Genomic DNA, 57,671 nt, shown 5'->3' with positions numbered 1-57,671 from the left:
CTTCCTATTTTACCCATCAAACTTCTTATGCAATGTAACGCCTATTTTTCCCTGAAAATTTTCTACAGGTGCGTCTAATTTATAGATAGAAAACCTTATTTCCGTACAAAAAGGATATTGGCGCCTGATGCTGCGGATGATATCATCTGCCACCTTTTCTAAAAGACCCGTTGGCACCCTCATTCGTTGCCTGACGATATCCAAAACTTCAACGTAGTTGATCGTATTTTTTAAATCATCAAATGTACTGTCGCCTTCTTCGTAGCAAACCTGTACACTGATCTCATAATTGCTGCCGGTTATTTTTTCACCTTCATATACCCCATGATACGCATGCAGCTTTACCTGATTCAATTCGATAACAACCATACTGGATATTTGTTTTGCTAAAACAATGCCACAAAAAAGCTAAACGCTAAATGCTTAACGCTAAACGCAAGTTACCGAAATGGCAGGCCTCACGACAAACGTAAAAAGCTAAACGCAGAAGGCAGAAAACCGCAAAATGCCAAACGCTGAACGCTTAACACCAGCTCCTGAAACGGTAAGCTCGCGTCAAATGTTCAGCGTTACGAAGCTCCGGAAGGAAAGTATACCGGAAATTCGGGCTCAGGCATTCAGCCTTAAGCGTTTAGCGCCTGGCGTTCAGCCTAAACGATTCCTTTTGCCGATAAATAGCGCTCTGCATCCAGCGCAGCCATACAACCGCTGCCGGCTGCAGTTACTGCCTGTCGATAGATCTTATCCTGTACATCGCCGGCCGCAAAAACGCCTTCGATATTCGTTTTTGAAGTACCGGGAATGGTTTTCAGGTAACCGGCCTCATCCATATCGAGCCATCCTTTAAAGATGTCGCTATTGGGTTGGTGACCAATTGCCACAAAAAATCCACTAATGGGGATTGTTTGCAACTCTCCCGTTTTTGTATTTTTTACCCGCACCGATTCTACCTTGTTCTCACCGAGGATCTCATCGGTATTCGTATTCCAGTAAACCTTTATATTGGGGGTGCGTTGCACCCGTTCCTGCATTACTTTGGATGCGCGCATTTCGCCGCGGCGAATGAACATATGTACCGTAGTACATAATTTCGACAAATAAAGGGCTTCTTCGGCTGCGGTATCACCGGCGCCTACGATCGCCACTTCCTTGCCACGGAAAAAGAAACCATCGCAAACGGCACAGGCGCTTACGCCAAAACCGTTCAGGCGTTGTTCACTTTCCAACCCAAGCCATTTGGCCGAGGCGCCGGTAGCAATGATCACCGAATCGGCTTCCACCAGTTTCTCTTCATCGATCCAAACCTTGAAAGGCGGCGCTGAAAAATCAACTTTTGTAGCGAGGCCATAACGAATATCGGCTCCCATCCGGGCAGCCTGTTTTTCAAAATGAACCATCATTTCAGGTCCCTGTACGCCATCGGGGTAACCGGGATAGTTCTCTACCTCGGTTGTAATGGTTAGCTGACCGCCGGGCTGAATACCCTGGTATAATACCGGTTTCATGTTTGCCCGCGCAGCATAAACAGCAGCGGTATACCCTGCCGGGCCGCTTCCAATAATCAGGCAATGTATTTTTTCGATTTCCATAATGCTATATCCTTCTATTCTAAAGAAAAGTTGACAAATTTACCAGAAAATGAGTTACAAAAATGATAAAGGCAAACTACCTGAATAGGGTGTGAATAAAGGCAGGTAACCGGTACCTGGTACCCATTAACAGGCAACCGGCAACTGAACAGCTTCTTTTTCAGGTATTATGCAACCGCCAGGCTGATTTTATTGAGGAATGACGATGGTTTTATATTGGGCAGCATACCCTCCAAAGTATCCCAGCCCGCCGCCCCGGATATTGCTCAGCACTTTATTGGGCGAGGCAAACGGGTTGCCGATATTGGCATAACTGTATTCCATGGTTCGCCAGAAGTCGTACGTGGCTTTATCGATATTACAATACTTCACTACCACGGAATCGCCATGATCGAAAAACGCATATTTCTCGAGGTTGATATCATTGTTGCGATCAACTCCTTTTTCAATTTGCAGGTCGTAGGTAGCGCCATCGGTAAGCTGATCGTCGAAAACCGAATTGAAACCGGGCAGGAACGGCCGCCCGCCGACCGATGTGTAATAACGGGTATAGTTTCCGAGTCCCGGCGGGTCAACAAACCTGCCCATTACCATCACTTTTACCGGATCGGGGTTATTGGGTGCATCTTCCCACCATAAAGAATCGAGTCTTTTGGTAAACTCGGGAATGGTGGTGGTGGCTGTGTATTCCCGCTCTTTGATTTTTACTGAAAGAAAGTATGTTTTACCCGGTTCACCCGTAAAAGCAGTGCCCAGGCTGGAAGAATCGGTTGCATAATAATACACGGTATACCCGCTGGCCACCGGCATATTATATTCTTTCAACTTATGGGTGCCGGAACCGTTTGAAATGGTTACCTCGGCATTCCGGAGAAAGGAACCTGCCAGCAGTTCGGGTGTTATCTGGCTGAAGTAATTCAGGCTTTCTGACAAAATAACCACCGGCCCTTTGCCATTTTCAATAGAAGCCTCCACAACTACAACAGGCTCCGAATCGTTTGGCCTGAACGTAACTGTTTTTTCGCAGGAAGAAATAAGCATCCCCAATGTTATGGCTACTACTACGAAACGCCTTCTCATTTTCACACCCGATAGCATTCAAATAACGAACCAGATGAGTGAATGTTCGCATAAACAAAACGCAAAGGGCAACAAAAAACCCCGGAAGGTGGTGCCAGCCGGGGTTCGTTTCTTTATAGTACTTACACTAACCTAAGTAAGCTTTTAATGCATTGCTGTAGCGCGCTTTCTGTAAACGTTTGATCGCTCTTTCCTTGATCTGGCGGATACGCTCTTTGGTAAGATCGTACTTCTGACCAATTTGCTCAATGGTTACTCCATTTTCACCATCAAGACCGAAATAAGCATTTACAATTTCAGCTTCGCGTGGGCTCAGCGATTTCAATACGCGGCGGATCTCGTTACGTAATGAATCTTTCATTACATCGTCATCCGTATCATCGCCACCTTCCAGCAGGTCGCCCATGGCCACGTCTTCTGCTTCGTGAACCGGAGCATCGAGCGACGTGTGACGGGTATTGCTTTGGAAAATGTTATTGATCTCGGTTTCGCTCATTTCAAGTAACTCGGCCAGCTCTTCAGTACTTGGCTCACGCTCATGTTCCTGTTCAAAAGCCATGTACGCTTTGTTAGCCTTGTTATAGGTGCCAATTTTGTTTTGAGGCAGGCGGACTAATCTGCCCTGCTCTGCCAACGCCTGTAAAATAGACTGGCGGATCCACCATACGGCGTATGAGATGAATTTAAAACCCTTGGTTTCATCGAAACGCTGGGCTGCTTTTATCAAACCGAGGTTGCCCTCGTTGATCAGATCGCTAAGAGAAAGACCCTGGTGCTGGTACTGCTTAGCCACAGATACCACGAAACGCAAGTTGGCCTGCACTAATTTATCCAATGCCTTTTGATCACCCATCTTGATCCGCTGGGCCAGTACTGTCTCCTCTTCGGGAGTGATCATCGGAATTTTTGAAATTTCCTGAAGATACTTTTCTACTGCCTGCGAATCTCGATTCGTAATCTGCGTTGCAATTTTGAGCTGTCTCATATCTACTTTATAAAAATGACTTTAATCGTCGATAATAAAATCGCCTTTCTGTTTATTTTTTAAGGGTACTATACTAACATCTGCAAGACTGACTATGTTCGGGGGAGGTTGCAAGTCAGGTGCTAATAACGTGTTAATCCATCCGGTACTGTCTGCAAAAGTAACACTCAATCTCGAAACCTCATAGCTTTTGTGGATAAAATCGAAGCCATAAAAGACAATAATTTATTAATAGCTGCCAACACATACATATTTACTATTATCACAATTCCCCAAATCGCCCGTCTGCACTGGTTATCACCCATTATTAGTACGTTTTCAGGGCACGGCGTAACCATCTTCAAAAAAATGTTGAAAAAAATCAAGCCGGCAATCAATAAACTAAATATTTAGTTATACATTTGATCACACAACTAAATCATTAGTTATAATGAAGTCCCTTACAAAAGCTGAAGAACAGGTAATGCAGATCCTGTGGCTGTTAAAACAAGGTTTTCTGAAAGACATCCTCGACAAAATGCCTGAGCCCAAACCCCACTCGAACACGGTGGCCACTATTCTAAAGATCCTGATAGACAAAGGATTTGTAAGTTTTGAAGTAATGGGCCGCAACAACCTGTACAAACCGGCGGTAAGCAAGGCCGAGTACGGTAAAAAAAGCATCAACCAGCTGGTAAAAGGATATTTCGAAAACTCGCCGGCCAAGCTGTTATCCCATTTTGTGAACGAGAACAAACTCAGCAAGGAAGACCTGGAGGCTTTACTTGAACAAATCAAAAACGCCAAAAACAATAACCAATGACCTTATTGCTGTACCTGGGAAAAGTTACGCTGTGCTCCGGCATTCTGCTGGGCTACTACTGGCTTTTTTTGAGAAATAAAAGGTTCCATCGTTACAACCGGTTCTACCTGCAGGCAACCATGCTGGTTTCGGTAGTGTTGCCTTTTTTGAGAATTCCGGTCCTGTATAAACCGCAAAACGCTGTAAACCAGGCGGTATATGAAACCATTGAGGTGCTCACCGTAAATTATGGCGAAGAAGAGGGAATGGGTTCGGGCCCCGGCAGGGTGGCCTCCCTGTTTACCATCGAAAATGCCCTGTACATTTTATATGCCCTGGGTATCGTTGCGCTGCTTTGGATGCTGGTAAGGTCATTAATATATATAAGGAGAATTTCAAAACAATACCCCTTTGAGCGCGTGAGCGGGCTGAAATTCTTTACCACCCGCGAGCCGGGAACGCCTTTCTCGTTTTTCCGCTCCATATTCTGGAACCACGAGCTCCCATTCAACAGTCATGACGGTCAGCAGATCTTCCGCCACGAACTGTTCCATGTACAGCAAAAACATTCAACCGATATTATTTTAACCGAGATCGTGACGGCCTTTTTCTGGTTCAACCCCTTCTTCCATATCCTTAAAAGGGAATTGAAGGCCATTCACGAATTCCTGGCCGATCAATACGCCATCTCAGATAACGACCGCTATGCGTATGCCGAACTGCTTGTTATGCAAACACTCAAAGCCAATCATATACCTATAACCAACCATTTTTTTCAAAACCATATCAAAAGACGTATTGCCATGATCACACACAAGCAATCTTCCCGGTACAGCTATGGCAGCCGCCTGATGGCCCTGCCGCTGCTGGCGCTCCTTTTCTGCACCGTTGCCCTGTATGCCCAACGATCGGCCAATGGTGGCAGAACCATTTATTACAACGGGCCCGAAAAAGCGCCTGTTACAGTTATCATCGACGCGGGCCATGGCGGTAAAGATGCCGGCGCGTACAGCACAAACGGAAACGTAAAAGAGAAAGACCTCACATTACAAATAAGCCAGAAGATACAGCAACTGGCCCCGCAGTACAATGTGAACGTGGTTATGACCCGTACCGATGATAATTTGCCGGGCGGCGGAACCGATATCAATAATGGCCTGCGGGCCCGTACCGAACTTGCCCAAAAGGTAAACCCCGATATGTATATCTCTATACATATATCGCATAGCGACAACAAAGGTCCTTACAGTGGGTTTGAAGTATGGGTATCGAACAAGGACAATGAACGCACTAACAGATCAAAACACCTGGGCGCCGCGCTTACACAGGAACTGAGCACGCTTTACAAAACCGAGAAGACCTTAAAGCAACGGACCACGAACATCTGGGTGCTGGAGCAAACACCCTGCCCCGCCGTTCTGATAGAATGCGGTTATATCGATAATGAAAAAGACCTGGCTTTTATATCCGGCAGCAGTAACCAGGAAACCATTGCCAAAAAGATCCTGGAAGGTATTGTGAACGCAAAGAACAAACCGGTGGCTGTTGTGCACTCTACCGCTACCGATCCTGTTTTTGAAGCCAATATGATGAAAGCGCCGGAAAGGGCAACAGCAGGAAGCAGTAACAAACAGGTGACCTATCAACAGCCAGCTTCATTTTACCAGGAAGCTCCCCAACCAACGTTACAAATACCTGCCATTGACCCTGCAGATCCTGTAATTAAAAAGCTGTCGTTACATTACTGCCGTAACCTGCGCTACCCTCAAACGGTACTAAGCAACAATGGCGAAGGGGTGGTAACCTTTTCCATTTCAGTTGACGCCAATGGCACCATCAGTAACTTTCAATTGTATGACCAGGCCCCAACTGCCGCAAAAGAAATTATACCAATTGTTGTCGTTGGCTATGGCGCCGGAGCAGCCACAACAACTGCAAAACTTTCGAAAGAAGAAGCCATAAAAACGCTGCAGGAAGAGGTTAAAAGAACGTCGGCAAAACAGGCCAGTTTATCGGGCCATACACCAGGCTCGACACAATACTTTATTCAGGTTACGTTCAAGGTTGATGCAAGGTCAACGGTCACCACTTAAATAAGGATTTTGACACATAAGTTTTTGGGGCCATTACCAATTGTGTTATGGCCCTCTTTTTTGATAAGAACCCCGTGCAGCCCGCCATTCTTGAAAGCTTTGGAATAATTTTTACAAAAATTATACAGGATTTTCTATAGCTTTCCCGCTCAAATAAAAACCGGCAAAATCCGGCAACCAGTAATTATACCCTTCAATCAACATGTTAAAAAAAGAGCGACAAGCCTATATTTTGCACCAGGTGAACCTGCACAATAAAGTGATGTCATCAAACCTCAGCAGGGACATGAATGTGTCGGAAGATACCATCCGGCGCGATCTGCAGGAACTGGCCGATGAGGGGAAGGTCATAAAAGTACATGGCGGCGCTTTATCACATTCGTTCAGCCATGTTCATTATACAGGTACACATGTATATTCACACGATCATAAAAAGACAATAGCCCGCAAGGCCGCATCGCTTATCCATGATGGCATGTTTGTGCTTACTACGGGCGGCACCACCATTATAGAAATGGCGCGGGCATTGCCACCGCGGCTGAAAGCCACCTTCGTTTCGGGCAGCATACCCGCCATTCTCGAATATATGCAGCACCCATCGGTTGATGTTATTGCCATAGGCGATAAGGTGTCGAAAAATTCGAAGATAACCACCGGCGGTGAAGCCATTACTCAAATCAAAAGGATCAGGGCCGATCTGTGCTTTCTGGGTGTGAACGCCATCAGCCTGAAAGACGGTATTACCGATAGCGACTGGGATGTGGTGCAGCTGAAAAAGGCCATGGTTGAATCGTCGCAAAAAGTAGTTTGCCTCAGCATTGCCGAAAAGATCAACAGCCTGCAACCGATACATATCTGCGATATCAGCAAAATACATATGCTTATTACCGAACTGCAACCCGATGACCCGGTATTGAAACCGTACCGCGATGCGGGGATTGAAGTTATTTAGTTTTCAGGCTCAAGAGTATTTTCAAGCCTCGCTATGGAGGTTTATGGTTTATGGTTTGTTGTTTATTGTTCTTTTATTCGGGAATAATAAATAATTGCTGGCTTTTCTCCCAGGCTGCATTCGCTTAAAACTTACAGCTTGCAGCTGTATTCTGTATTCTGTATTCTGTATTCGCTTGCAGCTTGCAGCTTACAGCTTGCAGCTGCATTCTGTATTCGCTTTCAGCTTATAGCTTGCAGCTTACAGCTGTATTCTGTATTCCCGTTGCCTTGACTTTAAGCTATTATCAATAAACGATCTCTTCGTTCCCTACTTTCAGGATCAGTTCTTTTTTATCGCCTGCTTCAACACGGCCAACGATCTGCGCTTCTATACCGAGTTTTTTAGCCGCTTCGATAAAGAAACCGGCAGAAGCCGCATCGGTGAACAGTTCGAGGCGATGCCCCATGTTGAACACCTGGTACATTTCGCGGTTGTTTGAACCAGACGCCTGTTGAATGAGCTGGAATATAATGGGTGGCTCAAACAGATTATCCTTGATCACCCTGAAATTACCGGGCAGGTATTTCATACATTTCGTTTGTCCGCCCCCGCTGCAATGAATTAAACCATGAATGGCTTCGAAATAATTCTCAAAGAAAATATTCAACAGCGGCGCATAAGTACGGGTAGGTGATAACAACAATTTGCCTACCTGGTGTTTTTCACTGCCCACCGTATCGGTAAGGCGGTGCGGCCCTATGTAAACTACATTTCCGGCAAGGCTATTCTCATATGATTCTTTATATTCTGTAGCGTAAAACTTGTTTAATACATCGTGGCGGGCGCTGGTTAAACCGTTGCTGCCGATACCGCTGTTGTATTCGGTTTCATAAACGGTTTGGCCGAAACTGCTGAAACCAATGATCACATCGCCGGCCTGGATCCTGTCGTTGGTAATGAGCCTGTTCTTTGGCCAGCGGGCCGTCATGGTGCCATTAACTGCAATGGTGCGCACCACATCGCCAACATCGGCTGTTTCGCCGCCGAGGTAATGGATATTTACATTGAATTTTTTCAGTTCATCGAACAATTCCTGGGTGCCGTTGATCACGGTTTCCAGCACTTCGCCGGTTACCAGTAACTTATTGCGGTCGATGGTTGAGGAGAACAACAGGTTATCGGTTATACCCACGCACAGGAGGTCGTCGAGGTTCATTACCACGGCATCCTGGGCAATTCCTTTCCAAACGGAAAGGTCGCCGGTTTCTTTCCAGTACAAATAAGCCAGTATGCTTTTGGTACCGGCGCCATCGGCATGCATTACATTCACCCAGTCATTGTTGCCGGTAAGATAATCGGGATATATTTTGCAGAAGGCGTGGGCATACAAGCCTTTATCAAGCTTTTCCGTAGCCTTGTGAACTTCTTCTTTCTGGGCAGAAACACCCCGTTGGGAATATAAACTCATTTTATAATTTGAAGCGGCAAAGGTAAGACGGAATTTCTGATTTTGAGATTTCGCGATTTTGAGATTTGATCCAATTTGGACTTCCCTATAAATCCCGAAATCAGGAAATCCCGAAATCTCTAAATATATTCGCACCGCATTTATGAAAGTTTACTTTTCAACTGAAACCATTCCGGCCTTTAAAAAGGCAGTAGTTACGATAGGCACGTTCGACGGGGTGCATACCGGCCACAAAAGCATTCTCGGGCAATTGAAACGGGAGGCTGCGCGTATTGACGGTGAAACTGTTATTATCACGTTTCACCCCCACCCGCGTAAAGTGATCGTTACGGGCCAGCCCGCTATCCACCTTATCAATACCATCGACGAAAAAATTGAGCTGCTTCATAAGAATGGCATCGACCACCTGGTAGTAGTGCCTTTTACCGATGACTTTTCACAACAAAGTCCCGAAGCATATATTGAGCAATTCCTGGTTCAGAAATTCCATCCCCATACTGTGATCATCGGGTACGACCACCGTTTTGGCCGCAACCGCAAAGGCGATTATAAACTGCTGGAAGTATACAGTGCCCGGCTGGGCTTTAACCTGATGGAAATACCGGCCCATGTGATCAACGACAACACCGTTAGCTCAACACGCATTCGTGAAGCCGTTTTACATGGTAATACCGATGTGGCCAATACCCTGCTCGGTTATGATTTCTTTTTTGAAGGCACTGTTATAGATGGCAACAAACTGGGCCGCACACTGGGCTACCCTACCGCCAACCTGCGTATTGAGAATGAAGAAAAGCTGATACCCGGCAATGGCATTTACGCTGTTGAGCTGGAGATCAGAAGCCGCAGGGGCGAAGCGGAAATCAATAAACAACGCACCGATATATATTCACCGGTCATCGTCAACTACCCGCGTCTGAAAGGTATGATGAGCATCGGTATAAGGCCCACCATTGGCGGTACCGACCGTGTTATTGAAGTGAACATCTTCGATTTCAACGAAGACATTTACGGCGCCACCGTTCGCGTTTACATAAAGAAATACTTACGCAGCGAGGTAAAGTTCAACGGACTGGAAGCGCTTGTTGAACAACTTGGGAAAGATAAGGAAGATACGTTGCGGGCGCTGGGTTAATTAGCTAATTAGCTAATGTGCTAATTGAATACAGGCCTTTGTTTTAATTAAAGCACTTGCGTTTTATCGGCAATCCGCAAAATAAACTCATTGGCTAATCAGCACATTAAACAACCATCTTAACAACCATCTCCTTCAACAGCGAAGCATCGGAAGAACCGGTATCATTTACCCCTACACTGCGCAGGTTGTAATGATGCAGCAACAACAACGCTCTTTCAACACCGTTATAGCCGTAGTTGCGCGCCACCAGCATATAGTCTTTAACGAACCAGGCATTGACGCCGATATTCGCCGCCACCGTTTTTTCATCTTTGGCGCTTTGTCCGAAGATCATGTACGTTTTACTAAACAGGTTATAAAGTGTAGGTAAAACCAATTGTATGGGCGCAGCTTTTGGGTTGGCTTCAAAATACTGAATGATACGCATGGCCTTGGGAAGGTCTTTTGCCGCCATGGCCGATTGCAGTTCAAAAGGATTATACTCTTTGCTTACCCCAACATACTTTTCAATATCATCTTCGGTAATGCCGGTACGGGTTCCAAGGTTTACCAGCATTTTATCGATTTCATTGTCTATACGGCTAAGGTCGTTGCCTATGTGATCAACCAGCAGCAACACCGCTTTTTGTGAAATGGTAAACCCTTTACTTTTTACGAGTTCGTTTGTCCATTCAGGCAGTGCGTTATCGTACATTTTCTTGGTAGTAAACAGCTCGGCTTTTGTTTTAAGCAGTTTGGCAAGCTGTGTACGGCCATCCACTTTCTTTTCTTTATACGATACAACAAAAATAGTTGAGATCAGTGGTTGTGAAATATACGATTCCAGTTTGTCGATATCACGCATATGTTGCGCTTCCTTTAGTAAAACTACCTGGCGTTCTGCGAACATGGGATAACGCTTGCATGCATTTATTACCTGCGTCCAGTCTGCATCTCTGCCATAAAACACCGTCAAATTAAACCCGGCCTCAGATTCCGTTAAAATGTTATGCTCGGCGTAATGCACAATTTTATCGATAAAATAGTCCTCCTCGCCCTCAAGCCAGTAAACGGGTTTAAACAGCTTTTTTTTCCAGTCAGATATAATTTTTTCTACAGACATGTATAATACCGTGGTTTAAACTTTGCAATATTACCACAAAAAAAGCCATGACATATAACGATTTATACAAAACTGTAACACAATACTCCACTACGTTTGAGCGTTTTTCCCCGGCTTGTGGAGCGGTAAAAAGCCAAATTCTGGCATGGTTTTGGTCAAACCCATATGCGAAACCCAGTTACTAAGTAATTAACCCGATTATTCAAAAGAATACTGAACCCGATTTCATAACCTTTCAAAATAAACATACACTTATTATGAGTACAACCAATTATCCATCCGCCAGTCCACAAGGTGCACCCCCAAAACGTGATTCAAAGAACCTGATCATCGGTTTGTTAGCCGTAGGTATACTTGGTACATGGGGATACTTTTTATGGGACAAAAACAAGTCTGATCAAAAGATCACTCAACTGCAAACACAATACGTGGCTGTAGATTCATCAAAGAATGAACTGCAAAAAAGCTTCGATGCTGCGTTAACCCGTTTGGATTCTTTAACCGGTTATAACAATGAACTGGAAGGAAAAGTAAACGACAAAACCAGCGAGATCTCCAAGTTAAAAGGTCAGATCGGAAGCATCCTGAAAAAACAACGCCTGTCTGTAGCTGAAAAGAAAAAAGCTCAGGCTTTGATCGGCGAACTGAACGACAAGATCGCCAACCTGGAAGCTGAAGTTGCCCGTTTAACTCAGGAAAACCAGGTGCTGACAACTGAAAAAACCCAGTTAACAGCCGACAAAGAAAAACTCACAACAGACCTGCAAACTACTACCCAGGCGAAAGATGAGTTAGCTGCCAAAGTTGATGTAGCTTCTACATTGAACGCAACTAACATCTCTGTTACTCCTGTAAACGAGAAAAAAGGTGGTAAAGAGTCAGAAACTACTTCTGCAAAGAAAGTTGACAAACTGGTTATTGCAATGGATGTTTCTAACCGTATCGCTCAAACAGGTTCTACTGATGTATACGTTTGTATCACTGGTCCTGATGGCCAACCTATCGCTGTAGAAGCCCTGGGTTCTGGCAAATTCACTACCCGTGAAGAAGGTGAAAAACTGTTCACCGCTAAAGTTCCTGTTGATTTCGAACAAGGCAAAAACAAACACGTTGAGTTTGCCTGGAAACAAAACAGCGCTTTCAAACAAGGTAACTACAAAATTGAAGTTTACCACAATGGTTTCAAGATCGGTGAAGCTACCCGTTCACTGAAGAAAGGTGGCATCTTCGGATAATCTTTCTCTCTCACTATATTCAAAAGCATCCTGGCGATTTCGCCGGGATGTTTTTTTTGGTATATACCTGAGCCGGCATCGATTCGCCAAAGTCGTTTTTCTGCCGTTGCCTTTTCCTCGTAGCCTCGTTGCCTTATGCCTTGCCTTTAAACTGTATTCTGTATTTGCTTGCAGCTTGCAGCTGTATTCTGTATTCGCTTGCAGCTTATAGCTTGCAGCTTGAAGCTGTATTCTGTATTCGCTTGCAGCTTATAGCTTGCAGCTTGAAGCTGTATTCTGTATTCGCTTGCAGCTTGCAGCTGTATTGCCTTTCCCCTTTTACAACAAAGCCCTTATCGATGCCCTTCCTATATGAACTATGCGCGAGGTGCCGGGTTTACGTCCTTCATACTGCATACTGAACTCGAGGTTATTCGAAAGCCTTTTAGTAAGATCGAGCGTCCATAAAAAGTTCTTTCCGGGCTGCAGGCCTTCCAATATAATATAGGACGAAGATGAGTTTGCATTAGGCATGCTATCGAGTGAAGAAAAACTGATATTCGAATAAGTGAACTTGGCCATTATAGAAGTGCTTTGCAGAATATTGTACTTCACATCGGTATTCAGCGAATTCGCCTGCGACTTTTCCTGGCTGCCCTGTACATTCTCTTTATCACTGTATTTATATCCTGCACTCACTCTGAAATTAGTGCCTTTGGTAAAGGTCAGCCTCGGTTCGGCCGAGTATTGATTGATCTTAAAATTACGGTTGTCGAATTTGGGGTTCGAAGTAATGAGTTGATTGATGCCGGTGCGGCCAGTCATTTCAATGGCAAACAACCGGCTGATGTTCCAGCGGGTGCGTACCGTCCAGTCATCGAGCTTACGGCTTTCATAACCATAGGTAAGCAACGATTTATTTTCATTGCGGGCATTGGTTACATCAAACCCCCACTTCGGACTAAAACGGTTAAACGAGAATGTATTTACAAAATTGGAAGTAAGGGTGATCAATGAGGTATCGTTCAGCGGTGACGTGAACGGGTTGAATTGTACAAGATCATCGGCCACTTCCTTTTTGCTGATCTGCAATGACGATTGCAGGTTGATCTTTGAAATGAATTTGCGCAGCCTGTTGGCGTTGGTTAAATTGATAGCCGCACGGGGATTTATATTCACGCTATAGTTGAACGTATTGTAACTGGCCTTTACATACTGATTGGTTGGCGTGAAAATGCGCAGGAACTTGGCCTGGTCCTGGAACAGGGCTACCTCAAACTCATTCAATTGCTGAATGCCGTCGTTATTATAATCGATCCAGGTGAATTCACCCTGGCCGGCCGGTACTTCCAGATAGGAATAATCTCTTTTCTGCTCCTGTCCCGCTCCTACTTCATACAAGAGGTTTCCACTCAGTAAACCTTTTATCAGGTTTACCTGGTATTCGGCCCGGCCCAATAAACTTTCATCGGCCTGCTGGGTGTTCAACGAGCTTTCCAGTATTTTCAGTTTACGGTAAGTGCTGGTAAAGCGGAATTGATGACGGGGGTCTTTTAAGAGCTCACTTGTTAAAGTAACGTTCTGGCTTCTGTCGGCCTTTACCAGGTGGGTACCCAGTGGGTATGAATTGGTACGGGTGAACCAGGTTATACCCCAGCGATTGGGTTTAACGGGATCTGATTTAAGGTAGGCCGATGCATTGGTGAAAGAAAAACTCTGGGCGGCCATGCTATCGGTGAGCTTATTGCGGATCTTGTTATGTTCTACCGCATACGCACCGCCAATGGTGTAATTCCGCAGCTTTGCAAACTGCCGCGAGATATTGATGGTAGGCCGCCAGAAATAACCTTTGTCGCTGGCAGCATCTATGTTCGATAACATGAACTGGTTGTTCAGCACCCAGCCTTTGATGTTTTGCAATTGGGTAATGTTATGACGCAAACCGGTAAAGCTGGTGCCCCGGTTATATTCGGTGAACTGGTAACGAAGCGAATTGTTTTTTTGATCGCTCAACTGCACTCCGCCTGTTAATATATTCTCATGTTCGGGAACGTTTAACAGCAGGGGCAAACCCCAGTCGCGGGTAAATTCGATATTACGTAAGCGTTCGAGCGGTTTAAAGCGGGCATCAACGTATTCATGCCCAAGCTCGGTAGTTAATTTCAATCCCCGCTTCGATCGTTTGAAGGGCAGGGAGTTCTTAAAATCGACCTTCGAAGCATACCCCCGGTCATTGCCTTTATCGATAGAGGCAAAGGTGTTCACATCATAATTGCTCATGGCCACTTCGGTATTAAGTACCGTGTTCTTCGAAATATTGTATTCGATCCCGAGGTTGGCAACCTGTTGTTTTTTAGGGGTTACCAGGTAAACCGCCGGCTCGAAATAGCCCTGCTTTACGCCGTTTACAGGTTCTACCCAACGGTAAACCTTGCCATTGGCGCCGTTGAGGTCGGGAACGTAGTTGCCATTGTTAAGCCCTACTTCTATAAACGACAACGTATACCTGGCACTGTCGGCATTGGTTGAGTAAACAAAGATAGAATCGCGGGCGCCGCCGTTATACACCGTATCGATCTTTTTGTACAGGATGCGGCCGGTTGAAAATGTATCGACGACTGAATACGGATAGAAAGCCTTTGTAACGCTGTCGCCGAGGGTACGTAAGAAATCTTTTTGCCCTGCATCGAGGGTTTGATTGATGGGTGAGCTTTTGGCATCGGAATTACTGAAATAACCCAGCCGCAGTTTTACCTTTTCGTTGAAGTTGGTTTCGTTGGTAAGGTACAGGTTCGAGTTGAGGTAATTGCGGTCGGCGTATTCAAACTCTACCACTATCCGTTTATCCTTGGTCACCATTTGTTTGGGCGTGAATGAAATTTCAGCGGTATTGTAATTGATCACATAATCGCGGTCTTCTCCACGTTGCATCAATTCCCCGTCGATATATACCCGTTCGGTATTGGCCAGTACAACAAAGTAGAACTCGTTATTGGCCCCCTGCAGGCGGTACGGGCCCTGGTTGCCTTCCTGTACCTGCAGAATGTTACGGGTAAACTTTCCTTTGGCAATAGAACCGCTTAGCATGGTGCGGTTGGCTATTTTATCGGTGATTGCCGTTGTGGTTTCAAAAGCGACGCCCTGCAGGCGTTTGTAAAAATTAAGGAAATAGCTTTGCTGCTGCCGGATATCTATATCGCCCAGGCTCAACGCCCAGGTTTTCTTTCTGAACTGTAGAAAAATGCGGTCGAACTCATTCAACTGCTGGGTGGTGCCATCGGGTTGAACGGGGATATTGTTATCGGTAATGGCGGCAACGATCTCGATGCTATCGGCAAGGTAACCGCTCAACTGCAGGTTCAGGTTGCTGGTAAATACGGCATCCTGGCTATTGCCGAAGGAGATACCGCGGCCAAAGCTGCCGTTGTAGTTGATGTTGCCGAAGTTGAAGAAGTTGTCGCCGGGGCCGCCGGCGCCTACATAATCGGGTACAAAGGGCTGCCCCATGAAGTTATTCATGATGCTGTCGTATTGCATACGGTTCACCACCGCATTCAGGCGGGTTCTGAAAACACGGAACCGGACCAGCACGCTATCCATGGGTGGCAACTGCTTCCAGGTTAAACGGGCGTTTACAAAATCGATGTTGTATAAACTATCGGGGATGCCGGCTATGGAGACGGTGCCGGGAACGATGCTCATGCTGTCGAGCACAATGGCAGGTTGTTTTGCGGAAACCATTTTTTTGCGCAGGTTCGAACCCGGCGAGGCCGGACGCGGATTCTGGGCAAGGGCAAACAGCCAGCCTACAGAAAAACAAATGCACAGTATCAGGTATTTCCCGATCAACAACCTTTAGTTTGATTTTAAGCCATCTTTTCAAGAGAAGGGTATTTAAGGTATCTTTTGAAAAGATCTTGTTTGTTAGCCCAGCTGATTTTCACCGGGTTAGCCTATCGACGGCCAACCGGTTAATAGCGCTTAAAGTTAGCATTTATTGCATGAACCGGCATTTAATCGACCTGTACCCGGTTATTTGGCCGGGGTAAAGCTCAAAATATAGTTTGACCTGGATTTTTGAATAGTAAGCCCATGTACTTTTTCGCAGCTTAATTTATTGCGGGCGGCCAGTTCGCGCATGGCCTGTTCAGGCACCTGCAGCAACTTTGTTTGTTTTGAAACGGTACGGTAGTCAGAGAACATAAGATAAGAAATAAAGCCGGCGAAGGCCCCAATCCTGCCCTTTCTGATGCAATGCGTAAACAATGAAAATGCATCTTTTATGGAAGAGGTGTTCTCGTCGAGCACATCAGACACAATGATCATGCCCTGTGGTTTCATATATGCACCCAGCAGTTTGATGATCTCTTCCAGATCGCTGATCGCCCTGAGGTATTGCGCTACACTTAACAAAATGATGTAATCGAATTGTTTTCCCTTCAACTGCTCTCCGAGGATCTTTTGATTGGTGGTTATATCTGTTGTTATTACCGTGAACAATGAACCGGGATGGTTTTTGCGGCATTCGTCAATAAAGAACTCATTGATATCGGCACCGGTTATCCGTATTTTTTTCCGGGCCAGTGAATCGGCAACAAAACCCGGACCGCACCCATAGTCGAAAATTTCGTCGGTTGGTTTTAAGTGATATAACTTTTCAACTTTCGAAACAAAATATCCGGTAGCCATTTTCATGACCGCATAAAAGGATTTCCGTTGGCCTTTCCAGAAATTATCCCAGCCGGGTGAACTCATAACAGCGCATTAAAAGTTATGATTATCTGATCGTTGATTCAGGTGACCGGCAATATAGAGAATTATTCCTTAGTACTGCCGTTATCAAAATAAAACCCCGCTCCTGTTGTTACCGGAACGGGGTTAAAAATATTACCGCATATAAATTAAGCCATTTGTAATTTATTGGCCTGCTTTCTTTCGAGGTATTCATCGAAGCTCATCAGTTTATCGATAGCGCCGTTAGGCGTAAGTTCGATAACACGGTTGGCAACGGTTTGCATAAAGGTATGGTCATGCGAAGACAACAATACGATACCTGTAAAGTTGGTCATGCTTTCGTTGAACGACTGAATAGATTCCAGGTCGAGGTGGTTGGTAGGCTCGTCGAGGATCACTACGTTGGGGTCTTGCAACATCATACGGCTAACCATACAACGTACTTTCTCCCCTCCGCTCAATACACTTGTTTTCTTCATGATCTCATCGCCGGTAAACAGCATTTTACCAAGGAAACCCCGCAGGAACGGCTCATCCACATCGGTAACATGCGGCGGCACGTACTGACGCAACCAGTCCATCAGGTTCAGGTTACCCTGTTCGGCAAAATATTTCGAGTTATCGTTGGGTAAATAAGCTTTTGTAACGGTTCCGCCCCATTCGTATTTACCGCTGTCGGCCGCCACTTCGCCATTGATGATCTCGAAGAAAGCGGTGATGGCCATGTGGTCATCGGCAACGATGGCAATTTTATCGCCCTTGTTCACGGTAAAGCTGATGTTGGCGAACAACGGTTTGCCTTCTATAGATTTTGATAACTTTTCAATGTTCAGGATCTGGTTGCCAACTTCACGTTGTTGTTTGAAGATGATACCGGGATATTTTCTGTTCGAAGGAGTAATGTCTTCAATAACCAGCTTTTCGAGTGCTTTCTTCCGTGAAGTAGCCTGTTTCGATTTGGAGGCGTTGGCGCTAAACCGGGCGATGAATTCCATCAGGTCTTTGCGCTTTTCTTCCATCTTCTTGTTCTTATCGCCTAACTGGCGGGCGGCCAGCTGGCTGCTTTCGTACCAGAAGGTATAGTTACCTGTGTAGATCTTGATCTTCTGACGGTCAACGTCGGCCACGTGCGTACACACGGCATCGAGGAAGTGACGGTCGTGCGATACTACGATTACGATGCTCTCATACCCGGCCAGGAAGTTCTCGAGCCAGGAGATGGTCACCACATCGAGGTTGTTGGTAGGCTCATCGAGGATCAGAATATCGGGATTGCCGAACAATGCCTGTGCCAGCAGCACCCGCACTTTCATGGCCCCGCTGATATCTTTCATCAGTAGCTGTTGTACGTCTTCTTTTACGCCGAGCTCGCTCAACAAAGTGGCGGCATCGCTTTCAGCGGTATAACCACCCATTTCGCCAAACTCGCCTTCCAGTTCACCGGCGCGAATTCCGTCTTCTTCGGTAAAATCGGCCTTTGCATAGATGGCATCGCGCTCATGCATTACCTTCCATAACTTGCTATGGCCCATCAATACCGTATTCAATACAGTACAGTCATCAAACTCAAAATGGTTCTGCTTCAACACAGCCATGCGTTCGCCGGGCGTTATATCAACGGTTCCCTTATTGGGTTCAATTTCACCCGATAAGATCTTCAGAAAAGTAGATTTCCCCGCCCCGTTGGCGCCAATTACACCATAGCAATTGCCCTTACTAAAGGAAAGGTTTACTTCATCGAATAATACCCGTTTTCCGAACGATAGGGTCACATTATTCACTGTTATCATACTTGCGCAAAAATTTTGAAGCGGCAAAGGTACGAATCAATAGGCAATAGACAATAAACAATAGACAATTGGTAATGGGCAATAGGCAAAAGCGAGGTTCGCAATTAATAGGGGAAGCCTGAATATCTGCACCTCCTGCCAATTGCAAATTGCTTATTGCCTATTGATTATTGCGGGCACATCGACCAGTAAAACGCTGCTATTCAATGCTTCACCGGCTTTCAGGTAAGCGGCTTTACTGGCCCATTGTTTTACCACCACCCGGGCGGCTTCCTTACGGTCGCCGGTGGCTTCGTAAATAAACTGCCTTGAAATGGGATCTGGCACCCAGTCCCAGCAGCTGGAAGAAACGCCAAACTCGTCCATCGACCGGTTCACCCCATATTTTTCGGCCATAAAATCCTCTGAGGGGCGGATAAAATGTATGGTTTGAATACCGCTATTGAAGTGATGTTTGAAGTAACTTTTGAGGGCTGCCGTTTCATCTACTATCGGTTTCAGGAATACATATTGAAAATTATAACGGGCGCAGATGGCAAAAAAGCAGATCATGGCAATGCCTGCTATTTGCAGTACCCTTTTATTCCCGATGTACCAGATAGCCATTTCGAAACAAACAACGAACACGCACAGGTTCAAGGCCATCAGGGTTCTGTTTGAGGCAAAGCTTTCCCTGATGAGTAAGGCCGGCAAATACGAAAGGATGAAAATAAAACCCACGGCTGCCAGGTATTTAATACCCTGTTGCCGGCCAAACCTGACAATAGCCAGAACAACGAGTACACCCAGCATCACCGGGTAATAGTATTTCGAAATGATACTGTCCTCATGGGTAAGCAGCGTAAAACGGAAACTTCTTTCCAGCGGCCTTGCCATAAAGAACTTGAATTTTTCCCAGGGGTGTATATAAAGCGTGTTCCGGGGATCAACGGGAATATCGGTGAAAATGAAGCTGAAACTTAATTTATACAGCACAAACCAAACGCCATTTATAACGAAATAAAGTACCAGTCCGGCTATCAGCGTGGCATCTTTGTTTGAATTGGCCTGGTTGATAAAATAAAGCAGGAACGGGATCAGGAAACAGGCAAAAGCGCCCTGATAAAAGAATAATGAAATAACGCCCAGGGCCATAGAAACAAGCGCAGCCGGAACCTGCACTTTAAATTTACGGTTCTGACAGCGAATACCATTCAATGCAACTGCGCCCGATAACAGTGCGGCTGTATCGGCAATAAAGAACTGCATACAGGTGGCCCATTGTACCGATACAATGAACGGCAAACTGGTTACGAGGTATACACAAAAAAAGAAGGGCAGGTATTCATAAGCCGATACTTTGCCAACCTGCCGTTTTATGACCGCATACCAGATGGGCAAACACAACATCCAGCCAAACAGGGATACCAGGCGCAACAGGGTTACGTCGCGCACCGTATCGGTGAATTTGAACAACCATTTCTGCAGCACTTCCGTTAGCCAGCGCCCTTCATCGATGAGAATATAGTACCCGGGAATGGAGTTATACCCCCAGATCTGCAATGCTTCATCCATAAAAATATAATGATTGTAAAACAGGGGCAGGAAAATGATCAGTACGAGAAGCCAGAGAAATCCCAGTAAGTAGAAATCTTTACGTAACATACTTGAGCAATGCGCTTGGCCTCGGTTAGGGGTAGTAACCGAAGATCTTTCTGGTTAAAAAAATTGGTTGCCTAGGTAAAACCGGAAAATTACCATGACCCCTACTGCCGCGGCAGAATTCTTTTGCGCCGGGCAATGAATTCTAATGTGCGTTTAATGCCCGGTATTTACGTATGATGCAGCAGCCTGCTATTTACCGGAAGCCATAATTTCAGGCACGTTCACCACCAGTGTGCCGGGTGTAACCTGTTCGCCCGAAGCGGAAAAGGCTTCCGGGTTGTCCCATTCCTTTATAGTGAGTTGGCTGGCCTTTTCACGGCTGTCCGTTTTTTCGTATACCAGTTGCCGCATTAAGGGTTCGGGCACCCAGCTGAAAAAGGTAGACGGCACCCCGAATTCATCCATCGATGATTGCAATTTATATTTATTTCTGAATGCATCCTCCGCCGGCCTGATGAAGTAGATGGTTGTAATGCCGGGTTCATAATATTGCTGAAAGTAGTTTTTAATGCCGGCATATTCTTCATGAATAGGTTGCAGAAACCCCTTGTTGAAATTATACCAGCCCGGGATCAACAGCACAATGGCAACACTATAACCGATAACCCGGCGTACCTGCAGGTGTTTTACTATGGATAAGACCATTTCGGCACAAACCACAAACACACACATATCGACAGCCAGCAGCGTGCGGTTCGAGGAAAAATTCTCCTTTACCACCAGGGAGGGAAAATAAGCAAACAGGAACACCAGCAATGCGGCCACTATATATTTCACAGCCTGCAGCCTCCCGAACCTGATAAAAGCCAGCAACATCCAGCCCACAAACAATATTTTGTACATGGCCCGCGCCAGTTTGTTCTCATCGTTCACCACTATGTTGAACCAGAACGCCCGTTTAAGCGCCTGGGAAAAAAAGAATTGCAGTTTATCACCGGGGTTCAGGTAAACGCCCGTGCGGGCATCGCCGCTCAGTTGGTTCACCACCAGCAACAGCTTGAACAAAAGAAAGTACAGGACGTACATAAAAAAGTAAAAGGCCAGTCCTTTTACAAACACCTGGTCTTTTCGGGTAGTATACGCGCTGATATAATGAAACACGAACGGGATAAGGAAGCAGCCAAACCCGTTCTGGTAAGAGAAAAGCGATATTAAACCCGCCACAACCGAACCCATTGCCGCCCCAACGGGGATTGACCATAATTTATCCTTATTCCTGATACCGGTATACCAGATGGCGCCTGAAAGTAAAGCGGCGGTATTGGCAATCGGCAGTTCTATACAGGAAGCCCATTGAATTGAAATGGAAAAAGGCAGGCTGGTTACCAGGTATAAACAGGTAAAGAAAGGCAGGTATTCATAACCGGGGCCTTCGGCCGCCATTCGTTTTAAGGTCACATACCACAGGGGCACACAAGCCAGCCACATGAACAAAGCAAACACCCTTATAGAGGTAACCTCGCGGATAGTGTCAACCGCGGCAAATGACTTTGAGATCAGGAATTCAGTGATCCACCGGCCCTGAGCGCCAAACATGCTGAAACCGCTGCCCGGCCGGTAATTCCATAACTGGGTGGCTTCATCGGTATAGATATACTCCGTATAAAAAAGCGGGTAAAAGATGAGCAGCACAACCATGAATAAAAAAGCAAGCCGGTACAGGTGTTTACGTTTCAGAGCGGTCATAGTAATGGTTATATGGGGAGATTAAATTACAGAATTAAGTTGATAAAGGTGAAAGGGTGGTGAAGGGAAGCGGCATCATATAAAAAAACAGGGTTGATAAGTTTACCTTATCAACCCTGTGAACAAATTAACGTATCAACTAAAAACTATTTCTCTTCGGTTAAACCGGCGATCAGGTATTCTTTGTTGAGGCGGGAGATATTCGCAACAGAGATCTCTTTCGGACAAACGGCTTCGCAGGCCTCGGTAAAGGTACATGAACCAAAACCTTCTTTATCCATTTGCTGCACCATGTTCAACACGCGCGATTTGCGCTCAGGGGCTCCCTGTGGCAGCAAGGCCAGGTGCGATACTTTGGCCGAAAGGAACAACATAGCCGAACTGTTCTTACAGGCAGCCACGCAGGCGCCGCAACCGATACAGGCAGCAGCGGCGAAAGCGGCATCCGCTTTATCCTTTTCAATAGGCGTTGCGTTGGCATCAACGGCATTACCGGTATTGGCAGAAATAAAACCACCGGCGGCAATGATGCGGTCGAAAGCAGCGCGGTCGACCATCAGGTCCTTAATTACGGGGAAGCTATTGGCGCGCCAGGGCTCAATTACGATCGTATCGCCATTTTTGTAGGCGCGCATGTGCAACTGGCAGGTTGTATTGGCTTCCCATGGGCCATGCGGGCGGCCATTGATATACATTGAGCAGGCGCCGCAAATGCCTTCGCGGCAATCGTGGTCGAATGCAATTGGTTCTTTTCCTTCGGTTATCAGTCGCTCATTCAGCACATCGATCATTTCCAAAAAAGACATTTCAGAGGAAATATCGCTTACCTGGTAAGTCTCAAAGCTACCTTTGTCTTTACTGCTTTTCTGTCTCCAGACCTTCAGCGTAAGATTCATTGTATAGTGCTCCATTATAATCGTGTTAATTAGAGTTTGAAAATATTATTTATAGCTACGCTGAGTTGGTTTTGCTACATCGAAAATCAACTCCTCCTTGTGCAACTGCCATTCGCTTTCGCCTTTGAATTCCCAGGCCGATACATACTGGAAGTTGGAATCGTCGCGTTTTGCTTCGCCTTCCTCTGTTTGCGACTCTTCGCGGAAGTGACCGCCACAGCTTTCCTTTCTGTTCAGTGCATCTTTGCACATCAGTTCGCCCAGCTCAATGAAATCGGCTACCCGGTTGGCTTTATCCAGCTCAGGGTTCATTTCCTTGATGTCACCGGGGATGCGCACATCGCTCCAGAACTCTTTTTTCAGTTGTTGAATTTCTGCAATAGCCTGTTTCAAACCTTCTTCATTACGAGCCATACCGCACTTATCCCACATGATCTTGCCAAGGCGTTTATGGAAACTTTCCACCGATTGTTTTCCTTTAATGCCCATCAGTTTTTCAATACGTTCGCGTACCGCTTTTTCTGCCTGTACGAAAGCAGGGTCATCGACCGAAACAGCCTTGGTGGCTATTTCATCGGCCAGGTAGTTACCAATGGTGTAAGGAATTACAAAGTACCCATCGGCCAAACCCTGCATCAGCGCAGAAGCACCCAAACGGTTGGCGCCGTGGTCGCTGAAGTTGGCCTCACCCAGTGCATATAAACCGGGAATTGAGGTCATCAGCTCATAATCGACCCACAAGCCGCCCATGGTATAGTGCACCGCGGGATAAATACGCATGGGCACTTCATATGGGTTTTCGCCGGTGATCTTTTCGTACATATCGAAAAGGTTACCGTATTTCTCTTTTACTACATCAACGCCATGTTTACGAATAACTTCAGCCGAAGGGTTGCTGATACCCAGTTTACCGCATTCAATTTTACCATAACGTACAATGGCTGCGGCATAATCGAGGTAAACGGCCTGTTTTGATGAACCTACGCCATAACCGGCATCGCAACGCTCTTTGGCGGCACGGCTGGCCACGTCGCGTGGTACCAGGTTACCGAAGGCGGGATATCTTCTTTCGAGGTAATAATCTCTTTCTTCTTCAGGAATGTCGCTGGCCTTACGGGTATCGTTCTGCTTTTTGGGAACCCAGATGCGGCCGTCGTTACGCAGCGACTCTGACATCAGGGTCAGTTTCGACTGGTGGTCGCCGCTCACGGGAATACAGGTGGGGTGAATTTGGGTGTAGCAGGGATTACCGAAGTAAGCGCCTTTGCGGTGGGCCTTCCAGGCAGCGGTTACGTTGCTACCCATGGCATTCGTACTTAAATAGAATACGTTGCCATAACCACCTGAACATAACAACACTGCATGTCCGAAGTGTCTTTCCAGCTCACCGGTAATAAGGTCACGGGCAATGATACCGCGGCATTTGGCTTCCCCGATCTCATTTCCGTTCTTGTCTTTGTCCTTCATCATCACAATATCGAGCATCTCGTGGCGGCTGTACATGGTTACATTACCGAGAGAAATTTGTCTTTCCAGTTGCTGGTAAGCGCCGATAAGCAACTGCTGACCGGTTTGGCCGGCAGCATAGAACGTACGTTGTACCTGAGTACCACCGAATGAACGGTTGCTGAGCAGGCCGCCATATTCGCGGGCAAAGGGAACACCCTGCGCCACACACTGGTCAATGATATTGGCACTCACTTCAGCCAGGCGGTGAACGTTGGCCTCGCGGGCACGGTAGTCGCCACCTTTAATTGTATCGTAGAACAAACGGAAAACGGAGTCACCGTCGTTTTGATAGTTTTTCGCAGCATTGATACCACCCTGTGCGGCTATAGAGTGCGCGCGGCGGGGTGAATCCTGAAAACAAAATGCTTTTACTTTATATCCCAGTTCGCCCAATGTAGCGGCGGCTGAAGCACCGGCCAGCCCGGTTCCGATAACAATGATTTCCAGCTTGCGTTTATTGGCGGGGTTTACCAGTTTACAATGTCCCTTATAATCGGTCCACTTCAGCTCTAACTGCCCTGCGGGAATTTTTGAATTAAGCATATCTCGAGAGTTTCTTTTTAAAAATTTCGTGAATGTGTGAATGGGTGTTGGTGTAATTATTTAGTTGTGGTAGTTACCCAACCGAAATAAAAACTAAGGGGCATCAGTGCAAAGATCAGCGGAACAATGATTGAAAATGCTACGCCCGCGCTGTGAACTACACCTAACCATTTTTTATTATGCACACCAACCGTTCTGAAAGAACTCTGGAAACCATGCAAAAGGTGCCAGGCCAGCGAAAAGCAACCTAACAGATATAATAAAACCCAAACAGGCTGACTAAACACATCTGCCATTTTGCTGAACACATCATGCATTTCACGGCCGTTGTAGGACGCTTGCGATAATGTTTCTTCATAAGTGATGCGTGAAGGCACCCAGAAGTGGGCAATGTGAATGATGAGGAAGAGAAGGATCAGGGTTCCCAGTAAACCCATTGATTTCTTGTACCAGGCGCTTCCCTGGCTGCCCATGTTAACGGCGTAGCCCTGTTTGCGGCGTGCCCTGTTTTGAACTTCGAGCAAATAACCCTGTACAATGTGAAGAAGAATTCCGGCAAAGAGACCGATTTCCATTAACCGGATCACATAAGACGAGCCCATAAAATGTGCGGCTTTGTTGAACATTTCACCGTTGTCGCTATCCTCGTACATGTCAGCGAAAACACAGGCATTGATCCCAACGTGAACGATCAGAAACGAGATCAGGAACAAACCGGTAAATGCCATTACGAACTTTTTACCTACCGAAGACGTGAAGAACTCAGACCATTTCATGAAAAATGAATTAAGTGCGTTTGAAGATCTTACCTGTTAGCCTGCCAGCAAACAATGATCTTGTCCCGGTAAAACTTCATTGCCCTAAAATCAATAATGAAATTTTTGCCAGGGACGATTCATCTGAAAAATGTTAAGGGCACAGGTATTATTCATACTTTAATTAAAGAGTATAGGGTCATACCTGCATGAATTAAGATAGGTTACAGAACAAAGAGCTTCCAATTTTATCGCTGAGGCCAGCCATTAAATTTGCCGCAAATTTAGCGCAGCAAGCTTAAAAATCAACATCCTGTTAAAATTTTCCTGTAAATGCCACCTGCTACTAACGCAAAAAGCCTCCATAAATGATTTTTACTGCGGGAATAATACTTAGCTGTTTTTTTCGTTCTGGCCATGTAATCAATTGAGTTTCGGACTCATTTTGTTAAAATCCCTATCTTAGCCCCTTTAAATCTACTTAATGAAACAGGAAGAGGATTTTGAAGCCAACTTAGCTGGTGAAGATGGCCAGGGTGAAGAAGCCAAAAGAAGCTGGTTCAAACGCATTAAGAAAGGTATTACGACCAGTACCGCGGAAAAAAAGGAAACACCGGAAGGTTTATGGAGCAAATGCCCCGAGTGCGGTTATATATGTACCATGACCGAACTTCGCGAGAACATGTTTGTTTGCCCCAAGTGTACCCATCACCACCGCATCGGCAGCGCCGAATATTTTGAGATCTTATTCGACGATAATAAATACGAGGTGTTATTCGAGAACATCCGTTCGAAAGACTTTCTGCACTTTACCGATCTGAAATCGTACGGCAAACGCCTCGATGAGATCTGGGCAAAAACAGATATTACCGACTCTATCAGAATTGGCAAAGGCACTGTAAAAGGGCTTAGCCTGATGGTGGGTTGTATGGATTTCGAGTTCATTGGCGGTTCGCTGGGCAGTGTAATGGGTGAACGTATAGCAAGGGCTATAGATGTATGCATCGAAGAGAACATACCCATGATGATCATTTGTAAATCGGGCGGCGCCCGTATGATGGAAAGCGCATTTTCACTGATGCAGCTGGCCAAGGTTTCGGGTAAATTATCGCAACTTACAGATAAAAAAATTCCTTATATCTCATTACAGACCGATCCCTCCTTTGGCGGTATTTCGGCCTCTTTTGGGATGCTTGGCGACCTGAATATTGCCGAACCCGGCGCGCTGATCGGTTTTGCCGGCCCGCGCGTAATTAAGGAAACTATCAAAAAAGACCTGCCGGAGGGTTTTCAGCGCAGTGAATTCCTGCTGGAGCACGGTTTCCTCGATTTCATCGTTCCGCGGAAGGAGTTGAAAGAAAAGCTGGCTACGGTACTGGCGCTTTTCAAAAACTAATAAAAAATACAATTTCTGATTTTGAGATGTAGAGATTTAGAGATTTCCTTACATCCGGGACTTCTGACAAATCCCAAAATTCCGAAATCTTTAAATCACGCAATTTGATTTTGGGGATTTTGAGATTTAGAGATTTCCTTACTTCCGGGACTTCTGAAAAATCTCAAAATTCCGAAATCTTTAAATCACGCAATCTCCTCATGGCTGATCTCAAAAACCGCTCGGCTTACCACGATTATTTCATCGAAGACAAATACGATGCGGGTATGGTATTGCTTGGAACGGAGGTTAAATCACTGCGCGACAGCCGCGTTAGTTTCAATGACAGCTTTTGCTTTTTCAATAAAGGCGAGCTTTGGATCAGGAGCCTGCATATTGCACAGTACTCGCATGGCACCGTCAACAACCACGATCCGGTTCGCGACCGGAAACTCCTGCTGCAGAGAAGGGAATTACGGAAGATGGAAGCCAAGATCAAGGAAAAAGGCTATACCATCGTTCCCTTACGCATCTTCTTCAATGAGAAAGGACTGGTAAAACTCGAGATCGGGTTGGGCAAGGGTAAAAAGCAGTATGATAAACGGGAAACGATAAAACAACGGGATACTGACCGGGAGATGAAGAGGTACATTAAGTAAGTTGACGAGTTGACGAGTTGACTGGTTGACGAGTGGACGAGCGGCCGGTTGACGAGTAGTTGTTTGGTTAGTCAGTTTTTAGTTGTAAGTTCTTTTACCGGGCACTCAAAAGCATTTGCCGGTTTTGCTTATTGCAGCTTTATGCTTTTAACGGTATTGGCTTCAGGCTACTGGCATTGGGCTTTAAGCGGCCCGCTATCATAATATTTTCACAACTTTTTAAAGCGCGCCTTCCGTAAAATTACCCGCTGTTTGCTGATTTCTACCAGTTTACCATCGCATTAATCCATAATAAAAATTTATTTTCCACAGAGTTTCCCGATTACTCTGAGAATTGGAAACTGGGATATATTTTTGTGGATAAGCATGAGTATGTTTGTTGTTTAAAACATCCTTTAATCTGTATCCTTCCCTGGAAATAATATCCATTTGAAAGACACCCACCCGGAAACAAGCCATAGGCCGTACAAAATTCGTTAGGTACCCAACATATCATGGTGTAACCTTAACGGGATCAATTCGTATTAAGTAATTTGCAATTAATTGCATGGCTTGATTTTTCTACTTAAATTAACATATGCTACGCATTATTTTAGTTCTCTCTTTAGTACTGACCGGAAGGTTCGTTTTTTCGCAATCTATATCGGGTTCCTGGTATGGTAAGGCAGATGTTGTGGTTCAGGGCATGTATAATAACTATCTTACCGAACTGGTATTAAAACAAAGAGGCAGCGAAGTAGAAGGTGTTTTTGGCTATTACTTTAAAGACAGCTATCAAAGCTTTTTTGTACGCGGCACCTATAATAAGGATACCAGGGCCGTGCGTATCAGAAACCTGCCCATGCTGTTCTATCGTTCCAATTCGACTTCCAACGGCCCGGAATGTATGATGGATTTTGAAGGCACGCTGCGGGTAAGCAAGGTTAAAAGCTCTATGAACGGCTCTTTTCTCACCATTGAGAAATATAAGTACACCTGTCCTGAAATGCGGGTCAGCTTTACGATGGACGTGGCAACCAAAAACCTCGATAGTATGCTCAGCAGCAGCATCGTAGGTAAAAAATTCTGGATGCCTCAACGGGAAGATGTAGTGGTGAGCACCGCTGCACCTGCTGCAGGCAACCCCACGCCCAATGTGGCAACTGTTGCGGCGCCGGCAAAGATCACCGATAGCGCTATCGATTACAATGAAAGGAACCTGTTGGCTCAATTCACCCGCCGTAAGATCGTTTATACCAAGGACCTGGAGATCACAAGCGATTCCATCCGCATCAGCCTGTATGATAACGGAGAGATCGACGGCGATACCGTTACCGTTTTCCTGAACGGCAAACCCGTGGTGGCCCACCAGGAGCTTACCGCCCGCGCTATGAACATTTATCTAACGCTCGATAACAGTAAAGATGTAAATGAAATAAGCCTTTTTGCCGAGAACCTCGGTAAAGTTCCGCCCAATACGGCTTTGATGGTGGTTACCGATGGAGTTTCACGGTTCGAAGTATTCCTTTCCAGTACTTTCACGCAAAATGCGACCGTGAGGATCAAAAAACGAATATCGCGACACTAAAGCTAATGTGATAATTTGCTAATGTGATAATTGAATACAAAAGCCCCGATGGTAACCGCCGGGGCTTTTTAATTAAGTGTGCCACATCTTCGGGGTGTGGCACACTTTGTTTATGTTAGAACAACTCCGGTTGCTCGGGGTCTTCTTTCTGTTCTTTCATTACCCATTCAAACTCGGTGCTCTTACTGAAATCGGTCAGCTTGGTACCAACCGTTTTCCAGCCCATTACCTCTATCATATCGGCGATCTTGATCTTCTGGGTGCGTACCTGTGCGCCCCGGCCCGTTTTTATCTGTACAATAGGCTCAGGATGGGTGGTCACCGCTTTCAGGTAGTTACCATCGCCTTCTTTTATCAGCATGAACTTGTTACGCAGTGTAGAGGTCTCTATCTTGAACCGTTTTACGTTGAACTGCTGTTTATCATTATCGAGATAGATTGCCGTAACCGTCTTTTCAGGATCGAACTTCTCTATTTTTAACACTTTCGCGATATCGAATTTCTGCGTCAGTTCCTGATCGGTGATCTCGTAATTACCGTCGCTGTAAACAACCAGGATCTTGTCATCGGGCTGGAAACTGCCGAGGTACTCCCCTTTCGATTCCGAATTGAGCCGGCCAAACTGATCATCGAACCACAGCTTCTTACCACCGAGGGTTGATTTACCGGCTTCTTTGAACTTAACCGACTTCACCCTGAACTTGGTAACCTGGTTACCGAGGCTCTGGCGGCTCTTGATCTCCAGCTCTTCAAAATAAAAATCAAACTCTTTCTTACGGGCCGTACTGTTGGGGTCTAAGATTACTTTCACTACTTCCGCTTCCCCGTTGGGGTTGGCGCTGAAGTAATGCACTTTGCTTTTCTCGGCTCCCTTATTGGTAAGATCGTATTCCTTATCGCGCGTAATACCGGTTACGTTGAACCGTTTGGCATAGGTAACGCCCGATTTGGAATCTACATAGATCATATTGTATGTGGTGCGCTCGTCGTTCTTCTGGAATACCGCTACGTGTATGATGTCTTTGCCAATAAATGCTTTGTCACTCACTTTTACGATCTTCATTTTACCGCTGCGGGTAAATGCGATGATATCATCGAGTGAAGAACAATCGGCAACAAACTCATCTTTTTTCAAACCGCTACCGATAAAACCATCGGCGCGGTTCACATAGATCTTTGTATTGGCAATGGCCACCTGTTTTGCCTGGATGGCTTCAAACAGTTTGATCTCTGTTTTACGTTCCCGGCCCTTGCCATATTTCTGCAACAGGTTTTCGTAATAGGCTACTGCAAAATCAACCAGGTTGTTCAGATCGTGTTTTACCTGTTTAATTTCTTTATCAAGCCCCTTTATCTGTGCGTCCAGTTCCTCGATATCCAGTTTGTAAATACGGCGTACCGGTTTTTCGGTAAGTTTTACAATATCTTCCCGGGTAATATCTCGGCGCAGTTGTTTGCGGAATGGTTTGAACGCCTCTGTAATACCTTCGAGCACTTTTTCCCAGGTGGCGTACCGTTTTTCCAGCTCTTTATAGATCTTTTCTTCGAAGAAGATCTTTTCCAGCGAGGTATAATGCCATTTCTCCTGCAGCTCGGCCAGCTTTATTTCCAGCTCACGTTTCAGCAACTCTTTTGTATTCTCTGCTGAAATGCGCAACAGTTCATGAATACTTATAAAGGTTGGCTTTTTATCAACGATAACGCAGGCATTTGGTGAAATGCTCACTTCGCAATCGGTGAAGGCATACAAGGCATCGATGGTAATATCGGGCGAAATACCGGGAGCCAGATCGATCAGTACCTCTACATCGGCAGCCGTGTTATCGGTCACCTTTTTGATCTTGATCTTACCCTGGTCGTTGGCCTTTACGATGGAATCCATCAGCCCGGTTGTAGTAACGCCGTATGGTACGTCGCGGATGGCCAGTGTTTTTTTATCTACTTCTTCAATATGCGCACGTACCCGTACTTTACCGCCGCGTTTACCTTCATTGTAGTTGGTAACGTCGATCATACCGGCGGTCTGAAAATCGGGATACAACTCGAATTTCTTTCCGCGCAGGTATTTTATGGCGGCTTCTATTATTTCACAGAAGTTGTGTGGTAATATTTTGGTGGCCAAACCAACCGCAATACCCTCGGCGCCATGTGCCAGCAGTAAAGGGAATTTCATGGGCAGCGTTACCGGTTCGTTCTTACGGCCGTCGTAGCTTACGGCCCATTCGGTGGTTTTGGCGTTAAACGCAACATCGAGTGCAAAGCGGCTCAATCGTGCTTCAATATAACGGGGAGCGGCCGCATCATCACCGGTACGCACATCGCCCCAGTTACCCTGCGTTTCAATCAGCAGGTCTTTTTGTCCCATGTTAACCAGTGCATCGCCGATACTGGCATCGCCATGCGGGTGGTATTGCATACTCTGCCCTATGATGTTGGCCACTTTGTTGAAACGGCCATCATCCATTTCTTTCATAGCGTAGAGGATACGGCGTTGTACGGGTTTCAACCCGTCTTCAACCGCCGGCACGGCTCTTTCAAGGATCACATACGACGCATAATCAAGGAACCAGGTTTTATACTGCCCCGTTACACCCGAATCGTTGTGTTGCTGTAAAAAACTATTGTCTTTGCTCTTTGCCATTATCAGTTTATAGTTTCTGGTTTTTGGTTTCTGGTTGCGCAGTCTTTTTATACCAACCGGTTAACACATTAATTTATCTACTCCTCAACTTCTCTCCTTACCTATCATTCCCAAATGCGTGTTCTGAAAACTATCGGGGTACTTCAATCCATATCCCAACATCCTGTCCATGCTTGAATGACCAAATAAAATGATACCCGCTAACTGCAGTCCTTCATTCGCCAGGTAAAGGCCGCCTGCATACACAATGATAGCTACGCCTTTATGATGAAAAAAGTTATACATCAGCGCACCAATGCGGGTATTAACTGCATAACCCAACATGCTCAAATCAGGCGCAAGTATCAGCCCCAGATACCACCACCAGGCAAATGAAAGCTGGCTAAACAGCACTATGCTTAACGCGAACATCGCCGTTTCTTCAAGGGCAATTATCTTTTTCATAGAAATGTTATTGCTGCGCTTCCTCGGTTACTGCAGCTGCCTGTGCGCTCTTACCTTTCACCTCAAAATCTTTCATCCCCTTCAGTTCGCCCTGCACATCGTAATTTCCGCCGGCCAGTATTTGTTTCAACCGCCATAAAATAAAGGCGTCGCCGGTTGTATTTTTGCTTTTGTTCAGGAAATTATGAATGATCTTGCTGGCCTTCTGCCAGTCGTTGGTGATGAACTTCTTCAGGTCCTCGTCGTAAAAGTCGTAATCCTTCTGGCCCAGTTTCTTTCCACCTTCCAGCAGGCGAACGCCTTTTTCTTCATTCTGCAGGCGCGTCCACTCATCGGGGTCCACTTCAAATTCGCTCAATGTAATGGGCCGCGCCAGCTTTTTGGCCTTAAGGAATTCTTTTGGCGGAATATGACTTAACCATTCGGGATAAAAGATCAATCCTTTTTCATTGATGAACGGCAGGTTGTTCAGGTACAGAATATACAGCCTTCCCTGAAAATCTTTCAACTGGCTCATCAACCAGTAATAACCGCTTACATCATGTTTGTTCTGGGCAGCCCAGATGTACACCAGTTCGTCGGGTGTGCGGGCCAGTTGTACTATCAGGTCTACAACGGTTTTCATATCATCTACCTCGCCGGCATCCACCTTTCCTTCATAATCGCCGCCGGCCAGCACCTCGCGCCACCATTGTTTGCGCGCTTCCATGCCCTCTTCTGTATATATATCTTTTATCGGTCCAACCGCGTAATCATCTTTTATCTGAATTACCTCACCCTGTAATGTTTCATCGAGCTCGATGGCTTTTTTCAGGACTTCTACGTCTGGTTCGTTAAATACAATATGAATCATTGTGATCCTTTTAATCTTTCTACAATATGAAATGGCATTGGCACTTCCAATTGTCTGTTCTATGTTGCACGTTACAAGCTGCAGGGCTTCAAGGTGTGCCACACTTTCCTGTCAACGCTGAAAGCAAGGGTGGCACACCTTCGCTTTTTGCCCGGTAACAGGAACCTGGTTACCGGGAACAATTCACTATTTCTTTTCTTCTGTTTCATCCACCAGATCCAGCTCCACCCGCAGGTTATCGATAATGAACTCCTGGCGCTCCTGGGTGTTCTTACCCATATAGTATTCCAGCAGTTGCTGTACGTGCTCACCCTGTTCTATGATCACCGGCTGTTTACGCATTTCCGGACCAATAAACCGGGCAAACTCTTCGGGCGAAATTTCACCCAGTCCTTTAAAGCGGGTGATCTCAGGTTTGCCGCCCAGTTTTTTGATGGCCTGTTGCTTTTCCGCTTCATCGTAGCAATAGAATGTTTGCTTTTTATCGCGAACGCGGAACAGCGGCGTTTCCAGAATAAATACGTGACCGTTCTTTACCAGGTCGGGGAAGAACTGCAGGAAGAAGGTCATCATCAACAGGCGAATGTGCATACCATCCACATCGGCATCGGTAGCTATTACGATGTTGTTGTAACGCAGCCCTTCATACCCTTCTTCAATATTCAATGCGTGTTGCAACAAGTTGAACTCTTCGTTCTCGTACACCACTTTTTTGGTGAGCGAAAAACAGTTCAACGGTTTACCGCGCAGGCTGAATACGGCCTGTGTTTCCACGTTACGCGATTTGGTAATGGAACCGCTCGCCGAGTCACCCTCGGTAATAAAGATGGTGCTCTCCTTGGCCTTTTCCATAATGGTTTCCTTATCGCGGCCTGTTGGCTCATCGTTAAGGTGGTAACGGCAATCGCGCAACTTGCGGTTGTGCAGGTTGGCTTTTTTAGCGCGCTCGTTCGCCAGTTTTTTAATACCGGCCAGTTCCTTCCGCTCCCGCTCGCTTTGCTCGATGCGTTTTTTCATTGCATCGGCCACTGTGGGGTTTCGGTGCAGGTAGTTGTCGAGCTCCCTGCTCATAAAATCACCTACGAAGTTGCGCATAGAGGGGCCGCCTTCATACACAACCTGTGAGCCCAGTTTCGTTTTTGTTTGCGATTCAAACACCGGCTCCTGTACACGTACCGAAACAGCGGCGCAAATGCTGGCGCGGATATCGGCCGCGTCATAATCTTTTTTATAGAAGTCACGCAGGGTTTTCACCACCGCCTCGCGGAAGGCCGCAAGGTGGGTACCGCCCTGGGTGGTATACTGACCGTTTACGAATGAATAATACTCTTCGCCATACTGGTTCTCGTGGGTAAGCGCTACTTCAATGTCTTCGCCTTTGAGGTGAATGATGGGATAGCGCAGCTCGTCTTCATTGGTTTTGCGTTGTAACAGATCGAGCAGGCCGTTCTTACTAACGAACTTTTTGCCGTTGAAGTTAATGGCCAAACCGGCATTGAGGTAACAGTAGTTCCAGATCTGGCTTTCGAGGTACTCGTGAATGTAATGGAAGTTCTTGAATACCGTATCATCGGGGATGAAAGTAACCAGTGTACCGTTACTTTCCGTCGTTTTATTTTCTTTGTGCTCTTTGGTAAGCACGCCGCGTTCAAACTCGGCTGTTTTTTCCCTGCCCTCCCGAAAGGCGGTCACTTTGAAATAAGTGCTAAGGGCATTCACCGCCTTGGTACCTACCCCGTTCAAACCTACGCTTTTCTGGAATGCCTTGCTGTCGTATTTGGCGCCGGTATTGATCTTGCTCACCACCTCAACCACTTTACCTAACGGAATACCGCGTCCATAATCGCGTACAGTAACCGATTTTTCGCTGATGTCAATATCTACCTGTTTACCATAACCCATGGTATACTCGTCGATACAGTTATCGATCACTTCCTTGATCAAAACGTAAATGCCGTCATCGGGGCTGGAACCATCGCCCAATTTACCGATATACATACCCGGGCGCAGGCGAATGTGTTCACGCCAGTCGAGCGATCGAATCGAGTCTTCGGTATAATCAAACAGGTTGTCTTTTTCTTTTGCCATGTTTTATACGGATTCTTCTAAGTTCTGAGTTTTGAGTATGGTTGAGCTTGTATAACTCAAATGCGTTTTTTCTTTTATATCACCAGCTAATGTACAATTCCGGGCCTGGTTCCGAACATCACCGGGAACGCTCCCTTATACGTTTGTTCGCTATTCAGCACATTATTACCCTCGGGGATTAAGCAGCCACCCGGTTATATATTATTCATTTTCAATTTATTAGCCTTCCAGGCACTCCTATTTCGGAATAGCCGCACCCTGTGTGCAAAACGTACACCAAAAACGCCTGAACGGGCAAATATAGCCAAATGACGGTTACGGTTTTTTTAGAGAGTTATTAACTAATGTGGAAAATTCAAAAAAATTGCCGGTCCGCCGCGTTAACAGGCTGAAAAGAATGGGTTACTGACCTTTGCGCCGGCGTGACTAAAATTGCTGAGAACCAAACACCTATGTACCGGCCTGCCGCAATCCGAAACCTGTTACCGGGGTAAGTTGGCGGGAACCCCTACTTTTTTTCATTGGAGAATTTGAGATATTCCGGAGATATCCCCGAGATATTCCGGAGATGTTTCCGAAATATCACGGCCTTAATCAGGGCCGGGATATCCCCGAAATATATCCTTAATAACTGTATATCAATTCAATATTAGCTGTAAGCATATAAAGGGGTTGATCTATGCTTTCAAAACCCGGATTCGGTATTAAAACCGGCATCAAACCATCAGTTTCAATGGTTTAATACTTAAGTTGCAGCCCGATTCATCAGATAACCAGATTTTATGAGTGCAGCACTGGTCGAACTGACCGATGTTTCGGTTTCGTTCAACAATATCGATATATTAAAGAATATTCATCTTACCATTCAACCCGGTGAGCAATGGGCTATCGTAGGTAAATCGGGCAGTGGTAAAACCACCCTTGCCCATGCCCTTGCCGGCCGGGTATTTCACCAGGGAACGGTTGCCTGGCACCTGCCCCATCACAGCCATGCCAACCGTATTCTTCTTATAGAACAACAGCATCATTTCAAAAACCGGTCGAACACCAGCGATTTTTATTACCAGCAACGGTACAATGCTTCCGATTCGGAGGATACGGTCACCGTTCAGGAGGTTTTGCAGCCGCTGATAAACGCGGCACCCGGCAAAAACTGGGTTGAACAACTGCACCTGACCCATGTGCTGCAGGAACCGCTCATCCAGCTGTCGAACGGGGAGAATAAACGCCTGCAACTGGCCAAAGCCCTGTTCCTCGATCCGGCTGTGCTTATTATGGACAACCCGTTTACCGGGCTCGATGTGGAAGGCCGGCAAACGCTGCACCGCCTTATTGACTCAATAGTTGCCAGCGGCATTACCATTGTACTGATAACGCCGCCCCAGGAATTGCCCGGTTGTATGACCCATGTGGCCGTGTTGGAGGACGGGCGGCTGGTAAAAACGGGTAAAAAACAGGAATGGCCAATTCAAAGCGCCGGGGCAGCCCCTGCCCTGCCAACGGGAACAATCAATAAATTAAAGGCAGCGGCAGAAAGCAACCACTTCACCAATGCGGTAAAAATGGTGAATGTGACCATTCAGTATGGCGGGAAAGTAATTCTGAACAATATTCACTGGGAGGTGAAGAAAGGCGAGTGCTGGAGCATATCCGGACCAAACGGGGCAGGTAAAAGCACCTTGCTGAGCCTGGTAACGGCCGATAATCCGCAGGCATATGCCAATGAGCTGTATTTATTCGATAAACGCCGGGGCAGCGGGGAAAGCATCTGGGATATCAAACGCCGCATTGGCTTTGTTTCGCCCGAACTGCATTTGTACTTTGACCGGGGTACTTCCTGTTTTGATGTAATTGCTTCGGGTTTGTTCGATACCATCGGGCTGTTTAAAATAATTTCTACCGCTCAACAGGAACAGGTAAAGGCCTGGATAGAACTATTGCAGTTGCAACAGGTGCAGCACCGGCCGCTATTTCAACTTTCGCTGGGTCAGCAGCGGATGGTGTTGCTGGCAAGGGCGCTCGTCAAAAACCCGCCGCTGCTTATTTTGGATGAACCCTGCCAGGGGCTCGATGAAGAACAGATCGCTTATTTTAAACAACTGATCGATCAGCTTTGTGAAACGTTCAATACCACGTTGCTGTATGTAAGTCATTATAGCAAGGATTTACCTTCCTGTATTTCACATGCGGCAGTGTTGAATAATGGCGATCTGAAAGTTAATAAACTATAGTTACCAGTTACCGGTTGCCAGTTACCGGGCCCCGGAAACCGGGAACTGGTAACCGGCAGCTGAAAGTTTATAGACCGGAATTATCTCTTAATTACTTTCTGTGTTATAACCCTGTCACCCAGCACAACCTGTACAATATAAACGCCGCTGGCATAACGCGACATATCGAAACTGTAAATATGACTGCCGGGTGCATTCACTTTAAGTGAGCTTACCCGCTGGCCGGTGCCTGTAAAAATATTGATGCCTTTTACCAGCGCTGCATTTGGATAGAACTGTATGTTTATTCTGCCCCTGGTAGGGTTAGGCGAAATAACGAAGCCTTTTGCCTTAACCACCGGATCGATAGTTAAGCTGTAAACATTTATATCGTCGAGGTAAATATTATTCTCCTGTTTGCTGGTATTGGCGAAGGCCAGTAATATTTCTCCGGCCCCTATATAAGACGTCAGGTTCACCGAATCTTTACGCCATTCACTGGCCGCAGGTGTAAAGGCTGTGGAAGTTGCTTCGCTCCGGGTTATAAGCTCACTCCCCCATTTTTTATAAATGCTGGTAAAGGTGGCGCCGCAATCCTTGCTCGCCAGTACCTGCAGCGTATCCCATTCGTTACCGCTTGTTTTAGGATCGGTTCTGACGGCCGCCGCCACCTGGAAGGTAATGTATGCCGAATCGACATTGGCAATATTCATCACCGGCAGGCGAAGAAGATCGCGCTGACCGCTGAACTGGTAATCAAAATTGCGCATCACCACCGCTGCATTACCTGTTTTACCAACGCCGGTCACCCGTTCCCAGGTAATGCGGTTATCGGCATTTACCACATCCCAGCCTGCGGGTGGAAAGGCGGCATTTTCAAAACTTTGGGTCAATGGCGGTGATAGCGGCAGGTAATACTGGAAGGTTTGCGTTATAACGTCGTTGGAAGTATTTTCATCGGTACTGCCATTGGGTTGTGATACCACTACATTCAGGATATGCGTGCCTTCAGCGGGAACGGTCATTGAATTCAACGTTACACTGGTTTCCTGTAATGAAGCCAGCGAGCCCGTCCAGGTGGTGGTAGTTACAGTGCCATTATCGATAGTGGCCTGAATGGTGACGGTGGTAAGTGTTTGGGCTCCCCGGTTGCGTAAAGTGATCACCGGCGAAAACGTAGCGCTGCACAAACGCTGTAACGGCGTAGTGATGCTTTTGGCCGCCGCATCGAGGTTGAACGCAATTACCGGGTCGGCGCCGTTGGAGGTCAACAGCGAAGCGCGATAGGTATTCATTGCGGCTTCCATGCGGTCTTTCTGATCCAACGTATACATTACCATACATGCGTCGTCGGTATAATCCATGAAATTTTCGTACATGATGCCGTTACCGCTCGTGGTACAGGCATCAAGCCTAACGGGGTCACCGGGGCAACCCGATGTATAATTGGCCTGGTTGGGGGTATCATCTATTTCATCATTGCCGGAACAACCCACGTCATCGCCCCAGGTATGGAACAGGTAAAAGAAGTGCCCGGTTTCATGTACCAGCGTACGGCCTTTATTATAAGGCGCCACACCGCCCGGCAATGAGGTGTACCTTATTACAATACCGTCTTCAGCCGGTACGCTGCTGCCGGGGAAAGTTGAATAACCGAGGTAACCTTGCGACAGATCGGTGATCCACACGTTGAAGAACCGGCTGTTATCCCATGCATCGGCACCGCCGGTAGCGGCATATTTAACCCTGCTGTCGTTTAACCCAAAACTGGCGTGTGAAGTGGTTATGCGTTCGATACCATTGCTGGGTTCATTACCCGGCGTGCGCTGCGCCAGCCTGAACTGAATATTTGTTTTGGCAAATCTTGGTTTGAAGAAAGCCCTTATTTTGGTTGAATCAGGATTTACCCCGCCGAAATCGAGGTTGAGCTGATCTACCTGCGCCTGGATCTGGGCATCGGTAACCAGGCCGGGATTTTGTAATACAACATGGAATACTACGGGAATGTATGCGGTAGTGCCTTCTATGCGAAGCTGCTGAGCCATTACTTTTCTGGCTGCGATCGCCCTGGTAATGTTACGGTTCTGTGTTTCGAATCTGGTTTTAAGGGTCAGGTTCTTTTTAAAAGTGTTTGCGAGCAGCTCCATCGATCCGCACCTTGTTTGCGCACGGGCAATTGACAGGGCACCTAAACACACTAAGCAGGCAACCAGGCTTTGTACATTTTTTCTCATCATATTGGTTCGTTCGTACGATTACTTACGTAATATCCATAAAAAATGTTGGTTTTCGAATTTAAAAATAGATGTATGGCCCGGTTTTGCCGGTAAATGGCCTTTATGTTACTATTACCGTGCATAAATACCGTTAGTGCCCTGTTCGATGACTGTTTTCCCTGCTATGTTGAATTAATTCTACATGGTTTTGAAAAAAATTTATGCCACCGCCAGTACTAAAAATGTTAAAATAATTTCTTATAAATACAGCCCTGTTCTGGCATAGTCCTTGTCTTTCCCTATGCATCCCGGTCGACTATTAATTACTACCCTTACGAGAGAATAAGTTCTTGTTGATTATTGAATTGTAAGTAACTTTTTTTATTTAACCTATAATTTGTTGAGTTATGAAGAATGCCAAGATGAGCATGGCAGCGCTGGCTTTTGCTGCCGCCGGATTATTCGCTTTTAATGCTGTTAGAGTAGGATCTGTAAAAGGAACAGTGAATCCGGCTGATGCTGCCGTCAGAGCATGGGCTTTGTCGTCAACCGACACATTGAAAGCAGAGATCAATAAAGGAACATTTGAAATTACCGATGCCAAACCAGGCACATACCGTGTAATTATTGAAGCCAAGCCGCCATATAAAAATGCAGCGAAAGATGGTGTTACTGTTGCAGACGGCCAGGCTACCGATATCGGTGAAATTAAACTGGAGCAATAGCGCTTCGTTTGTTTCAGGATATAAGAAGGGCGTATCAAAATATGGTACGCCCTTCTTATTTGTGTAACCCAAAAGACTCAATGTTTAAAGAAGCTATCAGGAATGCTCATGGGCGAACCGCCGCTTTTGCTGTATTTAAGCTGTAACGTAAAGCCGCCGCCGCCTTCAATAAAGTTGAGCCGGAAAGGATGTAACCCTTTCTTCAGTGCTATTTGTCCCGATTTCTCCAACGGCGCATGCTGGCCATCGTTATCAACCACTTCCTTATCGCCAATGGTCAACACACCGCCATCATCAACCAGCAGGTAAAAACTGTATATACCTGTTTCAGGAATATCGATATAACCGCTGTATTGCAAACCGAACGAAGGGGCGCCAACACCTGCCGGCACAGCTGCATTTGCTGCAACGAACTGGCTGTCGGGCTGCAGGGGCTTCATTCCTTTTGTGTTCAGCAAATATTTCTTATACAATTTTGCCTGTAACCCGTTTGTTGTTTTGCCAACAGTAACCGGTTCAAGATATTTTTCCTTTTTATAATTGAGCGTATAGATATCACCCCGTAAACCGTTTGCCGTAAATGCGGCCAGTTTGATTGTAACCGGCTGTTTAATTGTAAGCGGTTTGCCCAGGACCGGCGAGGTTACAGTGGGCAGGGTTCCATTGGTTGTATACCGCAGCACCAGGTTGGGCATCGGCTTTTTGATATCGAGTACGGCCTGGTCGGTAAATACGTTGTTTTCGGCAAAGCCACCCAGGTCGGGCAGGCGGTAATGAATGCGCATTGCCTCCAGCCGGTTATAATGGGCCGGCAGCCGTTGCTGAAACGCCGCAAAATCAAGTTCTTTGCTCCATACCCGTTCAGCCAGTGACAGCATCCGCGGGAAATATAAATAATCGGCCCGGTTCTCCGATGGCACGCGCTCCGTCCATAAGTTGGCCTGTGCGCCAATGATAAACTTTGCATCTTTGGCAGACAGTTTTTCCGGCACTACATTAAAATGATAAATGTTCGACAGGGAATGCGCATCGGGCAGGTTATCGAAATACAACGGATTGCCGGGGCTCATAATTACATTATTGCCATTACGGGCAGCTGTAACCGGTGCATCTGGCACCCAGCTACGCCAGTACATCACATTCGCGGTGGCACTGATGCCGCCTTCGAGGATCTCATCCCACCCGATCAGCTTTCTGCCTTTTGAATGAAAGAATTGCTCCATTCTTTTTACAAAATAACTTTGCAGCTCCGCCGAATTTTTCAACCCTTCTTTTTGCATTAACTCCTTACATAACTCACTTTTCTCCCATGACCTTCGGTCAACCTCATCGGCGCCGAGGTGAATATATTCCGAAGGAAAGATCTCCATGATCTCGGTAAATACGTTCTGTGCAAATTCAAAAGTGCTTTCCTTACAGGGGCATATGGGGGTTGAAAACAATTCACCCCATTTGCTGCCGCCTTCGCAACTGAGATCGGGAAAAGCATGAATGGCAGCCATCATATGGCCGGGCATATCCACTTCAGGTATGATATCGATATAGCGGGCTGCGGCAAACTTTACCAGGTCTTTCATTTGTTGCTGCGTATAAAAACCGCCATACAGGGTTTTGCCGTTGCGTTGTATGATGTGTTTGGGCTCGATGGCCATATCGGGATTGTCTTTCTGCTGGCGAATGCAGAAAGAATCGTTCTTATCGAATGTGCGCCAGGCGCCCTGTTCGGTAAGCTGCGGGTACTTTTTGATCTCAATACGCCAGCCCTGGTCATCGGTAAGGTGCAGATGCAGTTTGTTCAGCTTGTACAGGGCCATGGCATCTATCAGCTTTTCGAGATACGAAATAGCAAAAAAATGACGTGATACATCGAGGTGAATACCCCGCCAGGCATAGGTGGGCTCATCGATAATGGTAAGCGCCGGAAGCTTCATGCTTTGGAAAGTGGCCGGATTCTTTTCAATGGAAAGCGGCATCAGCTGCCTGATGGTTTGCACCGCGCGGAACATACCGGCCGGTGTGCCTGCTTTCAAAAGCACTTTTTGCTCAGTAATATTAACCTGATAGCCCTCGGGTGAAGTGATAGCAGCATCTTTCTGCAGTTCGATCACTTTGGCTGACGGGCGCGGTAATGATTTACCCGACGGGATCAACCGCGACAATTCCGCCAGCGACAGATCAAACCCGTCTTTTGTGTCATACACGATACCTGTACCGGGTGTTATAATAAACTCCCCTTTTGCAGGTGTTACCGAGGCAGGGTAAGGGATCAGGGCGGGAGCAGCTGTTTGTGACCGTACATGTACAAACAGCAGCAATACCATACCAGTTAATACCAGGCGTGAAATGTATCTCATTCTGTTCTTTTATTTTATCTGCTTAATTTTAGATTTTTAGCCACCATACCGTGCGTAAAAATAGCTGATTGTAATGAGACGGGCGGCGCTTCAACGTTCTTCCCGCTAATCGGCCATTTCAATAGCTGTATTGGTTTTCTAAATTGTAACCATGTAATGTTCAATAGGTTGATCAATTTATGCAAAAATACATATTATCATTAATGGCATAATGATTGTGCCATAAGCACCAGTTAATTCGCCCTGTAGAACGTTATCAGATCAAAGAGAAAATCCGGTTACACTACCAGAAGAACGATCCAGAATCATTAGTCCGGCCATTTTTTTCCCGATCACATTCCTGCAACCTGTTCCTTCATATACCACTTGTAAATGGGCTGTGTGCCTGTACTATGCGCAGTAACCATTACATACTGGCAATGTGCTACCGCTGTTCTGTGTAATTGCACGGGACCAGGATGTATTTATGAAAACCCAAAATAAACTTTGAAAAACTATGTCAGTACAACTATGGAAAGTGCTGGTACCTGCACTGGGGCTGTCTTTGTTATGGACGGCCTGTAAGAAAGAAGAAGCCGCTACCCTTCCTGACGAGCAAACGTTTAATGACCTCAGGTTATCCGGTACCATTGAAGATGATCCTGCTTTGGTGAATAAAGCGCCATTACTTTTATCGGCTGATTTTTTAACCGCCTACCGTACAGCCCGGAAGGGAGGCAACGGAAAACCCGGCACCACTACCCCGGTTGATACAACAACCACAACGACCCCGCCACCCGCAGATACCACTACCATTACACCTCCTCCTGCAACCGACACAACTATCATTACCCAGCCTCCATCCCTGCCTTCAGGCTATTTGATCACCATGCCATCCGTTCGGCACCAGGGCACAGAAGGTTCCTGTGTATCCTTTGCCGTTACCTATGCCAGGGCAAGCGAGCAGTATTATAAAACACGGGCAACAAATTATAACGATGCGGTAAACGTGTTTAGCCCTGAATATATTTTTAACCAGGTAGGCTTGCCTGATTGTTCCGGTTCGGCGGTTACCACATCGCTTGACTTGTTAAAAAACACGGGCGTTTGCACCTGGCAATCGATGCCATACAGTACCAACAACGGGTGTTCGGTGGCGCCCAGTGCCACTCAAAATGCAGAAGCCGCCAACTATAAGATAGCCGCTTATTCCAGGATACCTGATGCAGACCTTACGGCCATAAAAACAATGATCGCATCGAACCATGCCGTAATTGCATCATTTACCATCGATGGCAGCTTTAAAAACGCTTACCCCGGCTTTATCTGGAAATCCTTAACCGGTAATTCCGGTTCGCATACGATGGCCATTTGCGGTTATGACGACGCCAAACATGCATACAAAGCCATCAACTCGTGGGGAACCGGTTGGGGCGATGCCGGTTATATCTGGATAGATTATGATTTCTTTCCGGTTGCCGCCTCTGCCTATACCTACGTAATGACGTTATAAAGTTCACAGTTCACAGTTCATAGTTCACAGTTCACAGTTCACAGTTCATAGTTCATAGTTTACAGTTAGGCGGTGCTGTGCCAAAAACAACCCAGGGTTGCCTCTTTTGAAGCAACCCTGGGTTTCATTGTGCATATTCACCGGAACGTTTATCTCCTTAATTCCAATATTGTACCTCTAACAGTTTTGTCTCCTACCTTAAGTTTATAAACAAGTGCCTGGTTAGTTAAGCGTGTATTGAATTGTACGCTTTTGACTGCACCGGCATCTACCTTTCCATCGAAAACAATTCCCACGCGTTGGCCCTGGGTGTTGTACACTTCCAGTACAGCGCGACCGGTCACGGGTGAAACGAAGCGGAAATTGACCATACTACTGAAAGGGTTCGGAAAGGCCTGTATCTGCAGTTCTTTACTTCCTGTATTTAGTGAAGCGGCCGCGGGACTAATTACAGGCGTCTTTGTGATCTGGCTTTTTACCGTATTGGTGGTAACCGGTCCTGCATTTTGCGTTACCGGGGCCGTAGTTATCATCCTTGCCGAATTATTGGCCGGAATGGAATTGACGGTTATGCAGGTATCGACTGTAATTGTCTGCGTGCAGGTTTGTTTATTGCCACAGGCATCGATCGCAGTCCAGGTTCTGGTTATTACGTCGGTGTAGAACACTTTAATTCCACAGCCATTATCAGCTACGGTTGGTTCGCCGGTACTTGTTGCCGGATCAGTGGATGCGCCACAATCGAGTGCCGTATCTGCCGGACAGGTGAGTGACAGCGGAGCGTCGACATTTACATTTACTGTCTTGAAGCAACTGTCTTTTATTAAACCCGATGTGGATACAAGGAGGAGCTTCAGCCTGTAACTTGTTTCACACAAAGCCCCTGCAGTTACGGTTACCGTATTCGTATTGAGCGGTGCATTGAGGACCGCATTATTGGAATTGGTTTCGAAGCTCCATGTTAAGGTGAAATTAGCCGGGATGGGGTCGGCAGTACCATCACCATCAGGATCATACTTATACGTATTGGTTGTGTTGGGGCAAACAGGATCCGGCCCGCTGATAAAACATGGAGCAGCAGCAGAAGTTACAGTAATGTCTACTGTGTCTTTGGCTGAGCAATTAGGCGCGGCTATCTGTGTTGCTGTTACTATAAATCTGTACGTACCGGCTTCTGTAGCGGTGAATACGGGATTTGAAATATTGGTAGCGCTTAATGAACCGCCTGTTGTTGGGTCCTGCGTCCATGCGAAAGCATACAATGTATTGGGCGCCGGGGTAGCAGATGCAGTCAATTGCGATGTATTACCCGTTGCCAGGTTAATGGAAGTTGGGCTTGCCGATGCCGTTACCTGTACATTTTGAATGGTACCTGCCGGACTGAGGGTACATATTTCGGTGATACCATTAGCTGTAACATTCAATGTGAGGTTGAAGGTGCCGCCGGGTATGAAGTCTGTTCCCGATGGAACGATTGTAACGGAAGCGCCTGTTGCCGAACCGGAGATGACAGCGCCTGCTGAATTACCGGCATTGACCGACCACAGGAAAGTGCTGTTTGAAGTACCGCCGGTATAACTAAATAGAAGCGATGCCGTTTCGGGACAGGCGAGTTGCGCCGGACTGATTGAACAGGTTGGCGGCGGAATAACCGCGTTGGCAGATAATGACCTGTCCTGGTTACCTACACCTGAAATGTTAACCAAACCGGGGAAGGTATTCATCGATACCTGCCGCATGTGATAAGGCGAACCACTGATACCAGCTGCCGAACGGGGCGTGGTGGGGTTTAAAAATCCCCAGTCGAACTGGCTGGCGATATGTCCGCCCCAGGCCAGCATTACAGAGTCTTTATGCGCTGTAAAGCGGATCTTTACCGATGTTTTTGCTTCGGTTCCGGAAGCGGTCAACGAGCCCTGATTGACATAAGTAATAGAAGTAATTTCTCCGTTATAAATAGTAAACAATTTGTCATTAGCCGGTAATGCATTAAAACTGTTCTGAGGCATGCCTGCCACCGGGGTATTGGCATCCGACTGAAAAGGAGCAGGAATGGGAAATGTATTGGAATCGACCATACCCATCAAATATTCGGTATTACCGCTTTCAACAATCCTTGGGTTTATCACTTCAGCAGTATGCCCAAACTGCTGGTGCGGCAGCAATCGTTGAAAATGGGTGAGATAATCAATAGCCATTCTGCCGCTATGTTTTGTATCATATTCTATTACGTACTCGTATTGCAGGTTTACGGTAACGCCGGTGATCAAACTTCTGTAAGAAATGGAATGCCCTTCAACATAGTGGGCGTTGGATGCGCCGGCATTACCATTCACATGCATGGGATTGTCGTAACTATCCCAGAAATTTTTGGAAGGGTTGCTGGCCGGACCATTTCTTATCTGGTCAATATCTCCTGACTGGCTGAATGTTTTTGATGGCAAAAGAAAAAGGACAGCTAAAATAATTGTTGTTAAAAGCCTGCAGCCGGTTATAACGCGGCAATTTGGTAGCGTTACAATTCTCATAACTATTAATTGAGGATAAAAAAATTGATTCAGAATAGTGGCATATTCTCCGTTTCATTCCGGTGTGTAAATAAGCCTGATCGTTCAGGAACTTATATAATTTTTACAGTTGGCGCCCGCGCCCGGTGAATGTGCAGCGCCTGCCATTTAATCATCCGCCAGGGTTCTTTGAAGAGCTGAGAAAAATAAATTTCTATATGGAATAGAAAATCGGACCCGCAGTACCTGCGTCGCTTCCTATAGCCTGTACCGGTAGGCAGTTCATTTAAACAGTGGAGTATGTATCGGGTGCTTGCATTTTCATCATACGACATATACTATGGTTTAACAGCTATACAATGGTATCCCAGCCAGGCACTACATAGCTTTACGGCCATGAATTGCCAGTTAAAATCCAAACAATAAAATTCATGCAATTGCGAAGCAGAAAGACTGTACAAAGCAGCCTGCTTAACATTGCTCAATGCGGAGATTGGAGAAATTGGTGATATACACTTTTCCCAAAAAAACGACTAAAATAAAATACGGATGATGTTCTTTTTGCTGGTAGAATGGAATGGATTAATGAGGGAGCGAATTGAGAAATTACACATCAGTTATTTGAAGAAATACAAATCAGGCCCTAAGGTATAAACAATATTTATTATAAAGACGCAGTGCTAACAGATATCATATTACTCTTTGTTTAGTTTTTGATTGAAGTCAATCGGAATCGGAACGCCGGTATATTGCGGCATTTTCAGCAAATCCTTAGCTATTTGTTTTGCAGGCAATAATCTTTGATATATAATTCATCAAATGGTATTTTGGCTTTTTGTACAGTTTGCTTTGTTGATGAATAATGCATCATTTATTCATCGGGAAAAATAAGGAAGTATAAATAGCGCCGTCAGGCAGGTCCAGAAAACAGCCAGCATAATATGCACTGTTGTTTCGAAAGCTTTGCCCTTCCAGAGTTTTGAAGAATAGCCAAAGAACTGAATGATCAACCTGGCGCCCCAGAAGATGCCGATGCCGAGGGAAATTCTTTTACCCAACGCTGTTTGCATCAATTCACCGGCCGATGTAAAAGCAAGCAGACCCACTAAAAATACGGCAAAGGCAATAAAGAACGAATGCACGTACATGATCTGCCGGTTGATCAAACTTATTTTACCCAGTTCCTGCTTCCAGTTAAAATATTTTGGAAAGTAAAAATGCAGCAGGGCAAGAACCATCAACAGAACGCCAGCTATTTTAAAATGTATTTCCATGGGTTAAGGGGTACAGTTAAAAACGCTCATGAATGGAGTGAACTTCGTTTCGCGGAAAGTTGAGAATCCCGCCTGTTCAAAAGCTGCCTTCCAGGTAGCGCGTGAAAAAAAATGCGTAAAGCCAATTGAGAATGCCAGGAAGTTAGGAACATCGCGCAAATGCTCTACCATGATCACCTTTCCGTTTGGTTTACAAATGCGATAACATTCTTTCAGGAACTGCACTTTCTCATCGTTCGATCTTATCTCATGCACGGCTGATAATAAAAAAACTATATCAATGCTTTTGTCTGCCACCGGTATAACGCCGGATGTTATTTGTTTTGTATTGGGATAAACCAGGCTCACCTTTCGCGCCCGCTTTATGGCCGGTTCGGTATGCCGGTCTGCATTGTAAAAATCAAAAACCTGTAACGAAGCAGATGGAAACCGGTGCTTTATAATAAAACTTGTTTCATCAAAACCGGCATTGATATTAACGATCTGTGCTACGCTATCGTTATGTATAAGCGGTGTTAACCAATGGAAATTGTAATAACCTGAAAAATCGTACACCCAGGCCGAAACGATCAATGGCATTGTCAGGCCGTATAAAAACGCGATCACTACCAGTTCAAAGGTCATGGGCGGCCAGTTAACATATAGCCGGCTGGCAAACAATACCGCCATAACGGCCAATCCACCCACATAAAAATGGCGGTTAAAGCTCAGTATGTTCAATACGCCCTGAAATGGCCGCCGTTTTATTTCCATTGTTCCACCTTTCCTTTTTTCCAATGATAGGGAATGTTACGAATGATAAATGCGTTTGCCAGCTTACAATGCTGCAACTTCATATTTTGTATAAACGAAAAATTACAGTCTATCACTTTAACCGGCATGGGTGTCCAGTTTTCGCGCACGCCTTCAATGATCAACACTTTGCGGCTGGCGGTATTACAGGTAAATGTAAATGGCAGCGGACCGGCAAAACGGCGCGCCTCCTTCCAGTTAGTGAATGGCGAGCCGGCAGGCAGGTGGATGTTCTCCCCCTGCGGATCTTCGATCCTGACAGCAAACCCCGACTTTTCTGAATTTATTTCCAGTACGTTATCATGCCTTTTCTGATGAATATCGGTTGTTGTGTAATTATAATGGGTGAATGTATTTCCCATCAGTTGCATTTTCTTTTTATCGGTTTCCGATTTAAGAATATACAACCCTCTTAACCGTTTACCGGCCCTGTTGGTATACCGTACGAAAACCCGATAACCGATGAGGAAGAAATCATTGCCTAATATTTTGGGGAAACCTTTGGGGCGTAATGCTTTTGTTTGCACCATGGCAATGGCAATGAAAGCCCATTTGTCGTTGAACGTATCCAACTCCAGGCATTCAGGGATCAATGGTTGAATTTGCTCCTTAGGAATAGCATAAGTAAATACCAGAGAGCTTTCAAAAAAAGCCTCTACGGCAAAGGGGTGGTCTTTAAGAAATGAAAGCATAATTCATTAATGAGCCTGGTTTAGTTTAAGCCGGTACCCGTTATACCAGATAACAAATACGAGAATAAACGCAAATATCAAATTCAGCCGGCCCCACAACAGCAGGTCGGGTACTAATATAAATTCCAGCACATTCATCACCGCAATGACCGTAATTTGGGTAATGACATTTAACTTCGGGAACATGCCCGTTACAATCCACAGGGCCATAGCCGTTTCAGCCAAGCCTATTGTCTTTGTCAATAAGCCTGCATATTGCTCACCAAGTATCCTTGCAACGATCTGCTGATGCCGCGGCACCAGGTTCAGCACTTTGCAGAAAAGACCATTTACCAGCCATACGGCGGCTATACAATAATTCAGCAATTTGTTTATAGTCATACCATTCAATAAAAAAAAGGCATCAGGTCTTTTGAACCCAACGCCTTTGTCTGTATTGTAAAGATAGCAAACCTGTGGCAGACATTATAATTTTTTCGATTAAAGCATCAATGCCTGCTTTAACTGACCGGCAAACTGGTAATCGTTTCTTGCGTGAGGCACCTTTTGCTGCAGACCGGTTTTACCGGCAATCTTCAGGAATTTTTCAAACCCGCCAGCAGGCACCAGCGTGATCCTGAGCGGCTCGATGGCCTTATGCGTTACCACATCTTTATAGGAGAAGTTGCGTGCACAGATCTTTTTATCGAGGCTGGCGGCAAATGCAGACAGATCATCAGGCGCCTCACCAAATTCTATGAACCATTCATGATATGGCAAGGTGCCATCATCTTTTATATTGGGCGCCACCGTGTATTCAACGATCGTAGCGCCGAATTCGGCGGCGGTTTCAGCGATCGACTTTTCCGTTTCCTCAACCGTTACATGTTCGCCGAATGCAGAAATGTATTGGGCTATCCTGCCGGTGATCTCAATCCGGTGCGGGAAAACCGATTTAAATCGTACGGTATCGCCATTGATATACCCCCATAACCCGGCGTTGGTATTCAATACCAACGCATAATTCACACCCGGTTCCACATCTTTCAGCGAAACTCTTTTGGGATTTTCACTGAACACTTCATTCACAGGCACAAATTCGAAGAAGATGCCATTGTTCAGGATCAATTGCATGCCTCTTTCATTCAATACGTCCTGGTAAGCCAGCAGTCCTTCCGTTGAAGGATACGTTTCAAATACATCGAACGGCATGTTGATGTACTTTTTTATTTCCGGTAAGAAGGGTTCATAATCCATGCCACTTAGGATGAGCAACTGGAAATTGGGGAACAGTTGATTGAAATCCTTCCCCGTTTTTTCTTTCAGCGATCTCAGGAACACCAGCAGCCAAACGGGCATGGCCACAATGATGCGGATATCATTCTTTTCAGCCAGATCGATCATGGCGTTTATTCTTTCCTTATAATCGGGAATGGCGTTTATTTCATCGGAGGGCAGCCGCAGCCATTTGTACCACCAGGGTACACAACTATTACCGATAGTGGAAATGGGCGCTGCTTTGATGCCATTGATATCCTCAAAAAAATGACCATCGGAAAAGAAAAGCGATTTGCCTTTCAGAAAGGCCAGCTTCTTACTGTGATATGCATAATTCAGGGGAGCATACTGCCCGCCCCCGATATGGTTCTTAAGCGAATCTTTGGTGACCGGGATAAATTTGGTTTTGCTGGTGGTACCGGAAGTTTTTCCCAGGAATGCCGGCCGGCCTTTCCATAAGATGTCTTTTTCACCGGCTTTTATTCTTTCTATATACGGCAATAGTTGTTCGTAATTTCTCAGGGGCACGCTTTTCTTAAAATCTTCATACGTGCTTATTTTATCGAAGCCATGATCTTTGCCAAAAGCGGTAAGTTTAGCGGAATCTACAAAAGAACGCATCAGCGCTTCCTGGCAGCCAACAGGATCGGCCAGCATGGTGGCGACCTGTTTATACCTGCGTTTGATGAACGATGAAAGAAAGGAATCTAATAAGTGCACAGTTTACGTTTACAGGGTTCGTACAAAAAAGTCTTCAGGCCGGGAGACCTGAAGACCAAAAGCAGGTTCAAAGATAGGGAACGCGGGCTAAATGCCTGCTTAAATAGGATAAGTGGCTTTGGGGAGAAAAGTTTAGGAATATTCAGGCCCGGCGGAGATTTTTTAAGAAAAAACTGTAAATGAGGGGTGACCTTTTTTTATTTTGACCATTCATTATATAAAGTTTCAAAATGCAGGATCAAAAGATTATTGAACTGATCCGTTCCAACAAAAATGATCAAGCCTTGCTGGCGCTGTATAAGAACTTTCCGGCGGTGAAGAAAATGATCCGCCTGAATAGCGGTAATGCGGCCGATGCCGAGGATATTTTCCAGGAAGCCCTGATCATCCTCTGCAGAAAGATAAAGGAAACCGGATTTGTTCTCAACGCCCAATTAAGTACCTACCTGTTCAGCGTTTGCCGTTTTCTCTGGAAGGATGAACTGAAGAAAAGAAAACATCGCCTGGTCAATGATTTTGAAGCAGGTATTGACCAGTTGGAAGAATTACAGTTAAAAGACCAGGTTGCAGAGGAAGAGCGGATAAAGCTGGCCGAAAGAGTGATCGGCGACCTGGGAGACCGGTGCCGGGAGGTATTACTGCTTTTCTACAACAGCGGACTGAAACTAAAAGACATTGCAACGAAAATGGGTTATAGTTCTGAAAATACGGCAAAGAACCAGAAGTATAAATGTCTTGAAGCAGCAAAAAACAGGTTGAAAGAAATGAAACGTCCAAGGGAAACTTTTCATTAAGACCACAGGGTCCGCCGGTTGGCGGATTGCCGTGGCCATTTCCATCTGGCCAAAACTCAATAAATATTTACAGAGGAAAAAGGCTTTTCAAACCATTTAATGTTGTGTTATGCGAAATGAACTGGAACAAATATCGATTATAGAAAAATATTTGAACAATGAGCTTTCTGCAGAGGAAAAAGCGGCATTTGAAAAGAATTTGCAGGCTGACCCGCAATTACAGGAAGCTCTTACCCTTCAACAGGAGATCATGAAGGGCATCGATAACCTCTCGATGAAACAAAAGATTCATTGGGCAAAAAAGCGTTATTACCGGAACAGGAACATCACCAGATGGGGCCTCACATCACTGATCGTAATTGCAGTTGTTACAGCAATAATTATTTATTCCGGCAAAAATAAAAGCCAATCCTCAATAAAGGAATTACCGGCCCTGCCTGCTTTTAATGAACAGCATCGAAATGAATGGGCCGATGCCGACAAAAAAATACCCCCGCAAAAATTTTTAATAACAATGGGCCGTGACACTATTGTTGAAACTAAGGCGGGTATGATAATACAGGTACCCGCCAATGGATTTCTTACCGGGGACAAACAACCGGTAACCGGACAAATTGAATTAACCATTAAGGAAGCGATGGATGCGGCAGGCATTATCAGCGCGGGTCTTTCCAGCACATCAGGCGATCAATTGCTTGAAAGCGCCGGCATGTTCCTCATTGACGCCCGTCAAAACGAAAATATCCTCGCTGTTAATCCGGTTGCCGGTTTGTATCTGGAATTGCCAACGGATACAATTCATCCCGGCATGAAATTATTCAGCGGAAAACGCATGACCGATGGACGGATCGACTGGGTAGCCCCCCAGCCGCTGGAACGCACCTTAACACCAGTTGATATAAACCAGTTGAACTTTTATCCGCCCCGTTATCTCGATTCTCTGGCAAAATGGGGATACAATACCAATAATAAAAAATTCACCGATAGTTTATATTATTCTTACTCGCATTTTTTCAGGGAATATGAAACGGCGGTAGAGGAATCGAGGGAATCTTATGGAGCGAACTCATACAACAACATCAATGAATGCGCCATCAACCCGGCGAAGATCAAAGCCATCTGGGGAGAAAAATATCAGAACACCCTGCTTGCTACCCGCGAGTTTGAAGAACGGCTAAACCAGATTCACCAAACAGGTAAAAATGTAGTGCTCGACCTGTATGTAAATAACCTGGATAAAACACTTTCGGAAATCGACTCCATGGCCGTGAAGAATTTAAAAGGAGCATTCAAACAACGATTCCTTGCATTTGCAGCCCGACACGATGGCGCCATAAAGATCAACTCCGCTCTTACCCAAAAATTAAGACAGTACTACGATACAAAAACGAAAACGTTTATGGATGCCGTTGCCCAAACCCGTCGGGCGTTTTGGGAAAAGCAGGAGCATCTGGACAAGGAAGCCAATCAAAAACAAACCGCTCATACAATGGATTCGTTGAAAAGAATTGCTGACCGGTTCAATGAAGAATTACAACTAAACCTGAAGCGCACATATAGTCAGTTAGGCTACAACTCTCCTCCCCGTTTACCCGGTGCGAATGTATACAAAGCACGGATCACCGCCACCGGATGGTATAATGTTGACCGGATCGTAACTGAAGCAACGATCACCCGCACTACACTGAACATTTCCGATGCTGCAACCGGTAAAAATGCCAGCATCAGATACGAACCAGTTTCTTTTGCTGTAAATAACGCCCCGCAATATGATGACCTTTATATTTATCTGCTTCCCGAAAAGCTCAACAGCTTTATCAGACTGCCGGTAGCTAATGACAAATACACTGAGCGATTGAATGAATTGATAAAATATAAACTGGTGTGTGTGGGATATAAAGGAGAGCAGGCATTCTATTATATGCAACCAGGTATAGAGCCGAAAGCTTATACTAATATTGAACTTCAATCGGTTTCCGCCAGTGAATTGAACCGCTTATTGAACCGGGAAGGAAACGGCAGGCATGAAGCCGGCATTCAAAAAGATCTGGCGTTCTACCTGTATTATAAAAAAGAATCACAACGGCAAAAGCATAACCTTGAATTGTTGGAATTTACATGGAAGGTGCAGACAATTATCTGGTACTATAGAGGTGAGGGCGTTCCCTGCTGCTGTTTTGGAGACAGCTATAAATAGGTCAAAAAAGAAAGTGAATGTATTAAAATAAACGCATCCGGCTTTATTTTCTGCGAAACATCAGAGCACTTATAGGGGCACTGTTATACTGGTCGCATCCCATGCTTCCTATAGTATTCTTTCCTAACTAACAAGCTGTCATCCTGTAGCTCTAATAAAAGTTGACCTGAACATTATTTTTCATCACACAATTCCATATCAGTAATGGCTATCAAGCCTTCCATCCTACCAATAGGATAATTCCACTCAAAAAGAATCTTTGATATTTATGAAAAATTTTTCGGGCTCTACATTTGACTTCAGTCTTGCTTCCTTCATTTTCTTTGATACATCGAAAAATCTGGAAACAAAATACGCTCTCCCTTTTTTGGCCGCATTGATAATTGTTGAATCCACTTTTACATATACAGCGTTTATTTCTTTCAGGCCCTCATTAGGAATGTTTAATGGCACTGTTCTATTTAATTTATCCTTGACAAAGTCTCTATAATTGGCAATATCCTTAAAGTCTGTATTTGCCTTGCTTAAATACCTGTATAAGTCATAATTAAGGACAACTACTTCTTTTTCCCCGTACCCGTTATTGACTTTTATTACCAAATAATATTGTCCATAATTCTGACTCTCCAAAACCTTATTCAGGTATGTATCCCTGCATTCTGATGCAGTTATAGCAATACTTAGTAAAATAACATATAACATGTATCAGTATTTTTTTTTTGCATTCCATTTAATGATTTCAGTTGGGTTAATTCTGTATTTAATCAACCTATCCTCTCTTTCGACCGTTCGATGAATAGGTACAACAGTTGCTCTCATATCGGATCTGTTAGTTGCAGTAGCATATCTATTACTGATATATCGCGCATCATGCGTTTCTTCTATCAAAGGACCTGGTATGTGTCATCAAATCCGCCAATTGTGATTTTCAGAATCTATCTTTAATAGAAATCCCGCCATCAAAACCAACTATGCCTGTAACACCTTTTCCTAAGTCAGTAAGGGGAATGGATATACTATAATTGATTTCAACAGCATCTTTAAGCAAATAAATATAAGGGCGCGGTTGCAGAACGCCATATTCCCTGACAGGGCTTTCCAGCAAAGATTTGAAGCGTGCTTTTCCAAATTTTTCTCTAACAATAGTATCCTGGTTCTTTACCAAGATTAAGGAACTTTCGAAATTGTGCGTAAGAAAGCTGTCAAGGTGGTACATTTCGACATATCTACCAGGAACCACAATTGCACTATCCATCAGGCAATAATGACGGAACCTGATCTCAAAAGTATCCTTACCCGACTTAAATGTGGAATCAAAAGAGAAATCTGATCTGTAACGACTGACGTAATCGGTTAATATATCATTAAGCTCGTCGGTGTCCATCTCACCTACTACGGGTTGATTTTTTAACGGACTCACGGTTGTATCACCCGTTTGATCATGTCGGCTGATTGTTACGGTATCCTGGTTATTTGAAACAGGAGATTGTTCATTATTATTGCAAGAAAGGAATGTGATTTTTATTGCCAATAAATAGAAAATATATTTCATGAATATTTATTTGAAATTATTGTTTTCGCGCTCTTTCTGCTGCCGCCCTCAGGTCTGCCGCTGCTCCTTTTTTTCCCTGCTTCTCAGCCGCATCCGCAGCTCTACTTAGTGCCTCAGCATATGATTTCCCCGCGCCGGTTGATGGTTGAGATGCGTCTGGTTTGGAATCCCATTTATAATAACCGTGAATCTGACTACCTAAACCCTCAGCTCCAGGAGATATGACCCGATCTTCAGGTCCCACTCCGCCGTGCGAATCGATCATGGTGAATTCAATAAGCTTACCTTCCGGGTTTCGAAACACATCGACTATCATTCCGGTATGTTGGGGATGACTGCCTCCTGTACGGAAAGTTACAATGGTACCCGCAACGACATCTTTTTCTTCAACCTTTGTTGTATTGCGCTCAATGTTTTCAACACCTGTTGGTCCTTTCCCTTTATTTGGATCCTTTTCCCCACCTGCCACAACACAGGCAGATACCATGCCTGAACAATCAACCTGTTCGCCAGGCTTACCCTTTGCTCCCATCAGGTATTGGTTTTCTTCTGGATTTCTTTTAGCTGCATATTCCTGTGCCTTTCTTACTGCGGCATTTCTCTGTGTTGTATCCCTTCCGTCAGGGTCATTAAATCTTATGGGATCATTATAAACATATGCATAAGGAGTATAATTATGATGGTTGCTTTCTATAGCCGGATCGATTACATGCCACCTCCCTATCTGCGCATCATACATCCTTGCGCCGTAATCATACCACTCCAGTCCACTTCCATCACTAAACTCTTTTTCCTGCTTTTCCTTTCCATTGTACTCAAACTTATTGTCCAAACTACCTATAGCTTTCGAACTTATTCCCGCCATCGTTAACCCAAACGGATAATAATCACCGTCCCTATTTTAATGCTTCCTCCGATTTTGGGGAAGCCATTTTGCATCATTGTTCAAAGAACTCTAACAGTCTCCAAAATAGGTTTTTTATTTTTCAATTGAAAGAAAAAAATCCGGGCGTACAACCCGGATTCTACTAGGCTTTAGCTTGTAAAGTTATTAACTACGATCATTGATGAGTTGGTTGTACTGGATCAGAACATCCTGGATGCTGCTGCCGCTGGCGATAATGCGGCCTGCATATTCTTTCAGGAACGCAGCTTCCAATTCCGGCCGTACTTGCATGAGCTTTAAGTCTTCGCAGCCTACCAGTGTGCAGGGGTTTTCTGTAACGATGTAAACTTTCATAAACAAATATTTTTTAAAAGAAAAAAGGAAAAAAAGAAAGCCTTCCTGCCAGTGGGGCGGCGCATAGCGCAGCATATAAAT

General features: G+C 45.5%; 43 protein-coding genes and 1 pseudogene (1 of these 44 running past the window's edge). 13 read left to right on the top strand and 31 right to left on the bottom strand.

What is annotated here, in order from left to right; genetic code table 11:
• The 5 genes from A4R26_RS25185 to A4R26_RS25165 all read right to left on the bottom strand — a co-directional run.
• Window positions 1–17, bottom strand: the beginning of a protein-coding gene (locus tag A4R26_RS25185; protein ID WP_081169300.1) for a tetratricopeptide repeat protein. 748 nt of this gene lie to the left of the window's left edge; the window shows 17 of its 765 coding nt (coding positions 1–17); the start codon lies at window positions 15–17; its stop codon lies beyond the left edge, outside the window.
• Window positions 10–369, bottom strand: coding sequence for a dihydroneopterin aldolase (locus A4R26_RS25180; protein WP_081169299.1), 360 nt, complete (start codon window positions 367–369; stop codon window positions 10–12). The genes A4R26_RS25185 and A4R26_RS25180 overlap by 8 nt, the downstream gene beginning before the upstream one ends.
• Window positions 370–650: 281 nt before the next feature.
• Window positions 651–1,589 carry a thioredoxin-disulfide reductase gene (gene trxB, locus A4R26_RS25175; RefSeq protein ID WP_081169298.1) on the bottom strand — a complete coding sequence of 313 codons (939 nt, stop codon included), beginning with the start codon at window positions 1,587–1,589 and terminating at the stop codon, window positions 651–653.
• Between the two features lie 189 nt (window positions 1,590–1,778).
• Entirely contained in the window at window positions 1,779–2,669 is an 891-nt protein-coding gene (locus A4R26_RS25170; RefSeq protein ID WP_081169311.1) for a DUF4249 family protein, read from the bottom strand.
• A gap of 127 nt (window positions 2,670–2,796) precedes the next feature.
• On the bottom strand, window positions 2,797–3,654 hold the full coding sequence (locus A4R26_RS25165) for a sigma-70 family RNA polymerase sigma factor (RefSeq protein WP_014217201.1): 858 nt from the start codon (window positions 3,652–3,654) through the stop codon (window positions 2,797–2,799).
• Window positions 3,655–4,084: 430 nt separating this feature from the next.
• On the opposite strand from A4R26_RS25165, the gene A4R26_RS25155 reads away from it, so the two are divergent.
• From A4R26_RS25155 to A4R26_RS25145, 3 genes are all read left to right on the top strand, one after another.
• A complete protein-coding gene (locus A4R26_RS25155) occupies window positions 4,085–4,456 on the top strand; it encodes a BlaI/MecI/CopY family transcriptional regulator (protein ID WP_081169296.1) in 372 nt (123 codons plus the stop codon).
• Window positions 4,453–6,528, top strand: coding sequence for an N-acetylmuramoyl-L-alanine amidase (locus tag A4R26_RS25150; protein ID WP_081169295.1), 2,076 nt, complete (start codon window positions 4,453–4,455; stop codon window positions 6,526–6,528). The genes A4R26_RS25155 and A4R26_RS25150 overlap by 4 nt, the downstream gene beginning before the upstream one ends.
• A 202-nt stretch (window positions 6,529–6,730) precedes the next feature.
• A complete protein-coding gene (locus tag A4R26_RS25145) occupies window positions 6,731–7,480 on the top strand; it encodes a DeoR/GlpR family DNA-binding transcription regulator (RefSeq protein ID WP_081169294.1) in 750 nt (249 codons plus the stop codon).
• Between the two features lie 286 nt (window positions 7,481–7,766).
• On the opposite strand, the gene A4R26_RS25140 is transcribed toward A4R26_RS25145, so the two are convergent.
• Window positions 7,767–8,930, bottom strand: a complete 1,164-nt coding sequence (locus A4R26_RS25140) for an AIR synthase related protein (protein ID WP_081169293.1) — start codon at window positions 8,928–8,930, stop codon at window positions 7,767–7,769.
• Between the two features lie 142 nt (window positions 8,931–9,072).
• Between A4R26_RS25140 and A4R26_RS25135 the strand changes: the two genes are divergently transcribed.
• Window positions 9,073–10,065 (top strand): bifunctional riboflavin kinase/FAD synthetase, encoded by a 993-nt coding sequence (locus tag A4R26_RS25135; protein WP_081169292.1) that lies wholly within the window; start codon window positions 9,073–9,075, stop codon window positions 10,063–10,065.
• Between the two features lie 106 nt (window positions 10,066–10,171).
• Here the strand turns inward: A4R26_RS25135 and holA are convergent, their stop codons facing one another.
• Window positions 10,172–11,170: a DNA polymerase III subunit delta gene (holA, locus tag A4R26_RS25130; RefSeq protein ID WP_081169291.1), complete on the bottom strand. Its 999-nt coding sequence runs from the start codon at window positions 11,168–11,170 to the stop codon at window positions 10,172–10,174.
• A gap of 257 nt (window positions 11,171–11,427) precedes the next feature.
• Between holA and A4R26_RS25125 the strand changes: the two genes are divergently transcribed.
• Window positions 11,428–12,405: a DUF8428 domain-containing protein gene (locus A4R26_RS25125; protein WP_081169290.1), complete on the top strand. Its 978-nt coding sequence runs from the start codon at window positions 11,428–11,430 to the stop codon at window positions 12,403–12,405.
• A gap of 318 nt (window positions 12,406–12,723) precedes the next feature.
• Here A4R26_RS25125 and A4R26_RS25120 read toward each other — a convergent pair whose 3' ends face one another.
• The 8 genes from A4R26_RS25120 to A4R26_RS25085 all read right to left on the bottom strand — a co-directional run bounded on the left by A4R26_RS25120 (window position 12,724) and on the right by A4R26_RS25085 (window position 25,962).
• On the bottom strand, window positions 12,724–16,233 hold the full coding sequence (locus A4R26_RS25120; protein WP_242675012.1) for a DUF8818 domain-containing protein: 3,510 nt from the start codon (window positions 16,231–16,233) through the stop codon (window positions 12,724–12,726).
• Window positions 16,234–16,416: 183 nt separating this feature from the next.
• A complete protein-coding gene (locus A4R26_RS25115; protein ID WP_081169288.1) occupies window positions 16,417–17,139 on the bottom strand; it encodes a class I SAM-dependent methyltransferase in 723 nt (240 codons plus the stop codon).
• A 146-nt stretch (window positions 17,140–17,285) separates the two neighbouring features.
• Window positions 17,286–18,908, bottom strand: coding sequence for an ABC-F family ATP-binding cassette domain-containing protein (locus A4R26_RS25110; protein WP_081169287.1), 1,623 nt, complete (start codon window positions 18,906–18,908; stop codon window positions 17,286–17,288).
• A gap of 153 nt (window positions 18,909–19,061) precedes the next feature.
• On the bottom strand, window positions 19,062–20,552 hold the full coding sequence (locus A4R26_RS25105; RefSeq protein ID WP_081169286.1) for a glucosyltransferase domain-containing protein: 1,491 nt from the start codon (window positions 20,550–20,552) through the stop codon (window positions 19,062–19,064).
• Window positions 20,553–20,741: 189 nt separating this feature from the next.
• Window positions 20,742–22,238 (bottom strand): hypothetical protein, encoded by a 1,497-nt coding sequence (locus tag A4R26_RS25100; protein WP_081169285.1) that lies wholly within the window; start codon window positions 22,236–22,238, stop codon window positions 20,742–20,744.
• A 146-nt stretch (window positions 22,239–22,384) separates the two neighbouring features.
• Entirely contained in the window at window positions 22,385–23,149 is a 765-nt protein-coding gene (locus A4R26_RS25095) for a succinate dehydrogenase/fumarate reductase iron-sulfur subunit (RefSeq protein WP_081169284.1), read from the bottom strand.
• Window positions 23,150–23,179: 30 nt separating this feature from the next.
• Complete coding sequence (locus tag A4R26_RS25090) at window positions 23,180–25,186, bottom strand: fumarate reductase/succinate dehydrogenase flavoprotein subunit (RefSeq protein WP_081169283.1); 2,007 nt, start codon at window positions 25,184–25,186, stop codon at window positions 23,180–23,182.
• Between the two features lie 56 nt (window positions 25,187–25,242).
• Complete coding sequence (locus A4R26_RS25085; protein WP_081169282.1) at window positions 25,243–25,962, bottom strand: succinate dehydrogenase cytochrome b subunit; 720 nt, start codon at window positions 25,960–25,962, stop codon at window positions 25,243–25,245.
• A gap of 463 nt (window positions 25,963–26,425) precedes the next feature.
• Between A4R26_RS25085 and accD the strand changes: the two genes are divergently transcribed.
• The 3 genes from accD (at window position 26,426) to A4R26_RS25070 (ending at window position 29,542) form a co-directional block, all read left to right on the top strand.
• The gene (gene accD / locus A4R26_RS25080) at window positions 26,426–27,337 is read left to right on the top strand and encodes an acetyl-CoA carboxylase, carboxyltransferase subunit beta (RefSeq protein WP_081169281.1); all 912 of its coding nucleotides are present in this window, start codon (window positions 26,426–26,428) and stop codon (window positions 27,335–27,337) included.
• A 200-nt stretch (window positions 27,338–27,537) separates the two neighbouring features.
• A complete protein-coding gene (gene smpB, locus A4R26_RS25075; protein ID WP_081169280.1) occupies window positions 27,538–27,975 on the top strand; it encodes an SsrA-binding protein SmpB in 438 nt (145 codons plus the stop codon).
• Window positions 27,976–28,552: 577 nt separating this feature from the next.
• The gene (locus A4R26_RS25070; protein WP_081169279.1) at window positions 28,553–29,542 is read left to right on the top strand and encodes a hypothetical protein; all 990 of its coding nucleotides are present in this window, start codon (window positions 28,553–28,555) and stop codon (window positions 29,540–29,542) included.
• 115 nt (window positions 29,543–29,657) lie between these two features.
• Here the strand turns inward: A4R26_RS25070 and A4R26_RS25065 are convergent, their stop codons facing one another.
• The 4 genes from A4R26_RS25065 to A4R26_RS25050 form a co-directional block, all read right to left on the bottom strand.
• On the bottom strand, window positions 29,658–32,183 hold the full coding sequence (locus tag A4R26_RS25065; protein WP_081169278.1) for a DNA gyrase/topoisomerase IV subunit A: 2,526 nt from the start codon (window positions 32,181–32,183) through the stop codon (window positions 29,658–29,660).
• 84 nt (window positions 32,184–32,267) lie between these two features.
• A complete protein-coding gene (locus A4R26_RS25060) occupies window positions 32,268–32,627 on the bottom strand; it encodes a DUF4260 domain-containing protein (RefSeq protein WP_081169277.1) in 360 nt (119 codons plus the stop codon).
• A gap of 7 nt (window positions 32,628–32,634) precedes the next feature.
• Entirely contained in the window at window positions 32,635–33,480 is an 846-nt protein-coding gene (locus A4R26_RS25055; protein WP_081169276.1) for a DUF1835 domain-containing protein, read from the bottom strand.
• Window positions 33,481–33,666: 186 nt separating this feature from the next.
• Complete coding sequence (locus tag A4R26_RS25050) at window positions 33,667–35,568, bottom strand: DNA topoisomerase IV subunit B (protein WP_081169275.1); 1,902 nt, start codon at window positions 35,566–35,568, stop codon at window positions 33,667–33,669.
• Between the two features lie 782 nt (window positions 35,569–36,350).
• On the opposite strand from A4R26_RS25050, the gene A4R26_RS25045 reads away from it, so the two are divergent.
• Window positions 36,351–37,799, top strand: a complete 1,449-nt coding sequence (locus A4R26_RS25045) for an ATP-binding cassette domain-containing protein (protein WP_081169274.1) — start codon at window positions 36,351–36,353, stop codon at window positions 37,797–37,799.
• Between the two features lie 80 nt (window positions 37,800–37,879).
• On the opposite strand, the gene A4R26_RS25040 is transcribed toward A4R26_RS25045, so the two are convergent.
• On the bottom strand, window positions 37,880–40,015 hold the full coding sequence (locus A4R26_RS25040) for a M43 family zinc metalloprotease (RefSeq protein ID WP_107685900.1): 2,136 nt from the start codon (window positions 40,013–40,015) through the stop codon (window positions 37,880–37,882).
• Between the two features lie 386 nt (window positions 40,016–40,401).
• Here A4R26_RS25040 and A4R26_RS25035 point away from each other — a divergent pair, with 386 nt between their 5' ends.
• Window positions 40,402–40,719 (top strand): peptidase associated/transthyretin-like domain-containing protein, encoded by a 318-nt coding sequence (locus tag A4R26_RS25035; protein ID WP_081169272.1) that lies wholly within the window; start codon window positions 40,402–40,404, stop codon window positions 40,717–40,719.
• Window positions 40,720–40,796: 77 nt separating this feature from the next.
• Here A4R26_RS25035 and A4R26_RS25030 read toward each other — a convergent pair whose 3' ends face one another.
• Window positions 40,797–43,073 (bottom strand): family 20 glycosylhydrolase, encoded by a 2,277-nt coding sequence (locus A4R26_RS25030; protein ID WP_081169271.1) that lies wholly within the window; start codon window positions 43,071–43,073, stop codon window positions 40,797–40,799.
• Between the two features lie 496 nt (window positions 43,074–43,569).
• Here A4R26_RS25030 and A4R26_RS25025 point away from each other — a divergent pair, with 496 nt between their 5' ends.
• On the top strand, window positions 43,570–44,565 hold the full coding sequence (locus tag A4R26_RS25025) for a C1 family peptidase (RefSeq protein ID WP_081169270.1): 996 nt from the start codon (window positions 43,570–43,572) through the stop codon (window positions 44,563–44,565).
• Between the two features lie 149 nt (window positions 44,566–44,714).
• On the opposite strand, the gene A4R26_RS25020 is transcribed toward A4R26_RS25025, so the two are convergent.
• The 6 genes from A4R26_RS25020 to A4R26_RS24990 form a co-directional block, all read right to left on the bottom strand.
• Window positions 44,715–47,093: a hypothetical protein gene (locus A4R26_RS25020; protein ID WP_165760406.1), complete on the bottom strand. Its 2,379-nt coding sequence runs from the start codon at window positions 47,091–47,093 to the stop codon at window positions 44,715–44,717.
• Window positions 47,094–47,947: 854 nt separating this feature from the next.
• The gene (locus tag A4R26_RS25010) at window positions 47,948–48,346 is read right to left on the bottom strand and encodes a hypothetical protein (protein WP_081169267.1); all 399 of its coding nucleotides are present in this window, start codon (window positions 48,344–48,346) and stop codon (window positions 47,948–47,950) included.
• Window positions 48,347–48,349: 3 nt separating this feature from the next.
• Window positions 48,350–49,099, bottom strand: coding sequence for a class I SAM-dependent methyltransferase (locus A4R26_RS25005; RefSeq protein ID WP_081169266.1), 750 nt, complete (start codon window positions 49,097–49,099; stop codon window positions 48,350–48,352).
• Window positions 49,090–49,830: a DUF2071 domain-containing protein gene (locus tag A4R26_RS25000; RefSeq protein WP_081169265.1), complete on the bottom strand. Its 741-nt coding sequence runs from the start codon at window positions 49,828–49,830 to the stop codon at window positions 49,090–49,092. Before A4R26_RS25000 ends, A4R26_RS25005 begins: the two co-directional genes overlap by 10 nt.
• A 6-nt stretch (window positions 49,831–49,836) precedes the next feature.
• Window positions 49,837–50,211: a DoxX-like family protein gene (locus A4R26_RS24995; RefSeq protein ID WP_081169264.1), complete on the bottom strand. Its 375-nt coding sequence runs from the start codon at window positions 50,209–50,211 to the stop codon at window positions 49,837–49,839.
• Window positions 50,212–50,310: 99 nt separating this feature from the next.
• On the bottom strand, window positions 50,311–51,807 hold the full coding sequence (locus A4R26_RS24990; RefSeq protein ID WP_133054772.1) for a GH3 auxin-responsive promoter family protein: 1,497 nt from the start codon (window positions 51,805–51,807) through the stop codon (window positions 50,311–50,313).
• A gap of 230 nt (window positions 51,808–52,037) precedes the next feature.
• Between A4R26_RS24990 and A4R26_RS24985 the strand changes: the two genes are divergently transcribed.
• Window positions 52,038–52,601, top strand: coding sequence for an RNA polymerase sigma factor (locus A4R26_RS24985; protein ID WP_081169262.1), 564 nt, complete (start codon window positions 52,038–52,040; stop codon window positions 52,599–52,601).
• Window positions 52,602–52,710: 109 nt separating this feature from the next.
• Window positions 52,711–54,798 carry a hypothetical protein gene (locus tag A4R26_RS24980; protein ID WP_081169261.1) on the top strand — a complete coding sequence of 696 codons (2,088 nt, stop codon included), beginning with the start codon at window positions 52,711–52,713 and terminating at the stop codon, window positions 54,796–54,798.
• 246 nt (window positions 54,799–55,044) lie between these two features.
• On the opposite strand, the gene A4R26_RS24975 is transcribed toward A4R26_RS24980, so the two are convergent.
• From A4R26_RS24975 to A4R26_RS24960, 4 genes and pseudogenes are all read right to left on the bottom strand, one after another.
• Entirely contained in the window at window positions 55,045–55,500 is a 456-nt protein-coding gene (locus A4R26_RS24975) for a hypothetical protein (protein ID WP_081169260.1), read from the bottom strand.
• A gap of 226 nt (window positions 55,501–55,726) precedes the next feature.
• Window positions 55,727–56,350 carry a hypothetical protein gene (locus tag A4R26_RS24970; protein WP_081169259.1) on the bottom strand — a complete coding sequence of 208 codons (624 nt, stop codon included), beginning with the start codon at window positions 56,348–56,350 and terminating at the stop codon, window positions 55,727–55,729.
• Window positions 56,351–56,366: 16 nt separating this feature from the next.
• Window positions 56,367–57,224, bottom strand: a pseudogene (locus A4R26_RS24965) (RHS repeat-associated core domain-containing protein); the annotation flags it as partial.
• A 177-nt stretch (window positions 57,225–57,401) separates the two neighbouring features.
• Window positions 57,402–57,671, bottom strand: a 270-nt coding sequence (locus tag A4R26_RS24960) for a hypothetical protein (protein WP_207625815.1), incomplete at its 5' end; no start/stop codon positions are given.

This window comes from Niastella populi (genome assembly GCF_002078015.1).
GTDB lineage: Bacteria > Bacteroidota > Bacteroidia > Chitinophagales > Chitinophagaceae > Niastella > Niastella populi.
This window is presented reverse-complemented; position numbering and strand designations above follow the sequence as displayed.

What these genes read in the sequence shown, in the direction of transcription:
- A4R26_RS25145 (WP_081169294.1), top strand. Translation starts at nt 6,731, where the DNA reads ATGTTAAAAAAAGAGCGACAAGCCTATATTTTGCACCAGGTGAACCTG.
- A4R26_RS24975 (WP_081169260.1), bottom strand. Translation starts at nt 55,500, where the DNA reads ATGTTATATGTTATTTTACTAAGTATTGCTATAACTGCATCAGAATGC.
- A4R26_RS25040 (WP_107685900.1), bottom strand. Translation starts at nt 40,015, where the DNA reads ATGATGAGAAAAAATGTACAAAGCCTGGTTGCCTGCTTAGTGTGTTTA.
- A4R26_RS25000 (WP_081169265.1), bottom strand. Translation starts at nt 49,830, where the DNA reads ATGCTTTCATTTCTTAAAGACCACCCCTTTGCCGTAGAGGCTTTTTTT.
- A4R26_RS25025 (WP_081169270.1), top strand. Translation starts at nt 43,570, where the DNA reads ATGTCAGTACAACTATGGAAAGTGCTGGTACCTGCACTGGGGCTGTCT.
- A4R26_RS25110 (WP_081169287.1), bottom strand. Translation starts at nt 18,908, where the DNA reads ATGATAACAGTGAATAATGTGACCCTATCGTTCGGAAAACGGGTATTA.
- A4R26_RS25065 (WP_081169278.1), bottom strand. Translation starts at nt 32,183, where the DNA reads ATGGCAAAGAGCAAAGACAATAGTTTTTTACAGCAACACAACGATTCG.
- A4R26_RS25005 (WP_081169266.1), bottom strand. Translation starts at nt 49,099, where the DNA reads ATGGAAATAAAACGGCGGCCATTTCAGGGCGTATTGAACATACTGAGC.
- A4R26_RS25050 (WP_081169275.1), bottom strand. Translation starts at nt 35,568, where the DNA reads ATGGCAAAAGAAAAAGACAACCTGTTTGATTATACCGAAGACTCGATT.
- A4R26_RS25115 (WP_081169288.1), bottom strand. Translation starts at nt 17,139, where the DNA reads ATGAGTTCACCCGGCTGGGATAATTTCTGGAAAGGCCAACGGAAATCC.
- A4R26_RS25070 (WP_081169279.1), top strand. Translation starts at nt 28,553, where the DNA reads ATGCTACGCATTATTTTAGTTCTCTCTTTAGTACTGACCGGAAGGTTC.
- A4R26_RS25165 (WP_014217201.1), bottom strand. Translation starts at nt 3,654, where the DNA reads ATGAGACAGCTCAAAATTGCAACGCAGATTACGAATCGAGATTCGCAG.
- A4R26_RS25090 (WP_081169283.1), bottom strand. Translation starts at nt 25,186, where the DNA reads ATGCTTAATTCAAAAATTCCCGCAGGGCAGTTAGAGCTGAAGTGGACC.
- A4R26_RS25135 (WP_081169292.1), top strand. Translation starts at nt 9,073, where the DNA reads ATGAAAGTTTACTTTTCAACTGAAACCATTCCGGCCTTTAAAAAGGCA.
- A4R26_RS24980 (WP_081169261.1), top strand. Translation starts at nt 52,711, where the DNA reads ATGCGAAATGAACTGGAACAAATATCGATTATAGAAAAATATTTGAAC.
- A4R26_RS25035 (WP_081169272.1), top strand. Translation starts at nt 40,402, where the DNA reads ATGAAGAATGCCAAGATGAGCATGGCAGCGCTGGCTTTTGCTGCCGCC.
- holA (WP_081169291.1), bottom strand. Translation starts at nt 11,170, where the DNA reads ATGTCTGTAGAAAAAATTATATCTGACTGGAAAAAAAAGCTGTTTAAA.
- A4R26_RS25105 (WP_081169286.1), bottom strand. Translation starts at nt 20,552, where the DNA reads ATGTTACGTAAAGATTTCTACTTACTGGGATTTCTCTGGCTTCTCGTA.
- A4R26_RS25030 (WP_081169271.1), bottom strand. Translation starts at nt 43,073, where the DNA reads ATGAGATACATTTCACGCCTGGTATTAACTGGTATGGTATTGCTGCTG.
- A4R26_RS25125 (WP_081169290.1), top strand. Translation starts at nt 11,428, where the DNA reads ATGAGTACAACCAATTATCCATCCGCCAGTCCACAAGGTGCACCCCCA.
- smpB (WP_081169280.1), top strand. Translation starts at nt 27,538, where the DNA reads ATGGCTGATCTCAAAAACCGCTCGGCTTACCACGATTATTTCATCGAA.
- A4R26_RS25020 (WP_165760406.1), bottom strand. Translation starts at nt 47,093, where the DNA reads ATGAGAATTGTAACGCTACCAAATTGCCGCGTTATAACCGGCTGCAGG.
- A4R26_RS25140 (WP_081169293.1), bottom strand. Translation starts at nt 8,930, where the DNA reads ATGAGTTTATATTCCCAACGGGGTGTTTCTGCCCAGAAAGAAGAAGTT.
- A4R26_RS25060 (WP_081169277.1), bottom strand. Translation starts at nt 32,627, where the DNA reads ATGAAAAAGATAATTGCCCTTGAAGAAACGGCGATGTTCGCGTTAAGC.
- A4R26_RS25010 (WP_081169267.1), bottom strand. Translation starts at nt 48,346, where the DNA reads ATGGAAATACATTTTAAAATAGCTGGCGTTCTGTTGATGGTTCTTGCC.
- A4R26_RS25055 (WP_081169276.1), bottom strand. Translation starts at nt 33,480, where the DNA reads ATGATTCATATTGTATTTAACGAACCAGACGTAGAAGTCCTGAAAAAA.
- A4R26_RS24995 (WP_081169264.1), bottom strand. Translation starts at nt 50,211, where the DNA reads ATGACTATAAACAAATTGCTGAATTATTGTATAGCCGCCGTATGGCTG.
- A4R26_RS25095 (WP_081169284.1), bottom strand. Translation starts at nt 23,149, where the DNA reads ATGGAGCACTATACAATGAATCTTACGCTGAAGGTCTGGAGACAGAAA.
- A4R26_RS25085 (WP_081169282.1), bottom strand. Translation starts at nt 25,962, where the DNA reads ATGAAATGGTCTGAGTTCTTCACGTCTTCGGTAGGTAAAAAGTTCGTA.
- trxB (WP_081169298.1), bottom strand. Translation starts at nt 1,589, where the DNA reads ATGGAAATCGAAAAAATACATTGCCTGATTATTGGAAGCGGCCCGGCA.
- A4R26_RS25100 (WP_081169285.1), bottom strand. Translation starts at nt 22,238, where the DNA reads ATGACCGCTCTGAAACGTAAACACCTGTACCGGCTTGCTTTTTTATTC.
- A4R26_RS25155 (WP_081169296.1), top strand. Translation starts at nt 4,085, where the DNA reads ATGAAGTCCCTTACAAAAGCTGAAGAACAGGTAATGCAGATCCTGTGG.
- A4R26_RS25150 (WP_081169295.1), top strand. Translation starts at nt 4,453, where the DNA reads ATGACCTTATTGCTGTACCTGGGAAAAGTTACGCTGTGCTCCGGCATT.
- A4R26_RS25180 (WP_081169299.1), bottom strand. Translation starts at nt 369, where the DNA reads ATGGTTGTTATCGAATTGAATCAGGTAAAGCTGCATGCGTATCATGGG.
- A4R26_RS25045 (WP_081169274.1), top strand. Translation starts at nt 36,351, where the DNA reads ATGAGTGCAGCACTGGTCGAACTGACCGATGTTTCGGTTTCGTTCAAC.
- A4R26_RS24985 (WP_081169262.1), top strand. Translation starts at nt 52,038, where the DNA reads ATGCAGGATCAAAAGATTATTGAACTGATCCGTTCCAACAAAAATGAT.
- A4R26_RS25170 (WP_081169311.1), bottom strand. Translation starts at nt 2,669, where the DNA reads ATGAGAAGGCGTTTCGTAGTAGTAGCCATAACATTGGGGATGCTTATT.
- A4R26_RS24970 (WP_081169259.1), bottom strand. Translation starts at nt 56,350, where the DNA reads ATGAAATATATTTTCTATTTATTGGCAATAAAAATCACATTCCTTTCT.
- accD (WP_081169281.1), top strand. Translation starts at nt 26,426, where the DNA reads ATGAAACAGGAAGAGGATTTTGAAGCCAACTTAGCTGGTGAAGATGGC.